At 72.9% G+C, this 57671-nt stretch carries 31 protein-coding genes (1 of these 31 cut by a window edge); 28 read left to right on the top strand and 3 right to left on the bottom strand.

Translation table 11 applies throughout. From position 1 onward, the window contains the following. Nucleotides 1-399, top strand: partial view of a cyanophycinase gene (locus ACFYP3_RS23180; RefSeq protein ID WP_388835595.1) — the 3' portion only. Its footprint begins 894 nt before the window's first position; 399 of the gene's 1293 nt are visible here — the last part of the coding sequence; the start codon falls outside the window, past its left edge; its stop codon occupies nucleotides 397-399. A 125-nt stretch (nucleotides 400-524) separates the two neighbouring features. After that, entirely contained in the window at nucleotides 525-1400 is an 876-nt protein-coding gene (locus ACFYP3_RS23175) for a MurR/RpiR family transcriptional regulator (protein ID WP_388835592.1), read from the top strand. 47 nt (nucleotides 1401-1447) lie between these two features. On the opposite strand, the gene ACFYP3_RS23170 is transcribed toward ACFYP3_RS23175, so the two are convergent. Genes ACFYP3_RS23170 through ACFYP3_RS23160 form a run of 3 tightly spaced genes read right to left on the bottom strand, consistent with a single transcriptional unit; the run spans nucleotide 1448 to nucleotide 3862 of the window. Next, nucleotides 1448-1726, bottom strand: coding sequence for a hypothetical protein (locus ACFYP3_RS23170; RefSeq protein ID WP_388835589.1), 279 nt, complete (start codon nucleotides 1724-1726; stop codon nucleotides 1448-1450). Further along, complete coding sequence (locus tag ACFYP3_RS23165) at nucleotides 1723-2355, bottom strand: RNA polymerase sigma factor (protein WP_388835586.1); 633 nt, start codon at nucleotides 2353-2355, stop codon at nucleotides 1723-1725. The genes ACFYP3_RS23170 and ACFYP3_RS23165 overlap by 4 nt, the downstream gene beginning before the upstream one ends. Before the next feature lie 16 nt (nucleotides 2356-2371). Beyond that, the gene (locus ACFYP3_RS23160) at nucleotides 2372-3862 is read right to left on the bottom strand and encodes a sodium:solute symporter (RefSeq protein WP_388835583.1); all 1491 of its coding nucleotides are present in this window, start codon (nucleotides 3860-3862) and stop codon (nucleotides 2372-2374) included. A gap of 925 nt (nucleotides 3863-4787) precedes the next feature. Between ACFYP3_RS23160 and ACFYP3_RS23155 the strand changes: the two genes are divergently transcribed. The 26 genes from ACFYP3_RS23155 to ACFYP3_RS23030 all read left to right on the top strand — a co-directional run bounded on the left by ACFYP3_RS23155 (nucleotide 4788) and on the right by ACFYP3_RS23030 (nucleotide 57579). Beyond that, nucleotides 4788-6926, top strand: coding sequence for a carbon starvation CstA family protein (locus ACFYP3_RS23155; RefSeq protein ID WP_388835745.1), 2139 nt, complete (start codon nucleotides 4788-4790; stop codon nucleotides 6924-6926). A gap of 805 nt (nucleotides 6927-7731) precedes the next feature. Beyond that, entirely contained in the window at nucleotides 7732-8568 is an 837-nt protein-coding gene (locus ACFYP3_RS23150; RefSeq protein ID WP_388835580.1) for a TauD/TfdA family dioxygenase, read from the top strand. After that, nucleotides 8565-9791 carry a glycerate kinase gene (locus tag ACFYP3_RS23145; RefSeq protein WP_388835577.1) on the top strand — a complete coding sequence of 409 codons (1227 nt, stop codon included), beginning with the start codon at nucleotides 8565-8567 and terminating at the stop codon, nucleotides 9789-9791. Before ACFYP3_RS23150 ends, ACFYP3_RS23145 begins: the two co-directional genes overlap by 4 nt. After that, the gene (locus tag ACFYP3_RS23140) at nucleotides 9788-10903 is read left to right on the top strand and encodes an Ldh family oxidoreductase (RefSeq protein WP_388835574.1); all 1116 of its coding nucleotides are present in this window, start codon (nucleotides 9788-9790) and stop codon (nucleotides 10901-10903) included. Before ACFYP3_RS23145 ends, ACFYP3_RS23140 begins: the two co-directional genes overlap by 4 nt. Further along, nucleotides 10900-12024 (top strand): pyridoxal phosphate-dependent aminotransferase, encoded by a 1125-nt coding sequence (locus tag ACFYP3_RS23135; RefSeq protein ID WP_388835571.1) that lies wholly within the window; start codon nucleotides 10900-10902, stop codon nucleotides 12022-12024. The genes ACFYP3_RS23140 and ACFYP3_RS23135 overlap by 4 nt, the downstream gene beginning before the upstream one ends. Continuing rightward, nucleotides 12021-12911, top strand: coding sequence for an isocitrate lyase/phosphoenolpyruvate mutase family protein (locus ACFYP3_RS23130; RefSeq protein ID WP_388835568.1), 891 nt, complete (start codon nucleotides 12021-12023; stop codon nucleotides 12909-12911). Before ACFYP3_RS23135 ends, ACFYP3_RS23130 begins: the two co-directional genes overlap by 4 nt. Next, the gene (locus ACFYP3_RS23125; RefSeq protein ID WP_388835565.1) at nucleotides 12908-14038 is read left to right on the top strand and encodes a thiamine pyrophosphate-dependent enzyme; all 1131 of its coding nucleotides are present in this window, start codon (nucleotides 12908-12910) and stop codon (nucleotides 14036-14038) included. Before ACFYP3_RS23130 ends, ACFYP3_RS23125 begins: the two co-directional genes overlap by 4 nt. Then, the gene (locus ACFYP3_RS23120) at nucleotides 14035-15216 is read left to right on the top strand and encodes a phosphonoacetaldehyde reductase (protein WP_388835562.1); all 1182 of its coding nucleotides are present in this window, start codon (nucleotides 14035-14037) and stop codon (nucleotides 15214-15216) included. Before ACFYP3_RS23125 ends, ACFYP3_RS23120 begins: the two co-directional genes overlap by 4 nt. Continuing rightward, nucleotides 15198-17330 carry an aminotransferase class V-fold PLP-dependent enzyme gene (locus ACFYP3_RS23115; RefSeq protein WP_388835559.1) on the top strand — a complete coding sequence of 711 codons (2133 nt, stop codon included), beginning with the start codon at nucleotides 15198-15200 and terminating at the stop codon, nucleotides 17328-17330. Before ACFYP3_RS23120 ends, ACFYP3_RS23115 begins: the two co-directional genes overlap by 19 nt. Before the next feature lies 1 nt (nucleotide 17331). Then, nucleotides 17332-17991 (top strand): class I SAM-dependent methyltransferase, encoded by a 660-nt coding sequence (locus tag ACFYP3_RS23110; protein ID WP_388835556.1) that lies wholly within the window; start codon nucleotides 17332-17334, stop codon nucleotides 17989-17991. A 58-nt stretch (nucleotides 17992-18049) separates the two neighbouring features. Continuing rightward, complete coding sequence (locus ACFYP3_RS23105; protein ID WP_388835553.1) at nucleotides 18050-18742, top strand: aspartyl/asparaginyl beta-hydroxylase domain-containing protein; 693 nt, start codon at nucleotides 18050-18052, stop codon at nucleotides 18740-18742. A gap of 74 nt (nucleotides 18743-18816) precedes the next feature. Beyond that, nucleotides 18817-20076 carry a hypothetical protein gene (locus ACFYP3_RS23100; protein ID WP_388835550.1) on the top strand — a complete coding sequence of 420 codons (1260 nt, stop codon included), beginning with the start codon at nucleotides 18817-18819 and terminating at the stop codon, nucleotides 20074-20076. Beyond that, nucleotides 20073-21326 carry an MFS transporter gene (locus ACFYP3_RS23095; RefSeq protein ID WP_388835547.1) on the top strand — a complete coding sequence of 418 codons (1254 nt, stop codon included), beginning with the start codon at nucleotides 20073-20075 and terminating at the stop codon, nucleotides 21324-21326. The genes ACFYP3_RS23100 and ACFYP3_RS23095 overlap by 4 nt, the downstream gene beginning before the upstream one ends. A 57-nt stretch (nucleotides 21327-21383) precedes the next feature. Beyond that, nucleotides 21384-22121: an SDR family NAD(P)-dependent oxidoreductase gene (locus tag ACFYP3_RS23090; protein ID WP_388835544.1), complete on the top strand. Its 738-nt coding sequence runs from the start codon at nucleotides 21384-21386 to the stop codon at nucleotides 22119-22121. A gap of 74 nt (nucleotides 22122-22195) precedes the next feature. Beyond that, complete coding sequence (locus ACFYP3_RS23085) at nucleotides 22196-23239, top strand: alpha-hydroxy acid oxidase (RefSeq protein WP_388835541.1); 1044 nt, start codon at nucleotides 22196-22198, stop codon at nucleotides 23237-23239. Between the two features lie 91 nt (nucleotides 23240-23330). Next, nucleotides 23331-23621 carry a DUF3311 domain-containing protein gene (locus ACFYP3_RS23080; RefSeq protein WP_388835538.1) on the top strand — a complete coding sequence of 97 codons (291 nt, stop codon included), beginning with the start codon at nucleotides 23331-23333 and terminating at the stop codon, nucleotides 23619-23621. Between the two features lie 143 nt (nucleotides 23622-23764). Next, nucleotides 23765-25837: a UvrD-helicase domain-containing protein gene (locus tag ACFYP3_RS23075; RefSeq protein ID WP_388835536.1), complete on the top strand. Its 2073-nt coding sequence runs from the start codon at nucleotides 23765-23767 to the stop codon at nucleotides 25835-25837. Nucleotides 25838-26138: 301 nt separating this feature from the next. Beyond that, nucleotides 26139-26669, top strand: a complete 531-nt coding sequence (locus ACFYP3_RS23070; protein WP_388835533.1) for a toxin-antitoxin system HicB family antitoxin — start codon at nucleotides 26139-26141, stop codon at nucleotides 26667-26669. A gap of 106 nt (nucleotides 26670-26775) precedes the next feature. Then, nucleotides 26776-27624, top strand: a complete 849-nt coding sequence (locus ACFYP3_RS23065) for a DUF4097 domain-containing protein (RefSeq protein ID WP_388835530.1) — start codon at nucleotides 26776-26778, stop codon at nucleotides 27622-27624. Between the two features lie 45 nt (nucleotides 27625-27669). Further along, nucleotides 27670-28683, top strand: coding sequence for an ATP-binding cassette domain-containing protein (locus tag ACFYP3_RS23060; protein ID WP_388835527.1), 1014 nt, complete (start codon nucleotides 27670-27672; stop codon nucleotides 28681-28683). Beyond that, entirely contained in the window at nucleotides 28680-29477 is a 798-nt protein-coding gene (locus tag ACFYP3_RS23055) for an ABC transporter permease (protein ID WP_388835524.1), read from the top strand. The genes ACFYP3_RS23060 and ACFYP3_RS23055 overlap by 4 nt, the downstream gene beginning before the upstream one ends. Nucleotides 29478-29824: 347 nt before the next feature. Beyond that, on the top strand, nucleotides 29825-30613 hold the full coding sequence (locus ACFYP3_RS23050; protein WP_388835521.1) for a thioesterase II family protein: 789 nt from the start codon (nucleotides 29825-29827) through the stop codon (nucleotides 30611-30613). Between the two features lie 208 nt (nucleotides 30614-30821). Continuing rightward, nucleotides 30822-37508 carry an amino acid adenylation domain-containing protein gene (locus ACFYP3_RS23045; RefSeq protein ID WP_388835518.1) on the top strand — a complete coding sequence of 2229 codons (6687 nt, stop codon included), beginning with the start codon at nucleotides 30822-30824 and terminating at the stop codon, nucleotides 37506-37508. Between the two features lie 10 nt (nucleotides 37509-37518). Continuing rightward, nucleotides 37519-55095, top strand: a complete 17577-nt coding sequence (locus ACFYP3_RS23040; protein ID WP_388835515.1) for an amino acid adenylation domain-containing protein — start codon at nucleotides 37519-37521, stop codon at nucleotides 55093-55095. A 2-nt stretch (nucleotides 55096-55097) separates the two neighbouring features. After that, nucleotides 55098-56330, top strand: a complete 1233-nt coding sequence (locus ACFYP3_RS23035) for a cytochrome P450 (RefSeq protein ID WP_388835512.1) — start codon at nucleotides 55098-55100, stop codon at nucleotides 56328-56330. Between the two features lie 46 nt (nucleotides 56331-56376). Further along, entirely contained in the window at nucleotides 56377-57579 is a 1203-nt protein-coding gene (locus ACFYP3_RS23030) for a cytochrome P450 (RefSeq protein ID WP_388835509.1), read from the top strand. Nucleotides 57580-57671: the final 92 nt, after the last annotated feature.

Here is a 57671-nt window from a genome sequence, read left to right as displayed (position 1 = left end):
CGAGCGCGGGCCGGACACGGTCCGTCCGGGGCGTGGTCTCTTGACGGCGTGCGATACGACTACCTGACCGACGGCGACCGCTACGACCCCACCCACTGGCGCGTCCAGCCCGCAGCCGGCAAGCGGCCCCTGGTACCGTCCTCCGCCTCGCCCGTGCCCGTGAACCCCGACGTCTTCCACTCCGCCGCCAACCCGGCGGGCGTCCCCTCCTCCTTCCTCGGCACGGCGCGCGCCCTCGCGGCCACCAGTGCCCAGCGCACCGCGACCGGCCACACCTTCGAAGGCGGACCCCGCTTCACGGTCACCTTCGGCAAGCGGCCGGGCTTCACGGGGTGGACCCGGGACGGCGCCACCCCGCAGACCCTGATCGGTCTGCACATAACGGTCACGGCGGATTGATTGCGTCCCGTACCCCGGTCGGCCCCGCTCGTCGAACACCGGCAGTAGGCTCGATCCGCCCTCTCTCGCCCAGCCCGACCCCTCGGCCCCTCGACCCCTCGACCCCGCGAAAGAAGATCCCGCGCATGGCCCCTGGCACGCTCGCCGACAAGATCCGCCTCAAGCTGGGCGACGTCAGCCCCGCCGAACGCAAAGTCGCCCGCGTGCTGCTCGCCGGCTACCCCTCAGCGGGATTCGAGACCATGGCCGTCCTCGCAGAACGGGCAGCCGTCAGCGCTCCCACCGTCCTGCGCCTCGTCAACCGGCTCGGCTACCGCGGCTTCCCCGACTTCCAAGCCGCCCTGCGGGCCGAACTCGACGAACGCAACGCCTCACCACTGTCCCTGTACGAGGCGACCGACTACGGCCGCACCCAGGGCGACGGCTCCCCGGACGACCTGCCCCTCCTCCAACAGAGCAGCAACGTCTTCACCGCCGCGGTGCAACAGACCCTCACCGAACTGCCCCCGCACGACTTCGACCACGCGATCAAACTCCTGTCCGACAGCAAACGGCGCATCACCCTGGCCGGCGGACGCTTCACCAACGTGTTCGCCCACTACCTCGGACTGCACCTGATGCAGACCCGGGACGAGGTCCGGTTCCTGCCCGACCGCGATGTCGAACGCACCGCGGTCCTGGCGGCTCTCCACCGCCGCGACGTCCTGGTCATCTTCGACTACCGGCGCTACGAGGAGGACAAGGTCGCCCTGGCCGAACTCGTCCGGTCCCAGGGCGGCAAGGTCATTCTGTTCACCGACGTGTGGCTCTCACCGGCCTCCACCCACGCCGACGTGGTCCTGCCCTCCCAGGTGGCCGCCCCCTCCCCCTACGACAGCCTGGTCCCCACCCTCGCCGTCATCGAGACGATCGTGGCCGGAGTGCTCACCTCCCTCGGGGAGGCCGCCCACCAGCGCATGCGCCACGGAGAGGAAACCGCGCGCCGGATGGGCCTGTACTGACGTCATCGCCGGTCCCCGGGTGCGTCCGCGGACGCACCCGGTCCGTCTCAGCGGAGGGGGCCGGGGACCACGGGCCGGCCGGCGGCGCCGCCGTTGTTGAAGATGACGTGGGTGTCCGGCGAGGCGTGGGAGAGGGTCATCAGGCCGATCGCGCAGACGACGGCCACGATGAGGAGCACCAGGACCGCGACCACGCACCGGCGCCGGTACTCCCGGCGGCGCCAGCGGGCCTGTTCCTTGCGGTACGACGTCGCCGAGGCGCCCGGCACCGACGCGGCGAGGTCGCTCAGTGTGCTGCGCAGCAGGTCTTCCGTGTCCGTGCTCATCGGTCCGCTCCCTTCACGAGACTGGACAGCTTGGTCATGCCCCTGGCCGTGTGCGACTTCACCGCTCCGACGGAGATCTTCATCGTCTCGGCGATCTCGGTCTCCTTGAGGTCCAGCCAGTACTTCAGCACGAGGGCCTGTCGCTGTCGCGACGACAGCGTACGCAATGCCGCGACGAGTTCGCGCTGGTCGTGGTTGAGCAGGACCTGTTGCTCGGCGGAGCGGACCAGTTCGTCCGGCACCTGGTAGGTGTGCCGGCGGACGACCTTGATGCGGCGTATGCGCATCCGGGCCAGATTGCAGACGATGGAGCGGAGGTAGCTCGCGGCCGCCTCGGGTGTCTTCAACTTCTCCCATCGGCGGTGCAGTTGGTAGAACGCCTCCGAGACCAGGTCCTCGGCGTCCTGTTCGGCTCCGAGGAGCACCGCGAGGCGCAACAGCCGGGTGTAGTGCTGGTCGAAGATGTGGGCGATCGCCACTTCACGGTCGGCGTCGCGCAGGTCGAGGGTGGCGCCCTCGTCGAGCGCCTCCGGAAGGGCGGGCGGCGGGACCACGACGTCCCGGGGCGGCTGGTCGGCGGCCGCGAGGGAGGGGCGGGGGCCGCTATGTCGTGGCAGGAGCGGTTTCACGGAGTCGGTTCCTCACTCATTCGACGACGAAGGCGTACTTGGAGCCGCGGCGTTCGAACGCCGCCCCGCCGGCCGTGCCGTCTGTGCCCCGCGGCACGCCGAGCGCGTCGAAGAGCGGCGTGAGCAGGGCGGCGACGGCGAGGTTGAGCGCGAGGGCGATCACGGCGACGTACACCGGCGCGTGCACCGCTCCGACGCCGATGTCGACCACGGTGGAGAAGCCGCGCAGCCCCAGCAGGCCGGTGCCGGAGACCATGCCCGCCGCCCAGCCGAGGAACAGCGCGCGGCGGTGGAACCAGCGGGTGAACAGCGACACCGCGATGGCGGGCAGCAGCTGCAGGATCCAGACGCCGCCGAGCAGATGGAGGTTGATGGCGTCCTGCGGCTTCATGAGCAACGCGAAGGCGATGGCCCCCGCCATGATCGCGAGAGCGGGCCCGCGGGCGGCGCGCACCTCGTGCTTGGGGGTCGCGGTGGGGTTGAGGTACTCGACGTAGATGTTGCGCACGAACAGCATCGCCATGCTCATCACCATGACCACGGCGGGCAGTAACCCGGCCACGGCGAGCGCGCCGAAGAGCAGCCCGGCCAGCCAGTCCGGGGCGAGTGCGCGGATGAGGGCGGGCACGGCCAGTTCGCCGTGGCCGGCCGCCGTCCGTATCCCCGCGGCGAACGCGGCGACCCCGAAGAAGGCCCAGACGCCGAGCGTCATGCTCCAGGCGGGCAGGAAGGTGGTGGCCGCCCGGAGCGTGTCCTTCGACTTGCTGGCCATGGCGACCAGGAGGACCTGGGGGTACATGAGCTGGGCGAGCGCGGACCCGAGGGCGAGGGTGGCGTACGCCGTGAAGTTCTGGGGCGGTACGCCGAAGGACTCACCCATCGCCGCGCCGCGCCCGCCCGCGAGTTGGAAGATGTGCCCCGGTGATCCGAGCCGGGCGAGGGTGAGCGCGAGCAGCACGACGACGGCGGCGCCGATGAGGACCGCCTTGACCAGCGAGATCCGCGCGCAGGCGCGCAGGCCCCCGGGCCGGGTCACCAGGGCGAAGGTCAGGAACAGTACGACGAGGACGGCGCAGCCCGCGACCGAGTCGGGGGCCAGGCCGACGGAGCGCAGCACGGCGGTCATGCCCACGACCTGGAGCCCCAGGTAGGGCATCGTCGCCAGGATGCAGGTCAGGGCCGTCGCGAGGGCCAGGGGGTGGGAGCCGTGCCGCAGGCGCACGTAATCGGCGGCGGTGATCAGGTCGTGCTTCGCGCCGATCTCGCGCAGCCGGGGCAGCAGGATCATGATCAGGGGCGAGAGCAGCATGGTGTAGACGAGGGCGTACAGGGCCAGCCCGCCGGTGCCGAACATGAGGCCCGGCACGGCGATGTAGGTGTACGACGTGTAGATGGTGCCGCCGAGCAGGAGGCAGGTGGCCGCGGTGCCGAGGCCGCGGCCGCCCAGCGCCCAGTGGACGGGGTGCGGCAGTTCGTCGGACGGCGGGCGGCGGGCCCCGGCCAGCACGGCGCAGCCGACGACGAGGACGAATCCCGCGGCGATCGCGTGTCTGATGGTGCCCCCTCGGTTCAGGGCGGGGGAGCGGCGGCGGCGTGCCGGCTGGTGTGGCCGGGCGCCCAGGACGGTCTGTCCGGGACGGTCGGTCCGGGACGGTCGGTCCGGGCCGTGCGCCGGGTGATGAGCCCGGATCCCGCACCCGGAGTCTGTGCCCTGAGCCGCTCGGCGTGGAGCCCCCCTCGCCTTGCTAATTCCACATTCCGGAAAACAAATTCTGCTGAGCGGTACTTTAGGTGTCCCTCCAGGGAGGGTCAAGGATCCCCGCCAGGTCCCGCGCCGCGAGATCGCCGATGCCCGGGCCTGCCTCCTACCCGGTGAAACACGGGGTTCGGCGGGGTGGATGTGACCCACGCCACCCCGCCGACCCGGCATCGGCGTAAACCCTCCGCCCGAGGCGGGCAACCAACATCCGTAGCCGTCGGCCGGAGCGCGTAGATCGCCCCCGCCGCCGCGCTCGGCGGGAGTCCGCGCCCACGCGCCGCACTGTGCCGGACCGCCTCTTCGCGTACTCCCGTCTTCTTCGCCGGCCACGTCCCGTCCGCCTCGGGCCGTCGCTGCCGGACTCGTCAACGACATGGAGGGTGCGGTTGTGGCACGGGAGTCTGCGCGAGACGGGTCCGCCGGGACCCGGCGGCGGTCGTCGCGGCTTGCGGCCCGGTGCGCCCTGCTGGTCCTGCCGGTGGCCGCCGCCGCGGCGACGCTCGCACTGCCGCCCGACCGGCCCCGGCTGTTCGGGATCCCCCTCTTCTACGTCCTGCACTTCGCCGTCTGCCTGCTGAGCGCGGCGGTCACCGCCCTGCTGCAGCGCCTGTCCAGGACCTCCGCCGAGCCGCTACCCCCGCGCTCCGTCGAAAGGCAGTTCCCCATGGAAACGATGAAACCCCGCTCGGCCGGCCCCGGGAGCCGGGTGCGGGGCCGCGCCCTGCGCGTCGCGGCCTGGGGCGCCGTGACCCTCGCGGCGACCACCGCGTGGGCGGTGCTGGCGCTGGCCCGCGGGGAGGAGATCAGCGCCGTCTGGCTGCTGGTCGCCGCCCTGTGTTCGTACGCCGTCGCCTACCGCTTCTACGCGCGCTGGATCGCCCGCCGCGTGCTGCGCACGGACGACTCCCGCACCACGCCTGCCGAACGCCTCCAGGACGGCGTCGACTACGTGCCGACGAGCAAGGGCGTGCTGTTCGGCCACCACTTCGCGGCGATCGCGGGGGCCGGCCCCCTCGTCGGCCCCGTGCTCGCCGCGCAGATGGGCTACCTGCCCGGCGTGCTGTGGATCGTCGTCGGCGCGGTCTTCGCCGGCGCCGTGCAGGACATGACGACACTGTTCCTGTCCACCCGCCGTGACGGACGCGGCCTGGGCCAGATGGCCCGGGACGAGATCGGCCCGATCGGCGGGGTCGCGGCCATCGTCGCGGTGCTCGCCATCATGGTCATCCTGCTCTCCGTGCTGGCGCTCGTCGTCGTCAATGCCCTGGCGGGCTCACCGTGGGGCACCTTCTCCATCGCGATGACCGTGCCCATCGCCCTGTTCATGGGCTTGTGGCTGCGCGTGGTGCGCCCCGGCCGGGTCGTCGAGACCAGCGTCATCGGCGCCGCCCTGCTGGTGCTGGCGGTGGTGGGCGGCAGCCACGTCGCCGATGCGCCCGCGTGGGCCGCCGTCTTCACCCTCTCGCCCACCGCGCTGAGCTGGCTGCTGATCGGCTACGGGTTCGTCGCGAGCGTCCTGCCGGTGTGGCTGTTGCTGGCCCCGCGTGACTACCTGTCCACCTTCATGAAGGTGGGCGTGATCTCGCTGATGGCCGTCTCCATCGTCGTCTCCCTCCCGGTCATGAAGGCGGGCGCGGTGACGCGCTTCGCGAGCGAGGGCGCCGGACCGGTCTTCTCGGGAAGCCTGTTCCCCTTCCTGTTCATCACCGTGGCCTGCGGTGCGCTCTCCGGCTTCCACGCCCTGATCTCCTCCGGCACCACCCCCAAGCTGATCCGGCGCGAGTCGCACATCCGGCTCATCGGCTACGGCGGCATGCTGATGGAGTCCTTCGTCGCCGTGATGGCCCTCATCGCCGCCTGCGTCCTGGAGCCCGGCCTCTACTACGCCGTCAACTCGCCCGCCGGGCTGCTCGGTCCGACGGCGGAGTCCGCGGCGCAGGCCGTGCGCGAACTGGGGTTCACGCTCACGCCGGACACCCTGCACCAGGTGGCCGCGGCCGTGGGGGAGGAGTCCGTGCAGTCCCGCACGGGCGGCGCGCCCACCTTCGCCCTCGGCCTGTCCCACCTGCTGTCCGAGGCCATCGGCGGTGACGCGGTGCGTGCCTACTGGTACCACTTCGCGATCATGTTCGAGGCGCTGTTCATCCTCACGACCGTCGACGCGGGCACCCGTGTGGGCCGGTTCATGCTCCAGGACGCGCTCGGCAACGTGTGGAAGCCGATGCGCGACGTCGGCTGGAAGCCCGGCATCTGGCTGTGCAGCACGCTCATGGTGGCGGGCTGGGGCTACTTCCTGCTGGCCGGCGTGAGCGACCCGCTCGGCGGGATCAACCAGCTCTTCCCGCTCTTCGGCATCGCCAACCAGCTGCTCGCCGCCCTCGCGCTGGCGTTGTGCACCACCGTGCTGGTCAAGCAGGGGCGGTGGCGCTGGGCCTGGGTCACCGGAGTCCCGCTGCTCTGGGACGTCGTGGTGACGGTGACCGCCGGCTGGCAGAAGATCTTCTCCGACGACCCCCGGGTCGGCTTCTTCGCCCAGCGGGAGCGGTACGCCGACGCGTTGGAGCAGGGCAAGGTGCTGGCGCCCGCGCACTCCGCGGAGGACATGCGCCAGATCGTCACCAACTCCACCGTGGACGGCACCCTCGCCGCCGTCTTCGCCGTCCTCGTCCTCGTCGTCATGGCCGACGTGCTGCGGGTCTGGGTCAGGGCCTTGCGCTCGCCCGTACCGCTGCCTACGTCGGAGACCGCCCCGGAAGGGGTTCGTGCCGTGCCCGCCGAGGAGACGAGGGTCGCGGCGGGGCAGGCGAGTTGAAGGCCCTGACCGGTGCGCGGTGGCTGTGGGGCAGGGCCGTCCGCTACCTCGACGAGGTGTCGGGCCAGGCCGAGTTCCGACGGGTGTGCCGTGCGCACGAGGCCGCCCGGCCCGAAGGGCGGCGCCTGACGGCGAAGGAGCGCCGGAGCCTGTGGCGCGCCCATACGGGGCGCACGGCGCGCGTGACGAGCCGGTGCTGCTGACGGTCACCACGCGGCGGCGTGGTGACCCAGGTCACACCAACTTTCCGAAGTCGCGCGTAACCCGAATGCCCCCGTCAGGCAACTGTGTGGGTGAAAGGGTTGCCGGAGGCTGATCCGCGGCACCGCCGAGAAGACATTCCATATCCGTCGTCGCACAAAAGCGTGCACGGCGCTTTCCGGAGGTGCTGTTTCCGCTGAATCGCCCGCCGGTTCCGCATTTCACGAACGCGTCTCCCCGGCGGGTGGAGCCGCCTTTTCCTGGGCCGCCGGGTCGACTGGCGTGCTGCCGTATTGGCGGCCTGAACAGGCGATATGAGGTCGGATGGTGCCTTCGTGATGCCCTGACGAACCCTTGGCGGACATGGATATCGCCATTTTCCGTTCGGTAAGACGGGTGGCGGCGTCCGATATGTAAAAGGTCTATTGACATTCGCTTCACGTTGATGATTCATTGCCGTGGATCGCGGCCCTCGCACGGACGACAGGGCTGCGGAGCGAAAGCTGACATTCTTATTTGGGGGACTGGACACGTGAGTTCTTGGACGCGTGGAGAAGCACGGCCTGAAGCGGCCGGTGCCCGAGCGGACGACGGGTTCGACGCGGTGCGCGTGGCCGTCACCGGCAGGCTGAAGGAGTTCCTCACCGCGCCCGACGAGTCCACCGCCGACGCGGACGCGGCCCGGGCGCAGCTGGAAGAGCTGGTGCTCGGGTACCTCGACGCCGGCGCCGGAGTGCTCGTCCTCACGGACCTGCCCGCGGACCTGGAACACGGAGAGCGCGCGGTGCTGCGCGCCACCCGGCTGCTCGGCACTCCGCTCCCGCAGAACCGCGAAGGCACCCTCATCCGTGAGGTGCGGGACCGGGGCGCGAGCATCAGCCAGCGCGGGCGCGTCCGTTACTCCGACACCCGGTTCGGCGGCGATCTGCACACCGACGGGGCGGAGGCCGCGCTGCCGGCCCCGGACATCTTCACCCTCTTCTGCGTACGGCAGTCCGCGGTCGGCGGCGCGCTCTCCTGCCTCCACATCCGCGACCTGGAGAAGACCCTGTCGCCGGACGTCCTGCGGACCCTGCGCGAGCCCTTCCACTTCGACCGCCGGGGCGACCAGCAGGAGGGCGGCGCCCGCACGGTGACCAAGCCCGTGCTGTTCACCCAGCGGAACCGACCGGCCGTCACCTACCTGCGCAGCTACATCGACCAGGGTCACGACCACCCCGAGGTGCCCGCGCTCACGGACGCGCAGCGCGCGTCCCTCGACGCGCTCGACGCGGCCATCGGCGCGAGCCGCAGCATCGTCACCGGCAAGCTGAACGAGGGCGAGCTGGCGCTGTTCGACAACCTCTCGCTGCTGCACGGCCGTACGGAGTTCCAGGACGACAGCGACCACACGCGGCTGCTCCTGCGCACCTGGGTACAGCGCGACACCACCGCGCGATGACCACCTCCCAGCGAGGTGACGCGCCACGCGGTGGCGCCCCGCGTCGCCCCGAGCCCGGCCCGAGCGTGGTCCTGCTGCCCAATTCCCTCCGGGGGTACGCGACGTCCGCCGAGGTCGCCGCCGCCCTCGCGGTGGGCGTACGGCGGGCCCGGCCCGCCGCCGGCCTCGTCGTCCGGTCCATCGCCGACGGCGGCGACGGCACGCTGGACGCCCTGTCCGACGCGCTCGGCGGTGTACGGCACCCCCTCGACGCGACGGACGCGCTGGGCCGCACCCGGCGGACCTCGTGGCTGGCCCTGGACGGGTCCACGGCGGCCGTCGAAACCGCGAGCCTGTGCGGGCTGGGGGCCCTGCGACCGGACGAGCTGGACCCCCTGCGGGCGAGCTCGGCCGGGGTGGGCCGGGCCATCGCGGCCGCGGTGTCCGCCGGAGCCACGAACATCCTGGTCGGGCTCGGCGGTACGGCGGTCGTGGACGGTGGGGCCGGGGCGCTGGCCGCGCTGGGAGCACGCTTCCTCGACGCCCGGGGAGGGCCGGTGACCCCGGTCCCCGGACACCTCGACGCAGTCGCCCGGGTGGACCTCTCGCCGGCACGGACGCTTCTGGCGGGAGTGAGCCTGCGGCTCCTCTCCGACGTACGGACCCCGCTCTCGGGGAACCTCGCGTCGTTCGGGGCGCAGAAGGGACTCACCGCACACGACCGGCCCACCGCGGTGCGCGCCCTCGGGCACCTGGCGGAACTCCTGGAGTCCGCCGGTCCCCTGGACGCGCCCGGCGGACCGGCCGGGCCGGGCGCCCGGGCCCGGTTCCACGAGCCCTGGTACGGGGCGGGCGGGGGCATCGGCTTCGGGCTCGCCTCCGTGGCGCGGACCACTGCCGGGAGCGGCTCCGAGGGGCTGCTGGCGATCGTCGACCCCGAAGGGGCCGTGGATTCGGCCGCGTTGGCCATCACCGCCGAGGGCGTGGTCGACGCCGCGACGTGGCACGGCAAGTTGCCGGGAGCCGTCGCCGACCGGCGCCGCGGCCGCGAACGGCCGACGGCCGTCGTGGCGGTCCGCTTCGAGGCACCGCTGCCGGACCGGTTCGTCAGCGCACATCTGATTTCCGAGGACACGCCGCCGCCCCGGGCCGTCACGGGGCCCGCCCTGTGGGAGGGCCTGGCGGACGCGGCGGAACGAGCATGCCGGACATGGCTTCGAGAAGGGCGACTTGAGCGCGTATGACTGTGACAGACGAGAAGGTTCTGACCCGTTTCACGACGGAGGCGCTCGTTTCCGCGGGTGCGCGGCGCGACGACGCCGAGCTCACGGCGGAGGTCCTGGTCTCCGCCGACCTCGCCGGGGTCGACAGCCACGGGGTGGCCCGGCTCCGCCGCTACGTGGAGGGGCTGCTGCGCGGCACCATCAGCGGTACGGCCCGGCCCGAGATCGTCCGCGAGCAGGGCGGGGTCACCGTCGTGGACGCGCACAACGGACTGGGCCAGCCCGCTCTGTGCTTCGCGCTCGACCTGGCCGTGGAGCGGGCCGCGGAGCACGGGGTGTCGGCGGTGGCCGTACGCCGTTCCAACCACATCGGGATCGCCGGCTGGTACGCCGAACGGGCTGCCCGCGCAGGTGCGTTCGCCCTGGTCACCACCAACGCCACCCCGCAGGTGGCGCCCACCGGGGCCGCCGAGCCGATGTTCGGCACGGATCCGGTGAGTTACGCCGTACCGACCTCCGGGGAGCCGATCTGCTACGACGCGGCCACCAGCATCGTCCCGCGCGGAAAGCTGGAGCGCCTGCACCGCGAGGGCCGGCCGATGCGGGCGGGCTGGGCGGTGGGCCCGGACGGGGAAAGCGCCACGGACATCCCGAAGGTGGTCGAGGGTCTCAAGGCGCGGGAGGGGTACGCCCTCCTGCCCGTCGGCGGCCTCGGCGAGGAGTTCGGGGGCCACAAGGGCTCGGGCATCGGCCTGCTCGCCGAGCTGTTGTGCGGGCCGCTGACCGGGGCCAGCTGGAGCCGGCACACGTACGGCGGTCAGGGCGGCGACCTGGGCCAGTTCGTCCTCTGCGTGGACCTGCGGGCCCTGGGCGACCCGGCGGCCATCACGGGCCGCGTCGGCGTCATGGCGGACGAGATCCGCGGTGCGCGCCGGGCCGACGCCGAGGTCCCCGTACGGCTGCCGGGTGACCGCCGCCGGCGGTCGGCCGCGGAGCGCAGGGCGCACGGCATCCCGCTGCTCCCGCCGGTCCTCGCCGACCTGGCGGAGATCGCGGCGCTCACCGGCCTCGAACCGATCGGCCCCGGCCCCGCCGGCACCGCGCCGGTCGCCCCGGCCGGAGCGTCCGCGTGAGCCGCGTACCGGGCACCGGGCTGATCGACCTGTCCTCCGGGCAGATCACCGAACCGCTGCCGGACGGCGCGGTCCGGGCGCTGCGCGAGGCGATGGCCGCGGAGCGGGTGACCGCGTACGCGCCCTCGTACGGGAACGCCGATCTGCGGGAGGCCGTCGCCGGGCACTACACGCGGCGCACCGGCGCCGCTGTGGACCCGGAGCGGGTGACGGTGACGGCGGGGGCCCGCCACGGGCTGTTCGCCGCGTTCGCCACGGTCGCGGCGGGCGGGGAGATCCTCGTCCCGCAGCCGCACTGGAGCCACTACCCCGGCGTGATCCGCAGCGCGGGCGCCACGCCCGTGCCGGTGGCGGGTGATCCGGAGCGCGGCATGCTGGTCGATCCGCGCCGGCTCGACCGCGCCCTGACGCCCCGGACCCGCGCCCTGCTGATCAACAGCCCGGTCAACCCGTCGGGCGCCTGCTACACCCCGTCGCGGATGCGGGCCCTGCGGGAATGGGCCGCGGAGCGCGACGTCCGGCTCGTCGTCGACGACGTCTACTGGGCGTACGCGGACTCCGTCGACGACCAAGTGGGCTCGTCGGCCGGGGAGATCGTGGTCGGCGGCGCCTCCAAGGTCCACGCCATGGCGGGGCTGCGCATCGGCTGGGTGTGGGCGGACCCGGAGTACCTGGCTCCGCTCCGCGCGGTCGTCGAGTACACCACCGGGCCCGTCTCGGGTCTCTCGCAGTCCGCCGTGGCCGCCGTACTCGGCGACGCGCGGGCCGTCGAGGCCCGGGCCGCGCGCCTGGCGCAGATGCGGGGCCATGCCGTGCGGGCGATGTCCGGCATCCCGTTGCTGACCCCGGTCCCTGCGGCCGGGGGCATCTACCTCTGCCTGGATGCCACCGAGGCACTGCCGCACGGCATCTACGGGGCCACGGACGACGTCGGGCTGTGCCGTGCGCTGGAGCGGCGCGCCGGTGTGCGCCTGCGCGCCGGATCGACCTTCGGCATGCCCGGATTCCTTCGGCTGTGCGTGGCGGAGCCGCCACGCGTGATCACCGACGCGGCGGGCCGACTCGCAGGCCGCCTGCACGTGGCCGTCAACGGACTTTCTTCACTGAGGAGCACATCATGACCATCGTCACCGCCCACGGCGCCACCGCGACCGCCCCCCGGGCGTTCGTACTGCGCGAGGCCTTCGAGGACAAGCGGCTGATCAAGGTCGCCGGAGCCCACGACGGGATGTCCGCGCGACTGGCCGAAGAGGCCGGGTTCAACGCCGTGTGGGCCTCCGGACTGGAGATCTCGGCGGCGCACGGCCTGCCCGACGTCAGCCTGCTCGGCATGTCCGAGTACCTCGCCGGCGCCACCGCGATGCACCACGCGGTCTCGGTCCCGGTGGTCGCGGACTGTGACACCGGTTTCGGCGGCAACCTGAACGCCGCGTTCACGATGATGCGGTACGAGGCCGCGGGCATCGCCGGAGTGTGCATCGAGGACAAGATCTTCCCCAAGCGCAACAGCTTCCTGGAAGCCGGTCAGGAACTGCTCGACGCGGACGAGTTCGGCCGGAAGCTGGAGGCCGCGAAGAGCGCGCAGACCCGCTCCGAGACCGTACTGATCGCCAGGACCGAGGCGTTCATCTGCGGGCTCGGTCTCGACGAGGCGCTGCGCCGCTGCCACTCCTACGTCGACGCGGGCGCGGACGCCGTCCTCGTCCATTCGAAGAGGGCGGACTCGAGCGAGATCGTCTCCTTCATGAAGGAGTGGGACCACCGGGCTCCGGTGGTCGTCGTACCGACCACCTACTCGGCGTTCTCGGCCGACGAGGCCAAGGCGGCCGGGATCTCCATGGTGATCTACGCGAACCAGGGCATGCGCTCCATGGTCAAGGCCGTACGGGACACCTGGGCCACCGTGCTGGCGGACGGGTCGACGGTCGCGGTCGAGCCGCACATCGCCACGGTGAAGGACATCTTCGCCCTGTCCGGCATCGACCAGTGGCTCGGTGAGGACCGATGACCGCGACGACCGTGTCCGCCGACGCGTTCGTGTCCGCGCTGCACGCCTACGGGGTCCGCAAGGTCACCGGCGTGCCGTGCGGCCATCTCGCCGGGCCCTGGACCCTGTTCGACGAGGCCGGACTGCTGACCCCGGCGGCCTCCGAGGGCGCGGCCCTGTCGATCGCGGCCGGCTGGGAGCTGGCCGGGCAGACCTCCGTGGTGCTGTGCCAGAACTCCGGCTTCGGCAACCTGGTCAATCCGCTCACCTCGCTGGTGCTGCCGTACCGGATACCGGTGCTGGTGGTGATGACGATGCGCGGCTGGCCGGACCCGGAGGACGACGAGCCGCAGCACGCGGCGATGGGCACCTCCACGATCGGCATGCTGGAGACGTACGACGTGCCGTACGCGGTCCTGGGCGAAACCACGCTGGAGGACGCGCTGGCGCGGGCGGCCGAAGCCCGGGCACACGACCGCCCGTTCTTCCTCCTGGTGCCCCGGGGCGCCATCGGCCGCGCGGACACCGCCGCGGCCGTGGCCGCCGAGCCGGCGGCGGGACGCCTCACCCGCCCCCTGGCGGTGTCGGCCCTGATGGCGGAGCTCACCGACGAGCTGCTGGTGACCACCACGGGGTACCTCTCGCGGCAGGCGCACCACGAGCGGGACCGTCCGGGAACCTTCTACATGCAGGGTTCGATGGGCCACGCCGGCGCCATCGGCGTCGGTCTCGCGACCGCCGGTCCCTCGCGCCGGGTCGTCGTCCTGGACGGCGACGGCGCCTTCCTGATGCACCTGGGCACCGGATCTACCATCGGAGCCTCGGGCGCGGAGAACCTCGTCCACATCGTGGTCGACAACGGCTGCTACGAGTCGACGGGCTGCCAGACGACCACCACCGGTGCGATGGACTGGGCGGCCCTGGGGCACGGCCTCGGCTACCGAGCGGTGCTGACCTGCGAGGACCCCGCCGAGCTGGTCGGGACGCTGCGCACCGCGCTCGGCACGCCCGGGCCGGTGTTCTGCGCCCTGACGGTCGTCCCGACGCCGGGCGAGGTACACCCGCGGGCCACGGCTTCCACGGGGCCGCTGGACATCGTCAAGCGGTTCCGGCAGGCCGCGGCGCCCGGCTCCCTGGACGGCTCATGACGGCACGGACGAGGGAACGGGAGACGGCCCTGCTCGGCGGACGGGGCTCCTTCGCCGGGGTCCCGGGGCTGCTGACGGGCCGCCGGGTGCTGGTGGTCGCCAGCAAGGGGACGCTGCACCGGACGCGGGCCGAGCGCTGGCTGCCGCCCGAGGCGGAGGTGTTCACCGGGTTCTGCCCGAACCCCGGTGTGGAGCACGCGGTGCAGGCGGCGCGGCGGCGCGCCGAGTGGGGCGCCGATCTGGTCATGGGAATCGGCGGGGGCTCGGCCCTCGACGTGGCCAAGGCCGCCGCGCTGCTGCCGGCCGACGCCGACCAGGCCGAGGAGACGATCCTGGGCCGGCGCCCGCCGGCCGGGAACGGAACGGAGCTGCTGCTGGTCCCGACCACGGCGGGGACGGGCAGTGAGGTCACGCAGTTCGCCACCCTCTACCGGGGACGGCGCAAGGTCTCGCTGGACACCCCGCGGGCCCGGGCCGACGCGGCCGTGGTGGACCCGGCACTGACCGACTCCTGCCCGCCCGCGGTGACCTGGAGCTGCGCGTTCGACGCGCTGGCGCACGCGGTGGAGTCCCTGTGGTCCGTACGGTCCACCGAGCTCTCCCGCGCCCACGCGCGGGAGGCGCTGCGGCGCATCGTCACGATCCTGCGCGAGGCGGACGAGACGCCGAGCCGCGGCGAACGCGACGCGCTCAGTGAGGCGGCCACCCGCGCGGGGCAGGCCATCGACATCACACGGACCACGGCCGCCCACGCGCTGTCCTACCCGCTGACCGCCCGACTGGAGATCCCGCACGGGCTGGCCTGCGCGCTCAATCTCATCTGGTTGATGCCCCTGGTGGAGCGGGCCGGACCGCGGGACGTCCTCGACGAACGGGGTCCGGACACGGTGCGCGCCGCGGTGTCCGTCCTCGGCTCGCTCTTCGGCTGCGGTCCCGGAGAACTGGGCGACCTCCTCGGTGACCTGGTCGCCCGGCGGATCGCCTCGATCGGGGTCCGGCTGGCGGAACAGCCCTCCGACGAACTCCTCGGGCTCCTCGTCGCGGAGGGGCTGGCCTCGAACCGGATGGGCGGCATGCCCGTCCGGCTGGAACCGGAGCAGGCCCACGCGGGACTGCGGCGAACGCTCGCCGCCCACCTCGGCGGAGCGGGGGACGGCGCATGCGCAACTACCGGGTGACCGGGCCGGTCGAGGTCCCGGAGTCCACGCTCCGGCGGATGACCGAGCGGATGATCAGCCACCGTTGTGCGGAGTTCCGGGTCCGGCTGGCCGAGGTCACGCGCCGGCTCGGGCCGCTGTTCGGAACCCGACAGCCGGTACTGGCCCTGACCTGCTCGGGAACCGGAGGCCTGGAGGCCGCCGCCGCGTCCGTGCTGCGGCCGGGCGACCGGGTGCTCTCCGTGCAACTGGGCTACTTCGGCGAGCGGTTCGCCGAGATCGCGGAGCACCACGGCGCCGTGGTGGACGTCCTGGCCGCACCCTGGGGCCGGCTGCCGTCCGCGGCGGAGCTCGCCACGCGGATCGCGAACGGGTACGACGCCGTCCTGCTGACCCACAGCGAGACGTCCACAGGAGTACTCGCCCCGCTGCGGGAATGGGCACGAGCGATCCGGGCGGCGAGCGACTGCCTGATCCTCGTGGACGTGGTCAGCAGCCTCGGCGCCGCCGAGATCGCCTTCGACGAGCTCGGGCTCGACGTGGCGGTGGGCGTCACGCAGAAGGCACTGGCCTGTCCGCCGGGGCTCTCCCTCGTGGTGGCCTCGGAGCGGGCGCTCGCCCGCGCCGCCGCTCCCGGTGCGGGCAGCTACTACCTGAGCCTGGCCCGCGCCGCCGAGCACGCGGAGCAGGGCACCACCACGTACACCCCGGCCCTGTCGGTGGTCTACGCGCTGGAGGCGGCCGTCGCCGACATCGAGCGCGAGGGCGTCGAACGGGTGTGGCGGCGCCATGCCGACACCGCCGCGAGGTGCAGGGCCCGGGCCCGGGCGCAGGGACTGACCGTGATCCCGGCCGAAGCCCACTGTTCGCCGACGGTCACGGCGGTACGGCTGCCAGTTCCCGAGGCGGAGGCGGTGCGCGAGGTCCTGTCGACCGAGCACGACGTGTGGGTGTCCTCCGGGCGCGGACCGTGGAAGGACGAGGTCCTCCGGATCGGCCACATGGGCCCGGCCGAGCCGGCGGACGTGGACGCGTGCGTCACCGCCATCGGCGCCGTGCTGCGTACCGTACGGGAACGGCACGAGCCGCCCGGCCCCGCGCCGGCGGGCACCGGGGCACGCGCGCTGACCAGCCGGAGCGTCGGATCGGCGGACGAACTGGGACCCGAATGGGACGGCCTGGTAGCGGAGTTGGACGCCCCTGTGTTCAACACCCGGGCCTTCCTGCGCGCGTACGAGCACCACCCGGTGCAGCGGATCACCGACCCGCAGTACCTGGAGATCCGCCGGGACACGGGCGAACTGGTGGCCGTGGCGCCCACGTACCGACAGGGCGACCCGCTGGGACTTCTCGGCCTGGCCGAGGGGGAGCAGGCCCTGCTGTCCCCGATGTGGCACAGCCCCGACACCCGGCTGCTGGCCACCGACGAGGAAGCACTCGACGCGCTGCAACGGGCGTTCGGCGCGCGGGCGGCGGAACTGGACGCCCCGCTCTGGGGGTTCGTCAACGTCAGCGCCGACGCGGACCTGGTGAAGGTCCTGGAGAGCAGGCGGTTCCGGCGCAAGACCCTGGTCCCGCGCTGGACCCTGCGGCGCGAGGACGCGCCGGACCGGCAGGGCTACCTGGCGGGGATGCGGAAGTCGACCTCGCACGACTACAAACGCCAGTTGCGGCGCTACGAGGAGCGGGCGTTCGGCCTGGTGCACCGGGCGGACTACGACGGGCTGGTCCCGCTGCTGGAACTCGTGGCGGCGAGCGCGGCCCGGACCGGGTCCCCGAAGTACTACGACCCGCTGAAACTCGCCGCGTTCCTGCGGGAGCTCGACGGGCCGGTGCGCGTGGTGGAGATCCGCAGTCACGAGGGCGAGACCCTGGCCGTCGGCATCTGCTTCCTGGAGGAAAACAGGCTCCAGGCCTGGGCCGGTGGCTATATCCGAGGCCGCGCGGACCTCAAATTCAGTCCCTACTACGCACTGTGGTGGGAAATCGTGGAACTCATGTGGCAGTCCGGAGTCGCAACGATCGAATGCGGGCGGCTGAACGAAACCTTCAAGGAAAAGATGCTCCTGATTCCGCAGGAGCTGGTGGCGATGATCGGCCCGTCTCCGGACGAAGACCTGACCAAGGAGAATTGACATGGAATCGACGCAGGACACCCTGATCGACAGCCAGCTCGGCTACTACCGTGCGCGGGCCACGGAGTACGACGCCACGTTCGTGCCGTACATGGATCCGGGCCTGCCCAGCGCCCTGGCCCGGCTCCGCTCCGGGAGCATCCGGGGCGAGGTGCTGGAACTGGCCTGCGGAACCGGCTACTGGACCCCGTACCTGGCGGCGGTGGGAACCTCCGTCACCTGCCTGGACGGCTCCCCGGAGATGATCGCCGAGGCCGGCCGGCACGGGCTGGCGAACGTCTCGTTCCGGCAGCAGGACCTCTTCGACTGGGACCCGGAGCAGGAGTTCGACAGCGTGTTCTTCGCGCACTGGCTCGCCCACGTGCCCGATGAGCGCTTCGACGCCTTCTGGGCCTCGGTGCGCAAGGCCGTCCGTCCCGGCGGTGTCGTTGAGTTCGTCGACGTGACCGCCCGTCACCGCGAGCTGGAGCAGCAGGACGACAGCGAGCCCGAGGTCGCGGTCCGCCGTTCCCTGGCGGACGGCCGCACCTTCCGCATCGTCAAGGTCTTCCGCGACCCGGCCGAGCTGACGCGGCGGCTGACGGCCCTGGGGTGGTCGTGCGAGATCGACGAGATACACCCGGGATTCCTCTACGCCTCCTGCCGCCCAGCCGGCAGCTGAATCCCTTTTCGTCATCGACCGGTTTACCGAACAAGAGAATGAACATGAGGAGGAGCTCATGAAGGGTTCGCTGAGCATCAATCAGCCTGCCGTTCGCAATGCGATCAACCGGTACTTCCTGAAGCGCAGCGGAGGAGACAGCCGCTTCCGGATCATGTCGCCGTACGCACTCTTCCCCGAATCCAAGAAGCTCGACTACCAGTTCGACCAGATCAAGGCCGAAGTCGACAAGCTCATCCAGGCGCGCGACGTCCGCCCCTACGGAGACATCGACCCGCTGCGGGCGGCCGAGGTCTCGGAGAACTGGCGGCTCTACTACGCCTACATGCTCGGCGAGACCAACCCCGAGGCGTACCGGGACTGCCCGACCTTCATCGACTTCGCCGAGCGCACCCCCCGCGTGGTGAACGCGATCATCGCGATCCTCGAACCCGGCGTGACGCTGAAGGCCCACAAGGGGCCCTTCGCCGGCATCCTGCGCTACCACCTCCCGCTCACCGTGCCCGTGAACAACCCTCCTCGCCTGCGGGTGGACAAGGAGATCCACACGTGGAAGGAGGGCGAGGCGATCCTCATCGACGACACCTTCGAGCACGAGGTGTACAACGAGAGCGACGGCGACCGCGTCATGCTGATCGTCGACATCCGGCGCCCCATGGGGCTGGTCCCGGACCTGGTCAACCGCCTGAGCCTGCGCCTCAAGCGCAAGTGGGCCGGTCAGTTCATCGAGCAGTCGAACGGCGACATCTAGCCCGCGACCGCCGACCTGCCGGGGGCACCGGGGGCTGCGCAGCCCCCGGTGCCCCCTCTGACCGAGAGACAGACATGAGATTCCTGATCCTCAATCGGCTCCCCCTGTCCGGACTCCGATTTCCCGACTGGCTGGGGCCGGCCCACGAAGCCGTGCTCCTCACCGATGCCGCCGCCCTGTCGGCGGATCCCGGTGAGCGGGCCGCGCAGCTCGCCGGGTACGCCCACGTGGAGGTGGTGCAGGACTACCACTTCAACCCGCTGGTCGAGCTCCGGGCCCTCACCCTGCACGCGGGACACCCCTTCGACCGGGTGATCGCCCTGTCCGAGTTCGACCTGCTCCGCGCCGCCCGGCTGCGGGGCCTGTTCGGCGTTCCCGGGCAGGACGTGCGCAGCGCCACCGCCTTCCGCGACAAGGTGCGCATGAAGGAGCTCCTGCGGGCCGCGGGCATACCCGTGGCCGACCACGCTCCCGCGGCGAGCTTCGCGGACGTGCACCGCTTCGTCGAGGAGCAGGGCTACCCGGTGGTGGTGAAACCCCGCAGGGGCGGCGGCTCGGTGGGCGTCCACGTCCTGGAGCACCCGGAGGACCTGCGGGACCTGCTCGGTGCCTGCCCGGAACTGGGCACCGACGACGGCGCCCAGCTGATGTGCGAGCGGTACGTCGAGCACGAGCTGTTCCACGTGGACGGCATCTTCGCGAACGGCGAGGCCAAGCTGATGTGGCCGTCGTCCCAGGGCGACAGCTCGTGTCTGGACATCATCGCGGGGCTCTCCCTGCACAGCGCCCTGCTGGACCCCGAGGACCCGCTGCTCGATCCGCTGCTCGACCTCACGCGCCGCGCCCTGACCGCGCTCCCGACGCCCGACAGCTTCCTGTTCCACGCGGAGGTCTTCCGCACCCCCGACGGCGAGCTCTACTTCAACGAGGTCGCCAGTCGCATGGGCGGCGGGCTCATCGACCAGATGGTGACGCTGGGGTTCGGCATCGCCCTGCCCGAGGTGCTGGTCAGGTCCCTGGCGGACAACGACCCGGCCCCGGTGCCCTCCTCGCCGCTGACGAGCGCGGGCCTGTCCCTCTTCCCGCCGCGCGCGGGAACGCTCGTACGCATCCCGCAGGACTGCCCGGTCCCGGGCGTGGTCGCGTACCAGCGGCACGCGGAGCCCGGCACGGTCCTCGTGGCCGCACAGGCGAGCGTGGAGAAGATCGGCGCGGTCCTGGCCACCGGATCCTCGCGTGCCGAGGTCGAGGCGACGCTCGCCGCCGCCGGCCGGTGGTTCGAGGAGTCGACGCGGATCACGACGGGGGACGTGACGGGGGAGGAGACGGGTTGAGCGGCGGAAAGCCGGCAGCGGCCGTCCGGGCCGTACTGCCGAAGTCCAGGTCGGTGTGGGTGCTGGCCCTGGCGACCCTGACGGCCAGCACCGGGCACGGAACCGTGGTCACCATCTCGGTCCTCTACTTCACCCGGGCGGTGGAGATCCCGGCCGCCAGGGTGGGTCTCGGGCTGACGATCGCCGCCGTGGTGGGCATGGCCGTCAGCATTCCCGCCGGTCATCTCGCGGACGCGCTCGGCGCGCGGAAGGCGTCGATCGCCTTCGTCCTGCTCCAGGGCCTGACCCTGTGGGGGTACGCCCGGGTCGGCGGGTTCACCGGGATGCTGATCGCGGCCAGCCTGGTCGCGGTCGCGGAATCGGCGTCCAACGCCTCCCGCGGGGCGCTGATCGCCCACGCGATCCCCGCGAAGGACCGGGTCCGTACCCGTGCCTACCTGCGGTCGGTGACCAACGTGGGCTTCTCGATCGGCACCGTGCTGGGCGGACTGGCGCTGAGCCACGACACACCGGCCGTGTACGCCGCCGAACTGATCGGCGGCGGCAGCATGTTCGTCGTCTCGGGCCTCGCCTACCTCTGGCTGGCGGAACCCGGCCGGGTGCCGAAGCCGTCCAGCGCCGCGCGGTGGCTCGTGCTGCGGGACCGTCCCTTCGCCGTCGTGGGCCTGATCAACGCCGTGCTCATCATGAACGCGGGGATCCTCAACATCGCCCTGCCGATCTGGATCGTGGAGGAGACCCACGCCCCGGCCTCGGCCTTCGCCGCGCTGCTGCTGGTCAACACCGTGCTCGTGGTGCTCTTCCAGGTACCCGTGAGCAAGGGGGCGGAGGACGTACGGGGAGGGGCGCGGGCGCTGCTCCGGTCGGGCTTGTGGCTGGCCTCGTGCTGCGTGGTCATCGCGCTGGCGGCAGGCCGCTCGCCCTGGGTGGCGCTGGCCCTCCTCGCGGTCGGCGTCGTCCTGCACACCATGGGGGAGCTGCTGTACAGCGCCGGTACCTGGGCCCTCTCCTACGAACTGGCCCCCGACCACGCGCAGGGCCAGTACCAGGGCATGTTCGGCCTGACCTCGCAGCTGGGCATCGCGATCACCCCCGCGGTCACGGCGGTACTGATCGTCCGGTACGGCTGGGTCGGCTGGGTCGTCCTGGCCGCCGTCATGGCCACGGCGGGCCTCGCCGCTCCGGCCGTGGCCCGCTGGGCCGAACGCTCCCGCCCCGGCGCCCCCGCACCGGTCCCGGCGGCGACGTAGGCCCGCTCCACAAGATCGACGTACGCTGACCGGGCTCACAGCAATCGGAGGACGAGGATGCAAGGACGACAGAAGGTCACCGTCGTCACGGGCGGCAGCCGGGGCATCGGGGCCGCGATCTGCCGGCGGCTGGCGGCCGAGGGCCATGACGTGGTGGTCGGCTACCGGTCGAACGAAGCGGCCGCCCACGCCGTCGCGGCCGATGTGGAGGCGGCCGGCCGACGGGTCCTGGCCGTCGCCGTGGACACCGCCGACGAGCACGGCGTCGCCGCGCTCTTCGAGACCGCGGCCGGCGTGCTGGGCCCGGTCACCGGCCTGGTGAACAACGCGGGGGTGAGCGGCCCCAACGGGCGCCTCGTCGACGCCGACCCCGCCGAGATGCGGGCGGCTCTGGACGTCAACCTGCTCGGCTACCTGCTCTGCGCGCGCCAGGCCGTGCGTGCGATGAGCGCCTCCGGCGGCGGCTGCGTCGTCAACGTCTCCTCGGCCGCGGCGACGCTCGGCTCGCCGGGACAGTACGTGCACTACGCCGCCGCGAAGGCCGCGGTCGACGCCTTCACGGTGGGCCTGTCGAAGGAGGTCGCCGCCGACGGCATCCGGGTCAACTGCGTGGCTCCGGGCACGGTGTGGACGGACTTCCACGAAGACCCGCAGCGGCCCGCCAAGGTCGCCGGGAACATTCCGATGGGGCGCGCGGGCCGGCCGGAAGAGATCGCCGGAGCCGTTGCCTGGCTGCTGTCCGACGACGCCGCGTACGCGACGGGCGCGGTGCTGAGGGTCGCCGGAGGCCTGTGACGCGCCTCTGGCGGGGGCCCGGTGAGCACGAGCCGCCCGCAGGAAGACCCGTGGAAGGGGGAAAGGTGAGCAGAGTGGCACGGTCCGGATCGGCGCTGGAGGACTCCGCGCGCGCGGTGCTCGCGCCGGGCGCCTACGACTTCTACGCGGCCGGATCGGGAGAGGAGCTCAGCCGCGACGAAGCGGCCGACGCCTGGCGCTCGTACCGCTTCCTCCCGCGGGTCCTGCGCGATGTCTCCCGGGTCGACACCGGAATCGAACTGCTGGGAGAGCGACTGGGTTCACCGGTGCTCGCCGCGCCCACCGCCTTCCACGCCATGGCGCACCCCGAGGGCGAGATCGCCACCGCCCAGGGCATCGGGGACGCGGGCCAGCTCATGGTCCTCTCCTCCCGGGCCACGTCCCCCGTCGAAGAGGTCGGGGCGGCGGCGGGACCCTGGTGGTTCCAGGTCTACGTCCTGCGGGACCGCGAGATCACCGCACGCCAGGTACAGCGGGCGGTCGCGGCCGGAGCGCGGGCGCTGGTCCTCACGGTCGACGCCCCGTACGTGGCGACCAAGCCGCGCGTGACCAGGCCGCTGCCCCTGCCCCGGGACGCCCACGCGCGCGACGTGGGCGTGGACACCCGGACGGCTGACTGGGAGCAGGACCCGTCGATCGGCCTGCCGATCATCGACTGGCTCAGGGCGGAGTCGGGCCTCCCGGTCCTGGTCAAGGGCGTACTGCGGACCGATGACGCGCTCGCCTGCCGTGACGCGGGCGCGGCCGGGATCATCGTTTCCAACCACGGCGGCCGCCAGCTCGACCGCGCCCTGCCCACCGCGCACGCCCTGCGCCCGGTGGTGGAGGCGCTGGCCGGCGACCTCCCGGTGCTGGTCGACGGTGGCATCCGCAGCGGTACGGACGTACTGACGGCTCTGGCGCTCGGCGCCGACGCGGTCCTCATCGGCCGCCCGATCCTGTGGGCCCTGGCCGTCCGCGGCCGGGCGGGCGTACGGTCGCTGCTCGACGCGTACCGGACCGAACTCGCCGAAGCCATGGCCCTCGTGGGCGCCCGCTCGCCCGAGGAGATCGGCTTCGACCTCCTCGCCCCGGGAAGCGGACGCCCGGCACACTGACTCGTCGGTGAACGCGTGGCCGCCGGAGTATTAAACTGGGGATCACAGAGACGGCCGGTCACCGGAACCACGTGCAGGACGGGGCATACCCATGGCGACGGATCCAGGGGCGCCCGGGGCGAAGCCACCGGCGGTGACACCGGTCCGCGTGATCATCAGCTTGTGCCTGTTCGCGCCGTTCGGGGCGATGTTCTGGGTCGGTTCGTACGCCAAGGTCGAACCCATGCTCGGCGGAGTCCCCTTCTTCTACTGGTACCAGATGGCCTGGGTCCTGATTTCGAGCGCGCTGACCCTGACCGCCTACAAGCTGTGGAAGCGCGACCGGACGTTCCGCCGGACCGGGACACGGCGAGACGAACAGGGCCGCCCGCCCGGCAACTGACCGCCCCCGGGCGAGGCCCGGAGCGCCGCCGTCGCGTCGACGGGGCGCGTCGACGGGGGAGGGCCGGTGGGGCGGGAGGCGCCCTGCCGCTGCCGTTGCTTTCCGTCCTATGATCGCCACTCCGCGTACGAGGGGGGCTCGGCATGGGGGCAGGCGGGGCGGGATCGCAGCGGGCGCAGGAGGCGCGACGGCAGGAGCGGTTGCTCCGGGAGCAGTGGCAGGCCGCCCGCCGGCAGGCGTTGAGGTGGCGAGCGGTCGGCGAGGGCGAGCGGCGGGTCCTCGCACAGCTGTTGGTGCTGACCGCGCGCGGCTGGCGCCTGCTCGTCGACCGGCACTGGGCGGCCGCGGCGCGGACCGCCCGCGCGAACGTGCTCCTGGTGGGGCCCGGCGGTGTCTTCGTCATCGACGTCACGGCCGGCGGCGAACCCACCGAGGAGCAGGCGGCCAAGCTGCTCGCCGCGACCAAGGCCGCCGAGAGCGCGGTGGCGTCCCTCGGGATGTCGCCCGTGGCCGTACAGCCGGTCATGGTGTTCGCCGGACGGCGCCACGACGCCGGACTCGGCCGGATACGGCTCCTCGGCGAGCACGAGATCGGTCCCGTGCTGCTGGCGCAGCCGCACAGGCTGCGGGCGGAGTCGGTCCGGGCGATCGCCGACCACCTGGAGCGGGTGCTCCCCGACCACGTGGGCGCGGCGGTCGACCAGCAGGCGTCCTCCGCGCCCGAGCCCCACCGACCGGGCGCTCCGGACGGGTTGTTCGATCTGGAAGGGCTGCGCGACGCGGCCCTGGAGGGCGCGAGGCGCGCGCCGATCGAGCAGTGGATGACCTTCCTCCACCCCGACCAGGTCGCACTGGTGCGCCGCAACTGGTCGGGTCCGGCACGCATCAGCGGGCCGGCGGGCACCGGCAAGACGGTCGTCGCCCTGCACCGGGCGGCCCACCTCGCCAGGCGGACCACCGGCCGCATCCTGTACGTCACCTTCGCCAACAACCTGCCCCGCGTGCAGAGCACCTTCCTCAGGGCCATGGCTCCGGCCGTCGCCGACCGCGTGGACTTCCGCAGCCTGCACTCCTGGGCCCAGGAGTTCCTGCAGGAGAGGGGCGTACCGGTGCGGCTGCACGGAGACAAGGCCGAGACCGCCTTCAGCCTCGCCTGGAAGAACGTCGGCCGCGACAGCCGACTGGCCGAGCTCGATCCGGCGCCGACCTACTGGCGCGAGGAGATCGACTACGTCATCAAGGGGCGGGGCCTCACCGGCTTCGAGGAGTACGCGACCGTCCACCGGCGGCGCCGGAGGGCGAGCCTGCACCGGACGCACCGGCGGGCGGTGTGGGAGCTGTACGAGGCGTACGAGTCGCTGCGCGGCGAGCGCGGGGTCCACGACTTCAACGACGTCCTCTCCCTCGCCCTGGCCGAAGTGACGCGCCGGCCCGAGCGGCCCTCGTACGCGGCCGTCATCGTGGACGAGGTGCAGGACCTCACCCTGGTCGGGGTGCGCCTCCTGCACGCGCTCGTCGGTGACGTGCCCAACGGCCTGCTGCTCGTGGGAGACGGCCAGCAGACCGTGTACCCGGGTGGTTTCCGCCTCGGCGACGCGGGCATCGACATCCGCGGCGACCGCGGGCAGGTCCTGCGCACCAACTACCGCAACAGCAGGCAGATCCTGGACGCGGCCCTCGCCGTCGTGGCCGACGACGCGTTCGAGGACCTCGACGGCGTGCGCACCCCGGGCCGCCGCGACGTCGACCTCACCTACCACGACGGGCACGTCGTACGCGTCACCCGGCCCACGGTCGACGCCCAGGACAGGGAACTCCTGGACGCCTTGCGCTCCCTGCCCGGGGGCGCGCCGGCCGACACCGCCCTGCTGTGCCCCTCCATGCGGGCCGTCGGCCACTACCAGCGGCTGCTCACCCAGGCGGGCATCCCGGTGTGCCCGTTGGAGCACTACGACGGCCACGCCGTCGACGCGGTGAAGCTGGGCACCTACCGCCGGGCCAAGGGCCTGGAGTTCAAGAACGTCTTCCTGCCCCAGCACGACGCGGTGTTCGCGAGCGGGACGGCGGCCGACGCGGCGGGCGGTACGGAGAGCGCCCAGACGGCCCGGGAGCGTGCGGAGCTGCTGCGCAGCCGGCTCTTCGTGGCCATGACCCGGGCCCGCGACCTGCTGTGGCTCGGCAGCGTCAGCCGTGTCTCCGACACAGGCACGGGGTGAGGCGGGCCGCCGGGGCCGTAGGTCCCCCCCTGCGCAAAGTCCCCCGGCGCACCGTTTCCGATCAATGCGCGGGGGTGGGGGCCTTTGTCCTGTCGACGGGACGGCGCGGGACCGGTGACGCCGCGCCGTCCCCGGGTGGCGCCGCATGGCACCGCGGTGGCGCGGCGGTGCCGCGCTGACGCCATGTGGCTCAGGGTGGCGCAACCATGGCGCCGCGCCTGACCTGCGGGTTTGTGAGTAGTGGCAGATGTGGCGCCAGATTGGCTCGCCATGGCGCCATATGTGTGTCATGCTGGGGGACATGGACCTCACGCCCTATGTCGCCAGTCTTCGCCGCGAGCTCGCGGTGGCCGCCGAAGCGGGCGGCGACGATGCTCGCGCTCTCGCCGAGCGCATCACCGCACCGCTAGAGTCGGCAGCCAGACTCACCCTCCTGAACGCCCTGTCGGACGCCATGGGTGAGGTCACCCGGGAGCTCGCTCCGGGCTCGGTGGACGTACGGCTGCGCGGGCTCGAGCCCGAGTTCGTCGTGACGGCGCCGCCGAAGGACGAGCCCTTCGTGGCGCAGGGCTACGAGGAAGCGCATGCCCTGCCCGCCGTGCCGATCGCGCCGGAAGGAGAGGACAGCAGTACCGCACGCATCAACCTCCGACTCCCCGGCCACGTCAAGGCACGCGCCGAGCAGGCGGCCGCGCGGGAGGGGCTCTCGCTCAACGCCTGGCTCGTCAGGGCCGTTTCGGGCGCGCTCGAGCCGGGCGGCGGACGGCAGGGTGACGCGCCGGCCCCCCAGCGCGGGGGTGGCAGGAAGAGCTTCACGGGCTGGGTGAGCTAGCCCCACCGCAGCACTGTTTCGGCGTGCGAGAGGCCGACCACTCTCGCGTCAATCTTCACGTCCCCGCAGCGGGGGCGATCACCAGACTCACGAGGACGGGACAGTCATGCCTTCTTACGACACCAAGGGACCCATCACCGCGAACATCCACGTCGAGGTCGGTGTCGCCCGGATCAGCGCCGGGGACCGGACCGACGCGGTCGTCGAGGTCCACCCGCGCACCGCCGGGGACAAGGACGACCAGCGCGCCGCCGACGAGACCAAGGTCGACTTCTCCGACGGCACGCTGACGGTCCGTACGCCGAAGGCGCGCGGTCTGTTCTCCGCCCGCGGCTCGGTCCTGGTCGAGGTCTCGCTGCCGCAGGGTTCGCGGCTCCTCGGGACGCTGGAGATGGGCGACATCAGCTGCAAGGGGACGCTGGGCGAGTGCGAGGTCCGCACCAGCGCCGGCGACATCCGGCTCGACCAGGCCGGTCCGGTGCGGCTGAAGACCCAGCACGGGGACGTGCAGCTCGACACGGCGACGGGCGACGTCGACGTCACCACCGGCTCGGGCGACGTGCGGGTCCGCACGATCGGCGGCGACGCCGACATCAAGAACTCCAACGGCAACACGTGGCTGGACGACGTGGCGGGCGACCTGCGGCTGAAGGTCGCCAATGGAAACATCACCGTCGGCCGGGCGCAAGGGTCGGTGACGTCAAAGAGCTCGAATGGCAACGTACGCATCGAGGAAGTGGCGCGCGGCACGGTGGAGCTCCAGACTAAGGCGGGCAACCTCGAAGTCGGGATCCGCCAGGGGACTGCCGCCTGGCTCGACATCAACTCCCAGTCCGGGACGGTCTACAGCACCCTCGGATCCGCCGAAGGCCCCACAGAGGGCGCGGAGACCGTCAAGGTGCACGCGAGGACCAGCCTCGGTGACATCACCATCCAGCGTGCGCACGGCGCCTGACGCCAGAGCTCTGCCTCGCAACTGCTACGAAATGGAGGGGGCACGATGAGTGCCGCGACCGAACAGAAGGCCCCGCCCACGGGGATCAGCGCAGTCGGCCTGCGCAAGTCGTACGGCGAGAAGGTCGTACTCGACGGGATTGACCTGCAGGTGCAGGCGGGCACGATCTTCGCGCTGCTCGGTCCGAACGGGGCGGGGAAGACCACCACGGTCCAGATCCTCTCCACGCTCATCGCCGCCGACGGTGGCGAGGCGGCCGTGGTGGGGCACTCGCTGGAACGGGACCCGGAAGCGATCCGCCGCGAGATCGGCGTCACCGGCCAGTTCGCCGCGGTGGACGGGCTGCTGACCGCCGAGGAGAACATGCTCCTCATGGCGGACCTGCACCACCTGGACCGGGCGGAGGGCAAGCGCCGCACCGCCGAATTACTCCGGCAGTTCGAACTCACCGAGGTGGCCGGCAAGATGGCCTCCACCTTCTCCGGCGGCATGCGCCGCAAGCTGGACCTGGCGATGACCCTCGTCGGCAACCCCAGCCTGATCTTCCTCGACGAGCCGACGACCGGCCTCGACCCCCGCAGCCGCCGCACCATGTGGGCGCTCATCCAGCAGCTGACCGCCCAGGGCGTCACCATCTTCCTCACCACGCAGTACCTGGAAGAGGCCGACCAGCTCGCCGACCGCATCGCCGTCCTCGACAAGGGCAAGATCGTCGCCGAGGGCACCGCGGACGAGCTCAAGAGCCGCATCCCCGGCGGGCACATCCGCCTCCGCTTCGCGGACGAGTACAGCCTCGACGCCGCCGCCCGCCGGCTCGGCCTCGACGAGGCCGCCCGCGACGAGGAGAAGCTCACCCTGCAGATCCCGAGCGACGGCAGCATCCCCGCGCTGCGCGCCGTCCTCGACCTGCTGGAGGGCGCCGGAGTCACGGCGGACGCACTGACCGTCCACACGCCCGACCTGGACGACGTCTTCCTCGCCCTCACCGGTGACGGCTCGCGCCACCACGCGACCACCGTTCCCAGCCCCGCCAACACGGCGCAGGAGGCCCGCCGATGAGCACCACGTACGCGATGCGCGACTCGATGACGATGCTGCGCCGCAACCTCAAGCACGCACAGCGCTACCCCTCGATGACGATCTCGATCGTCGCGATGCCGATCCTGATGCTCCTGCTGTTCGTCTACGTCTTCGGCGGCGCGCTCGGCGCCGGCATCCAACTGCCCGGTGGCGGTACGGGTGACCGAGGCGACTACACCAACTTCGTGGCCCCCGGCATCCTCCTGATGGCGGCCACCGCCGGTGCCGTCTCGACGGCCGTGTCGGTCTGCACGGACATGACCGAAGGCATCATCAACCGCTTCCGGACCATGTCGATCGCACGCTCCTCGGTGCTGACCGGGCACGTGGTGGGCAACGTCATCCAGACCATGATCAGCCTGGTCCTGGTCATCGGAGTCGCGCTCCTGGTGGGCTTCCGGCCCAACGCCACGGTCGTCGAGTGGCTCGCCGCCCTCGGCATCCTGGCCCTGCTCGCCTTCGGTCTCAGCTGGCTGTCCGCGGCGATCGGTCTGGGCTCCAGCAGCGTGGAGGCGGCGAGCAACGCGCCCATGCCGCTGACCTTCCTGCCCTTCCTCGGCAGCGCCATCGTCCCGCCGGAGTCCATGCCCGTCGGACTGCGCTGGTTCGCCGAGTACCAGCCCTTCACCCCGATGACCGACACCCTCCGAGGCCTGCTCATGGGGACGGAGATCGGCAACAGCGCGTGGCTCGCGCTCGGTTGGGGCGTCGTCCTCAGCGTCCTCGGCTACTTCTGGGCCCGCTCCGCCTTCAACCGCGAGGCGAAGAGCTGACCCTCCCGCACCACGCGAGAACCCGAACGGGGCTGCCCGGCCGAGAGGCCGGGCAGCCCCGTTCCTCGTGTTCCCCCGCCGGCCGTCCCGTCGACGGGACAGCAGGAGCGAAAGGAACGGGGCGGGGTGGCCGAAAACGCAAGGAGGAATCGCTCACCAGTACCCGTCCGGCAGGGCTGTGCGGGCATTCCTTGCCTCGCTGCGGGGCCACTCCTACGATCAATTGCGGAAGTGCGGGAAATAGGCCGTGACCGATCCGGCCGACTGCACCGGCGCACCCGGTAGTGCATTCCACTTTCTGGTTTCTGCTTTCCGCTTCCACCGAAATCCGCAGAGGGGTCATGGTCATGCACACGCGCAGCCACGCAACGGAAGCCGACGCCGGACTGGTCGTCGAAAGCCCCTTCATATGGCGGGCGCGACGGCCCGGTCACCGTCACCAACTGATCTGTTTTCCGCAGGCGGGCGGCGGCGCGGGAGCCTTCTCCGACTGGGTCCGGGAACTCCCGTCCGACATCGAGGTCGTCGCGGTGCAGCTGCCCGGCCGGCAGAACCGGATCATGGAGGACCCCGCCACCGAGGTCGGCCCGCTGGTCCGGGCCCTGATGCAGGCCCTGCGGCCCGTCCTGGACGGCCCGTTCTCCTTCTTCGGCCACTCCTGCGGGGCCCTGCTGGCCTTCGAGCTGGCGCTGGCGCTCCAGTCGCGCGGCGGTCCCCGGCCGGCCCACCTGTTCCTCTCCGGCCAGGCCTCGCCCGTGCCCTTCCGCGACCGCCCCCAGCTGCACGGACTTTCCGACGAGGAGTTCCGCGCCGAGGTACTGCGGCTCGGCGGCTTCGACGAGGAGCTCGCCGACGACGAGGACGCCATGGACGCCCTGCTGCCGTCCGTCATGGACGACTTCGCGCTCTGGGAGCAGCACGCCATGCCCGTCGACGCGCGGCTGGACGTGCCCATCACCGCACTGGTCGGCGAGTCCGACAGCCGGGCGCCGCTGAACGAGATGGAGACCTGGGGCGCGCACACGGACACCGCCTTCGACCTGCGTGTCTACCCCAGCGGGCATTTCTATCTCTTCGAGCCCGGACTGAGCTCCGAGCTGCTCGAATTCATCGCCGGTACGGTGCTGGAGCCCTAAGCTCCCCAACAGGTCGCACCGCAAGCGGTGCGGTTTTCCGCGGGCAATTCCTGTGTGGCAGCTTTTTCGGGCTTGCCGCACCGCCCGCCGGCTGAGATCAATGAGAAATCAAACCCACGAGATTCCTGTCTTCATGTCCAACCATTGGGGGATGGTCGCTTTGTGCTCGTTCCATGACACGGCGGTGCCGGTGGCGACGATTCCTGAGATGTTCGAGAAGCAGGTCGTCGCCGCTCCGGACGCCGTCGCGCTGGTCTTCGGCGAGACCTCGCTGACCTACCGCGAGGTCGACGCCCGCGCCAACCGCCTGGCGCGGGTCCTGGCCGGACGCGGAGTAGGACCGGAGTCGGTCGTGGGCGTGGCCGCGCAGCGGTCGCCGGAGCTGTGGGTGGCCGTCCTCGCGGTGCTCAAGGCGGGCGGCGCCTACCTGCCGATGGACGCCGCGTACCCCGCGGACCGCCTGCAGTACATGGTGGAGGACTCCGGCGCCCGCCTGGTCCTGGCCGACACCGCCACCGGCGGCCTGCTGCCCGGACTCCCCGCCCCCGTACTGCTGCTGGACGCCCCCGAGACCGCGGCGGCGGTCGCCGCCGAGGCGGCCGGCCCGCTCACCGACGCGGACCGGATCCGCCCGCAGCGGGTGGCGCAGACCGCGTACGTCATCTACACCTCCGGCTCCACCGGCCGCCCCAAGGGCGTCGCCGTCACCCACAACGGCCTCGCCCCGCTGCTGGCCACGCACGCCGAGCGGCTGAAGGTGAGCCCCGTGAGCAGGGTGCTGCAGTTCGCCTCGCCGAGCTTCGACGCCTCGGTGTGGGAGATGTGCATGGGCCTGCTGTCCGGCGCCACCTTCGTGCTGGCCGACAAGGAGGCGCTGGCCCCCGGCGACCCCCTGGCCGACACCATCGCCCGGCACGGCGTGACCCACGTGACGCTGCCGCCGCCGGTCCTCGCCGCGCTCCCCGCCGGGGCCATGGCCTGCGTCGAGACCCTCGTGGTCGCCGGAGACGCCACCACCCCCGAGCTGGTCGCCACCTGGTCGGCCGGCCGCCGCATGATCAACGCGTACGGGCCCACGGAGACGACCGTGTGCGCCACGATGAGCGCGCCGCTGGCCGGCGACGGCCGCGTACCGCCGATCGGACGCTCGATCACCGACACCGACGTGCACGTCCTGGACGACGCGCTCCGCCCGGTGGGCCCCGGAGTGATCGGCGAACTGTACGTGTCGGGCGCCTCGCTGGCCCGCGGCTACCTGGGCCGCCCCGACCTGTCCGCCCAGCGCTTCGTGGCCTGCCCCTTCGCCGGCCCCGGCGCCCGGATGTACCGCACCGGCGACCTCGTCGAGCGGACGCACGAGGGCGAACTCGTCTTCCACGGGCGCGTCGACACCCAGGTCAAGATCCGCGGCATCCGGATCGAACCGCTCGAGATCGAGGCGGTGCTCAGCGCCCACCCCGGCGTGGCGGACACCGCGGTCCTCCCGTACGAGCGGCGCGGCAGCCGCCAGCTGGTGGCCTACGTCGTCCCCGCCGCCTCCGTCCGCCCCGGCCAGGCGGGCCCGCAGGGGAGCGCCTACGGCAGCATCGCCCTCGACTCCGGCTTCGGCGTCGGCGAGCTGCGGGCCTTCGCCGCCGACCGACTGCCCGACCACATGGTCCCCGCGGCCTTCGTCCTGCTGGACCGGCTGCCCCTGACCCCGAACGGCAAGCTCGACAAGGCCCGCCTGCCGGAACCCGAGTTCAAGGGCGAGACCTACCGGGCCCCGCGCACCCCGCAGGAGGAGGTCCTCGCGGAGCTCTACGCGAAGGCCCTCGGCCTCGGCCAGGTCGGCATCGACGACGACTTCTTCACCCTCGGCGGCGACAGCATCCAGTCGCTCCAGGTCGTGTCCTGGGCGCGGGCGCACGGACTGGTGGTCACCGCCCGCCAGGCCGTGGAGCACCGCACCGTCGCCCGCCTCGCCGAGATCGCCGTCGCGAACGGCCGGGGCGCCACCACCGGCCCGGTCCTGACGGAACTCTCCGGCGGCGGCACCGGATGGATGCCGCTGCTGCCCGTCGCCCGCTGGATCCGCGACTGGGGCCCCGGCTTCGACCGGTTCCTGCAGGCCATGGTGCTGGAGCTGCCCGAGGGCATCGACCGCGCCGGGCTGGTCGCCACCCTGACGGCCGTGGTGGACCGCCACGACCTGCTGCGCTCGCGCCTCGTCGCCGACGCCGCCGGGGAGGGCGACGGCGAGGCCGACGGCCTGGTCGTCGCGCCCGCCGGCTCCGTCGACGTGGAGCCGCTGCTGCGCCGCGTCGAGTGCGACGGCCGCTGGGACGCCGAGTCCTGGCGGGACCTGCTGCTCGGCGAACTGGAGGAGGCCGCGCAGCGGCTGGACCCGGCGGCGGGCGCCGTCGCCCGGTTCGTCTGGTTCGACGCGCCCGCCGACCAGGAGGGGCAGGACGGCGAGGCCGACGGGGGCAAGGGGCGTGGTGGCGCCGGACGGCTCCTGCTCGTCCTCCACCACCTGATCGTGGACGGCGTGTCCTGGCGCATCCTGATGCCCGACCTCGCCGCCGCGTGGGAGCAGGTCCGCGAGGGCCGCACCCCCGAACTGCCGCCCGTGGCGACCTCGATGCGCCGCTGGGCGCACGCGCTGGCCGACGAGGCCCTGCGCCCCGAGCGGGTCGCGGAGCTGGACCTCTGGCGCTCGATCGTCGAGGGGCCCGACCCGGTGCTCGGCGCCCGCCGACTGGACCCGGCCGTCGACGTACGGTCCTCCGTGCGCGTCACCCACGTCCGGCTCCCCGTCGCCGTGACCGAGGCCGTGCTGACGGACCTGCCCGCGGCCTTCCACGGCGGGGTCAACGACGGACTGCTGGCCGCGCTGGCCCTGGCGCTCGCGCAGTGGCGGCGTACCCGCTCCGTCGACGAGACCTCCGCCCTGATCCGCCTCGAAGGACACGGCCGCGAGGAGGCCGCGGCCCCCGGCGCGAACCTCGCCCGCACGCTGGGGTGGTTCACCACCGCCTTCCCGGTGCGCCTCGACCTCGCCGGGGTGGACCTCGACGAGGCCTTCGCGGGCGGACCGGCCGCCGGCCTGGCCGTCAAGAAGGTCAAGGAGCAGCTCCTCTCCCTGCCCGACAAGGGCATCGGCTACGGCCTGCTGCGCCACCTGAACCCGCAGACTGCCGCCCAGCTGGCCGAACACCCCATCGGGCAGGTCGGCTTCAACTACCTGGGCCGCTTCGCCGCCGGCTCCGAACGGCCCGCAGACGCACGCGGGGCGGGCTTCACCCAGGCCCCCGAGGCCGCGGCCCTCACCGAACTGGCCGAGCTCGACGCCGCGCAGGACCCGCTGATGCCGGCCTCCGCCGAGCTCGACATCAACGCCACGGTCAGCGACCAGCCGGCCGGGCCGGTCCTGAACGCCGCCTTCAGCGCCCCCGAGGGCGTGCTCACGCCGGCGGAGGTACGGGAGCTCGCCGACCTGTGGTGCGCCGCGCTGGAAGGACTCGCCCGGTACGCGGCCCGGCCCGACGCGGGCGGTCTGACCCCCTCCGACCTGCCGCTGGTGACCGCGAGCCAGTACGACATCGACGGCTGGGAGCGGCGCTTCCCGGGCCTTACCGACGTCTGGCCCACCACCCCGCTCCAGTCGGGCCTGCTGTTCCACTCGATCTTCGAGGACTCCTCCTTCGACGCCTACCAGGTGCAGTACGCCCTGCACCTGTCCGGGCGGGTCGACGCCTCGCGGCTGCGCGCCGCCGGGCAGTCGCTGCTGGAGCGGCACGCCGGCCTGCGGACCGCCTTCGTGCACAACGCGTACGGGGACCTGGTCCAGCTCGTCCTGGACTCCGTCACCCTGCCCTGGCAGGAGCTCGACCTGTCCGGGCTCGGCGAGGCGGAGCGCACGGAGGCCTTCGAGCGGTTCCTCGCCGAGGACCTGACCACGCACTTCGACCAGATCGCGCCGCCGATGCTGCGCCTGACGCTGATCCGGACCGGCGAGGAGACGTACGAGCTCGTCCTCACCGCCCACCACGTGCTGTTCGACGGCTGGTCGGTGCCCCTGCTGATGCAGGACCTGCTCACCTTCTACGGCTCGGCCGGGCAGGCCACCGGGCTGGAACCCGCCCGCGACTACCGGGACTTCCTGGCCTGGCTCTCCCGCCAGGACCCCGAGGAGTCCGCCCGGGTCTGGCGCGAGGAGCTCAGCGGGCTGGGGGAGCCGACGTTCCTCGCCCCGGTGGTGTCCGCCCCGGCCGCCGCGCCGACCCCGGCCGGCCGGACCGCCGAGTCGGCCGCCTCGGCCGCCTCGGCCGCCTCCGCCGCCTCCGCCGAGGACATCGCCATGCGGCAGGCCGAGGTGCCGCTGCCCGTCGAGGCCTCCCGCGAGCTGTTCCGGCGCGCCTCCGATCTCGGCGTCACCCTGAACACGGTGGTCCAGGGCGCCTGGGCGATCCTGCTGGCCCAGCTCACCGGCCGCCAGGACGTGGTGTTCGCCTCCACCGTCGCCGGTCGCCCGCCCGCCCTGCCCGGCGCCGACACCACCGTCGGCATGTTCCTCAACACCCTGCCGGTCCGGGTGCGGTGCGCCCCCGGGGACACCCTCGCCGAGCTGCTGACCGCGCTGCAGGGCCGGCAGGCCGCGCTCATGGACCACCACCACTTCGGCCTGAGCGAGATCCAGCAGGCCGCCGGAATGGACGCCCTCTTCGACACGATCATCGGCTTCGAGTCCTTCCCCATGGACCGGGCCGGCATCGTCGAGGCCAGCCGCGCGGCCGGGATCTCGATCACCGGCATCCGCTCCTTCACCGCCAGCCACTACCCGGTGACGGTGCTCGCCTTCATCGAGCCCGACCGGCTGCGCCTGGCGGTGCAGTACCAGCGCACCGTGCTCGACCCCGCCGTGGCCGAGTCCATCGCCGCCCGGTTCGCCGCGATCCTGCGGCAGCTGGCCGAGGATACCGGCCGCCGGGTGGGCACCGTGGACGTGCTGGACCCCGCCGAGCGGGACCGGCTGCTGAACGGGATCGGCACGGGCCGGCGCTGCGCCGACGCCGCCGCCGACATCGACGGGGAGACCGTCACGGAACTGTTCGAGCGGCGGGCCGCCGCGACCCCCGACGCGGTCGCCGTGCTCTCGGAGGCGCAGTCCCTGACCTACCGGGAGCTCGACGAACGGGCGAACGGGCTGGCCAACGGGCTGATCGCCCGCGGCGCCGGCCCGGAGACCCCGGTGGCCCTGGCCCTGCCCAGGTCCGCCGACCTGGTGGTCGCGCTGCTCGGCGTACTCAAGTCGGGCGCCGCCGTCCTGCCGCTCGACCCGCGCCACCCCGGCGACCGCCTCGCACGCGTCCTGGCCGACGCGCGGCCGCTGCTGGTGCTCACCGACCCGGACACGGCGGCCGCCGCCGACACCGCGGTCCCCACCGCGCATCCGGGCGAACTGGAGTGCGGGAACGGCGCATCCGTCGCGTCGGCCCCCGTCCCGCGGCCCGACGGGCTGGCGCACCTCTCGTACGCCTGCGGCAGTTCGGGCGGTCCGACGGGGGTGGAGACCACCCACCGCAACCTGGCCGACCGGGTGCCGGGGCTGCTCGCGGGCCTCGGCTCCGCGGCCGGCCGGCGGCTGCTGCTCGCGGCCTCCGGCGACACCGAACCGCCCGTGGTGGAGATCCTCGCCGCGCTCTGCGGCGGCGCGGGCGTCGAGGTGCTGCCCGATCCGCGGGCCCTCGCCGGACCCGGCCGCCGCGCAGCAGACCGTCTCCCCGAACCCTCCGGCGCCGCCGCGCGCGGGGTGCTCGCCACGACCCCCTCGGCCTTCGCCGACCTGCTCGACGAGGTCACCGAGGACGTCCACGCGGACACGATCGTGTTCTCGGGGGAGCCGCTGCCGGCCGCACTGGCCCGGCGGGCGGCCGAATCCGCTCCGGGGGCCCGGCTGGTCCACCTCCACGGGCACCCCGAGACCGGACCCGCCACGGCCTACTCGCCACCGGACGGCGAGGAGCCACCGGGCACCGCCGCCGTGCCCGCCGGGACACCGCTCGCCGGAGTGCGTGCGTACGTCCTCGGCGCCGGGCTCACCCCGGTGCCGCACGGCGCGGTCGGGGAGCTGTACCTCGCGGGCGGCGCGCCGGCCCGCGGCTACCGGGGGCACGCCGGGCTGACCGCGCAGCGGTTCGTCGCGGACCCCCACGGCCCGGCCGGATCGCGGATGTTCCGCACCGGCGACCTGGTCCGCTGGAACGACGCGGACCGGCTGGAGTTCCTGGGGCGCGGCGACACGGAGGCGGCGGTCCGCGGCACGCGGATCGCGCCCGCCGAGGTCGAGGCCGTCCTGACCGGGCACCCCGGGGTGGCGCAGGCGGCCGTGGTCGTCCGCGAGGGCCACGGGCCGGGCGGGACCGCGCAGCTGGTGGGCCACCTCGTACCCGCCGAGTCGTACGGGGCCGAGCCCGGGCCGTACGCCGACCAGGTGCGGGCCCACGCCGCGCGGCAGCTGCCCGCGGCCCTGGTCCCCGCGGTCCTCGTGACCCTGGAGCGGCTGCCGCTGACGCCCGACGGCCGCCTCGACCGGGCCGCGCTGCCCGAGCCCGAGCCGGCCGGCCGCCCCTACCGGGCGCCGCGCACTCCCGAGGAGGCGGCTCTCTGCGAGCTGCTGGCGGAGGTGCTCGGCGTGGAACGGGTCGGCATGAACGACGACTTCTTCGAACTGGGGGGCAACTCCCTGCTGGCGACGCGGCTCACCAGCCGTATCCGGAAGGTGCTCGGGGTGAGCGTGCCTTTGCGGTCGATCTTCGAGTCTCACGCAATTTCAGAGCTTTCGCGCACGGTCAAGAACGCAGGCACGTCGAGCCGGCCTCGACTGCGCAAGATGGACAGGAGTGGACAGTAAAATGATCCCGTTGTCGTTCGCACAGCGTCGGTTGTGGTTCATCGACCGATTCGAGGGACCGTCGGCGACGTATAACGTCCCCTTCCTCGTGCGGTTGACCGGCGAGCTGGACCGGACCGCCCTGCAGTCCGCGGTGCGCGATGTCGTGGCACGGCACGAGAGCCTCCGTACGCTCATCGTGATGGACGAGCAGGGCGTGCCCTCGCAGCAGGTGCTGCCGGTGGCCGAGGCACTGCTCGACGTACCGCTCGTCGAGGTGGCGCCCGACGGGGTGGACGACGCCGTCTTCCAGGCGGCGCAGTACACCTTCGACCTGTCGGCGGAGATACCGGTCCGCGCCACCCTGCTGCGCTCCGGCGAGCGGGAGCACGTCCTGCTCCTGCTGGTCCACCACATCGCCAGCGACGGCGAGTCGATGGAGCCGCTCTCCCGCGACCTGGCCACCGCGTACACCGCCCGGCTAGCCGGCGAGGCCCCGCAGTGGGCCGACCTGCCGGTGCAGTACGTCGACTACACGCTGTGGCAGCGCGAGCTGCTCGGCGACGAGAACGACCCCGACAGCGTGGTCTCCACGCAGGTCGCCTACTGGCAGGGCGAGCTGCAGGGCGTTCCGACCCCGCTGCGCCTGTCCTCGGACCGCCCGCGCCCGCCGGTGGCCAGCCACCGCGGTGACACGGTCGGCTTCCCGATCGACGCCGACCTGCTCGCGGCCGTCGAGGCCCTGGGCCGCGAGCGGGACATGACCGTCCCCATGGTCCTCCAGGCCGCCCTCGCCGTGGTGCTCCAGCACCTAGGCGCCGGCCAGGACATCGCCATCGGCTCCACCGTCGCGGGCCGCACCGACGACGAGCTCGCCGACCTCGTCGGCTTCTTCGTGAACACCTGGGTGCTGCGCACCGACCTCTCCGGCGCGCCCACCTTCGACCGGGTGCTGGAGCAGGTCCGGCAGAAGGCGCTGACGGCGTACGACAACCAGGACGCCCCCTTCGAGCACCTGGTGGAGGTCCTGAACCCGGAGCGGTCCACCGCCTACCACCCGCTGTTCCAGGTGATGTTCACCTGGGAGAACGACGCCTGGATCGAGCTGGACCTGCCGGGTCTGGAACGGGCCCGCTTCGAGGTGCTCGCCACGCCGACGGCCAAGTTCGACCTGGAGTTCAACTACTTCTCGGACCCGGCCGGTCCGGGCATGCTCTGCTACCTCGAATACGCCACCGACCTGTTCGACCGTTCCACGGCGCAGTCCGTCGTCGACCGCTACCTGCGGGTCATCCGCGAGGTCGTCGCCCGCCCGGACCGGCCGGTGGCCCTGGCGCCCGTCCTCGACGACGCCGAACTGGACACCGTCGTCGCAGCGTTCAACGACACGGCGGTGGAGCTGCCCGAGCTGACGGTCGCCGAGCTGTTCGAGCGGCAGGCCGCGGCCACCCCGGACGCGGTCGCGCTGGAGGCCGGGGACGAGGTCCTCACCTACCGCGAACTCGACGCGCGGGCCTCGCGCGTGGCACAGGAGCTGGCCGTGCGCGGCGTGGGCGCCGAGACCCTCGTGGGCGTGGCGCTGCCCCGTACGGCCGACCTGGTCGCCGGGCTGCTCGGCGTGCTCAAGGCGGGCGGCGCGTACCTGCCGATCGACCCGAGGTACCCGAGCCGACGGCTCGACTTCATCCTGGAGGACGCGGCCCCCGGGCTGATCCTCACCGACGAGCAGACCGTCGGCGTACTGCCGAAGACGCCGGTCCCGCACCTGTTCCTGGGTGACATCGACTTCGGTGCCGCGCGGGACGCGGAGCCCGGCGCCGCCACCGCGGGTCGCCCCGGCCAGGTCGCGTACGTCATGTACACCTCCGGCTCCACGGGCACGCCCAAGGGCGTGGCGATCACCCACGCCAACGTGGTGAACGACGTGCTGGGGCTGGCCTCGGCGATCGGCGTCGGCGCGGGGACGCGCGTGCTCGCCGGCACCTCGGTCAACTTCGACGTGTCCGTCTTCGAGCTCTTCGCCACCCTCTGCTCCGGCGGCACCGTCGAACTGGTGCGTGACGCCCTGGTGATCGGCGAGCGCGGTGGCTGGAGCGGCGGCGTGATCAGCACCGTCCCGTCCGTCTTCGCGGAACTCCTGGGACAGGTCGACGGGAACATCGCCGTCGACACCGTGGTCTTCGCCGGTGAGGCCCTGCCCACGTCACTCGTCCGGCGCGTCCGCGAGGCGATCCCCGGGGTCCGCGTCGTCAACGCCTACGGCCAGAGCGAGTCCTTCTACGCCACCACCTTCGCGCTGCCCGCCGACGAGCAGTGGGAGGGCTCCGGCAGCGCCCCCATCGGCGCCCCGCTCGGCAACGTCCGCACCTACGTGCTCGGCCCGGGCCTGCGGCCCGTCCCCGTCGGCGTGGTGGGCGAGCTGTACGTCGCCGGTGAGATCGGCCGCGGCTACCACGGCCGCAGCGGGCTGACCGCCGACCGTTTCGTCGCCGACCCGTTCGGGCCGGCCGGCTCGCGCATGTACCGCACCGGTGACCTGGCGCGCTGGAACGCCGCCGGCCAGCTGGAGTACGCGGGTCGTGACGACGCGCAGATGAAGGTGCGCGGCTTCCGCATCGAGCCCGGCGAGATCGAGGCCGTCCTGACCGCCCACCCGGGCGTGGCCCAGGCCGTGGTCACCATCCGCGAGGGCCGGGGCAGCAAGCAGCTCGTCTGCCACGTGGTTCCGCTGGAGGCCGACCAGAGCGGCTTCGGCACCGTCGCCAGCCTCGGCGACCTCGACGTCGACCTGACCACCAGCGTGTCCGTGCGCGAGCTCCGGCGCTTCGCCGCGGGCCGGCTGCCCGAGTTCATGGTCCCGTCCGTCTTCGTCATGGTCGGCCGGCTCCCGCTGACCGCCAACGGCAAGCTCGACCTGGCCGCGCTGCCCGAGCCCGACTTCAGCGGCGGCGAGTACCGCGCCCCCCGCAACACCGCGGAAGAGGTCCTCGCCACGGTCTACGCCGAGGTCCTCGGCCTCGACCGGGTCGGCATCGACGACGACTTCTTCGCCATCGGCGGCGACAGCATCCGCTCCATCCAGGTCGTCTCCCGCGCCCGCAGCGGCGGTGTGGAGGTCAGCCCGCGCCAGATCTTCGACCACCGCACCGTCGCCGAACTGGCCGCGGTCGCGGTCGTCGGGGTCGCGGCGGGCACCGGCCCCGTACTGGCGGAGCTGGAGGGCGGCGGCGTCGGCCGGCTGCCGCTGCTGCCGATCGGCGAGTACCTGCTGGAACTCGGCGAGGGCATCGACAGATTCGCCATGTCCATGGCCGTCGAGCTGCCCGAGGGCATCGACCGGGCCGCACTGGCCGCCACCCTCGGCGCGGTGCTGGACCGCCACGACGTCCTGCGCTCCCGTCTGGTCACGGGCGGCGCCGGCGCCGACGGCGCGGACCGCGCCGGCCTGGAGATCGGCGCGCCCGGCTCGGTCGACGCGGACGCGCTGATCCACCGCGTCGAATGGGACGGCAGCCGGGACGAGCAGTGGTTCGAGTCGGCCGCCGCCGAACTGGACGCCGCCACCGGGCGGCTGGACGCCGCGGCCGGTGTCATGGCGCAGTTCGTCTGGTTCGCCCCGCAGGAGGGCGCCGGCCGGCTGCTGCTGGTCCTCCACCACTTCGCCGTCGACGGCGTGTCCTGGCGCATCCTGCTGCCGGACCTTGCCACCGCGTGGGAGCAGGTCCGAGACGGCCGCACCCCCGAGCTGCCCGAGGTGGGCACCTCGGTGCGCCGCTGGGCCCACGCCCTCTCCGAGGCGGCGTCGTCGCCCGAGCGCGTCGCCGAACTGGCCCTGTGGCGCTCGGTCGTGGCCGGCCCCGACCCGCTCCTGGGCGCACGGGCCCTCGACCCCGCCGTGGACGTGATGTCCACCGTGGAGCATACCTGGCTCAAGCTCCCCGTGCCGGTCACCGAGACCCTGCTGACCACCCTGCCGGCCCGCTTTCACGGCGGCGTCAACGACGGCCTGCTCGCCGCGCTGACGCTCGCCGTCGCCCGCTGGCGCCGAGCCCGCGGCATCGACGAGTCCTCCGCCCTGATCCGGGTCGAGGGGCACGGCCGCGAGGAGGACGTCGTCCCCGGCGCCGACCTGTCGCGCACGGTGGGCTGGTTCACCACCATGTACCCCGTCCGCCTCGACCTCGCCGGGATCGACCTCGACGAGGCCTTCGCGGGCGGCGCCGCCGCCGGCTCCGCCGTCAAGGCGGTCAAGGAGCAGCTCCTGTCCCTCCCGGACAAGGGCGTGGGCTACGGCCTGCTGCGCCACCTGAACCCGCAGACCGCCGAGGTGCTGCGCCGGTACCCCACCGGCCAGATCGGCTTCAACTACCTGGGCCGCTTCTCGTCCTCCGCGGACGCGCCCGAGCACCTGCGCGGCCTGGGCTGGACCCTCGCCGAGGGCACCACCGAGCTGATCGCGCAGCCCGACGGTCGGATGCCCGCCCTCTCGACGCTCGACGTCGGCGCGCTCGTCACCGACACCGAGCAGGGCCCGCAGCTCACCGCGCGGCTCGCCTTCCCCGCGGGCCTGCTCTCGGCCGAGGACGTCGAGGAGCTCGCCGAGCTGTGGAGCACCGCCCTCCAGGCCCTGGCCCGGCACGCCGCCGAGCCCACCGCGGGCGGACTCACCCCCTCGGACGTGCCGCTGGTCCGGGCGACCCAGGGCGAGATCGAGGCCTGGGAGGAGCGCTACCCCGGCCTGGCGGACGTCTGGCCGCTGACCACGATGCAGGACGGTCTGCTCTTCCACGCCCAGCTGGCCGGCTCCACCTTCGACGCGTACCAGATGCAGCTGGTCTTCCATCTCGCCGGCGAGGTCGAGCCGGCCCGGATGCGGGCCGCCGGCCAGGCGCTCCTCGACCGGTACGCCAACCTCCGCGCCGCGTTCGTCTTCGACGCGGCGGGGGACCGGGTGCAGGTCGTACGCGACCGCGTGGAGCTGCCCTGGCAGTACCTCGACCTCAGCGGGTTCGGCGAGGAGGGCCGCGAGGAGGCGCTGAAGCGCTTCCTCGCCGAGGACCACGACTCCCACTTCGACCTGACGCGCGCCCCGCTCGTGCGGATGTCCCTGGTCATGCTGGCCCCCGACCGCTGGGAGCTGGTCTTCACCGCCCACCACGTCCTCTTCGACGGCTGGTCGATCCCGGTCCTCATGCAGGACCTGCTGCGGCTCTACGGATCCGAGGGCGACGCCTCCGCGCTGCCGCGGGTGCCCGGCTACCGCGACTTCCTCGTGTGGCAGGCGGGCCAGGACCGCGAGGCCTCGGCCCGCGCCTGGGCCGCGGAGCTCGCCGGGGTCGAGTCCCCGACCCTGATCGCCCCCGAGTCCGGCGCCGCGTCCGACCCGGCCGGCATCGGCCAGATCGACATCCCGCTGTCCGCGGACGCCGCCCGCGACCTGGGCCGGCGCGCGGCCGAACTGGGCCTCACCCTCAACACCCTCGTCCAGGGCACCTGGGCGCTCGTCCTCGCCGGACTCACCGGCCGCCAGGACGTGGTGTTCGGCGCCACCGTCTCCGGCCGCCCGCCCGTCGTCCCCGGCGTGGACGCGATGGTCGGCCTGTTCATCAACACCCTGCCCGTCCGGGTGGAGTGCGGACCCGGCGCCACCCTCGGCGAGCTGCTGCGCGACCTGCAGAACCGGCAGAGCGCCCTGCTCGACCACCACCACCACGGGCTGCTGGACATCCACCGCGCGATCGGGCTGAACGTACTCTTCGACACCCTCGTGGGCTTCGAGTCGTACCCGATCGACGGCGTCGCCATCAACGAGGCGAACTCCGCCGCCGGCATCTCGATCACCGGCATCAGCCCGCTCAGCGGCGCCCACTACCCGCTGGTCGTGATGGCCTTCGCCGACCCGCACCTGCGGGTGGCGCTCCAGTACCAGCACCACCTCTTCGACCCGGAGACCGTCGAGGGCATCGCCGCCCGGTTCGCGCGGATCCTCCAGCAGCTGGTGTCGGACCCGGACACCCGGGTCGGCTCCGTGCACGTCCTGGAGCCCGCCGAACGCGAACGGCTCCTCGGCGCGTTCAACGACACGGCCGTACCCGCCCCGGCGAAGACCGTCCCGGCGCTGTTCGAGGAGCGGGCCGCCGCGACCCCGGACGGGATCGCCGTCGCCTTCGGCGGCGAGAGCCTGACCTACCGCGAACTGGACGCCCGCGCCAACCGGCTGGCCCACGTGCTCGCCGCGCGCGGCGTCGGCCAGGAGTCCGTCGTGGGCGTGGCCCTGCCGCGCTCCACGGAACTGGTCGTGGCCCTGCTCGCCGTCCTCAAGGCCGGCGGCGCCTACCTGCCGGTGGACCCGGAGTACCCGGCCGAGCGCATCGGGTTCATGCTCGGCGACGCCGCGCCGGCCCTGCTCCTGACCGACTCCGACATCGTCGCCGGGCTGCCGGGCGGCACCTGCCCGTACGTGGTCCTGGACGACGCGGACACGGCCCTGACCGTCGCCGCGGCCCCCGCCGACGCCCTGCCGGCCGCCGCCCACGGGCGCGTCGACCAGCTCGCGTACGTGATGTACACCTCCGGCTCGACCGGCGTCCCCAAGGGCGTCGGCGTCACCCACCGGGCCGTGTCCGGCCTGGCGCTGGACCGCCGGTACCGCGGGGGCGCCCACGAGCGGGTCCTCGTGCACTCCGCGCAGTCCTTCGACGCCTCCACCTACGAGCTGTGGGTCCCCCTGCTGGGCGGCGGCACCGCCGTGGTGGCCCCCGTCGGCAAGCTGGACGCCGGCGCGCTGGCCGCCGTCATCGCCGAGCAGCGGGTCACCGCCCTGTGGCTGACCGCCGGCCTGTTCAAGGTGATCGCCGACGAGAACCCGGAGTGCTTCACCGGGGTCCGCGAGGTGTGGACCGGCGGCGACGTCGTCTCCCCGGCCTCGGTGACCCGCGCCCTGCGGGCCTGCCCCGGCCTCGAGGTCGTCGACGGCTACGGCCCGACCGAGACCACCACCTTCGCCACCAGCCACCCCATGCCCGACCCCGAGCGGGTCGGCGAGCCGATCCCGATCGGCCGTCCCATGGACAACATGCGGGTCTACGTCCTCGACGCCGGCCTGCGCCCCACGCTCCCCGGCGTGGCCGGCGAGCTCTACATCGCGGGCGCCGGCCTGGCCCGCGGCTACGCCCACCGGTCCGCGCTGACCTCCGAGCGCTTCGTGGCCTCGCCCTTCGGCGAGCCCGGCGAGCGGATGTACCGCACCGGTGACGTGGTGGCCTGGACCCCGGACGGCGAACTCGTCTTCCGCGGCCGCGTGGACACCCAGGTCAAGATCCGCGGCTTCCGCATCGAGCCCGCCGAGGTCGAGGCCGCCCTGGCCGCCCACCCCGGTGTCGCCCAGGCCGTCGTCACGTGGAACGAGGACCAGGCCGGCGAACGCCGTCTGGTCGGCTACGTGGTCCCGCGCGTGGACGGCGCCGACACCTCCGGCGCCGCCGAGCAGGTCGACGAGTGGGAGGAGATCTACGACGACCTCTACGCCGTCTCCGACGCGGCCTGGGGCGAGGACTTTACGGGCTGGAACTCCAGCTACACCGGCGGACAGCCCATCGCGCTCGACGAGATGGCCGTGTGGCGCGACGCGGCGGTGGAGCAGATCACCAACTGGTCGCCGCGCCGCGTCATGGAGATCGGCGTCGGCACCGGCCTGCTGATGTCGCAGACCCTCGGGCAGGTCGAGGAGTACTGGGGCACCGACATGTCGGCCGCGGTCATCGAGCGGCTGCTCGTGCAGGTGGAACAGGCCGGCTTCGGCGACCGCGTGCACCTGCGGCACCAGAACGGCGACGACACCTCCGGTCTGCCGCGCGAGCACTTCGACCTCGTGGTCATCAACTCGGTCGTCCAGTACTTCCCCGACGCCGAGTACATGGACCAGGTCCTCGCGGGCGCCATGGAACTGCTGGCCCCCGGCGGCCGGATCCTCGTCGGCGACGTCCGCAACGCCGCCACCCTGCGGCTCTTCCGCTCCGGCGTACAGCGCGCGCTGCACCCCGAGGCCTCCGCCTCGGTGAGCCGCGCCGCGGTCGCCCGCGCGATCCTCATGGAGAAGGAACTCGTCCTCGACCCCGAGTGGTTCACCCGGTGGGCCGAGCGGCACGGCGCGGGCGGCGTGGACATCCGGCTGAAGGCCGGCCGTCCGCACAACGAGCTGACCCGCCACCGCTACGAGGTCCTGCTCCACAAGGCCCCGGTGGCCGCGCTCCCGCTGGGCGAGGTCCCGGCCCGGCAGTGGGGCCGCCAGATCGACGACCTCTTCGGCCTGGAGGACTTCGTCCGCGCGGGCGGCGAGCAGCCCGTACGCGTCACCCGCATCCCCAACGCGCGGCTCGCCGACGAGGTCGAGTCCGCCGCGGCCGTGGGCGTGATCTCCGCGCCGGCCGCCTCCGGCCCGGTGCTCGACCCGCAGGACCTGCGCGAATGGGCCGCCGAACGCGGCTGGGGCGTGCTGCTCACCTGGTCGGCCGCCGCGGCCGAGTGCTTCGACGCGGTCTTCTTCCCCGCCGGTCCCGTCACGGACCAGGTCCTGACCGGCGGGTTCACGCCCTCGGGCCGGGCCGACCGGACGCTGGCCAACGAGCCGGCCGCCGCGGGCCGGATCGGCACCCTGGTGGGCGCCCTGCGCGGCTACCTGAAGGACCGGCTGCCCGAGCACCTGGTGCCGTCCACCGTCGTCGCCATCGCCGAGGTGCCGCTGACCCCCAACGGAAAGCTGGACCAGCGGGCCCTGCCGGCCCCGGACTTCGCGGCGGCGGCCACCGGCCGGGCCCCGCGCACCCCGCAGGAAGAGGTCCTGTGCGGCCTGTTCGCGGCGGTGCTCGGCCTGGACCGGGTCGGCATCGACGACGACTTCTTCGCCCTGGGCGGCCACTCCCTGCTCGCCACCCGCCTGGTCAGCCGGATCCGCCAGGTCCTCGACGTCGAACTGCCCATCCGGGTCGTGTTCGAGGCGCCCACGGTCGTGGAGCTCGTCGAGCACCTCGCCGCCGGAGCGCCCGTGCGGCCGCCGCTGCGGCGCACCGCCGAGCGCCCGGACTCCGTACCGCTGTCCTTCGCCCAGCGCCGGCTGTGGTTCATCGACCGGTTCGAAGGCCCCTCGGCCACCTACAACGCCCCCTTCCCGCTCCGCCTGACCGGTGAGCTGGACCTGCCGGCACTGGAGGCCGCGCTGCGCGACGTCGTGGCCCGCCACGAGAGCCTGCGCACGCTGATCGTCGAGGACGCCGACGGCGTCCCGGCCCAGCACGTCCTGCCGGCCGACGCGGCGGAGCTGCACGTCCCGCTGGTGGAGGTGGCGCCGGGCGCTCTGGCCGACGCCATGGCCGAGGCCTCCTCGCACCTCTTCGACCTGGCCACCGAGATCCCGGTACGGGCGCCCGTGCTCCGGCTCGGCGCGCAGGAGCACGTCCTGGTCCTGCTGATCCACCACATCGCGAGCGACGGCTCCTCCATGGCACCGCTGGCCCGCGACCTCGCCACCGCGTACGCGGCCCGCAAGGCGGGCGGCGCCCCGCAGTGGGCGGAGCTCCCCGTCCAGTACGTGGACTACACGCTGTGGCAGCGCGAGGTGCTCGGCGACGAGGAGGACCCGGCCAGCGCGCTCGCCGCACAGGTGGGCTACTGGCGCGGCGAGCTGGCGGGTGTGCCGCAGCCGCTGCAGCTCGCCGCCGACCGTCCGCGCCCGGCCAAGGCCTCCCACCGCGGCGACGCCGTGGAGTTCGCCCTGGCCCCCGAGGTGGCAGCGGCCGTCGAGGACCTGGCGCGCCGGCACGGCGCGACCTCCTCGATGGTGCTCCAGTCCGCCCTGGCCGTGCTGCTGCACGGGCTCGGCGGCGGCGACGACCTGACGATCGGCTCCCCGATCGCCAACCGCACCGACGAGGCCCTCGCCGAACTGGTCGGCTTCTTCGTCAACACCTGGGTGCTGCGCGTCGACCTGTCGGGCAACCCCGCCTTCACGGAGCTCCTGGAGCGGGTCCGGGGCAAGTCCCTGGCCGCGTACGACAACCAGGACGTCCCCTTCGAGCGGCTCGTGGAGGTGCTGAACCCGGAGCGCTCCACCGCCTACTCCCCGCTGTTCCAGGTGATGTTCGCCTGGCAGAACTTCGCCCGGAAGGACTTCGCCCTGCCGGGTCTGCAGGTGGAGTTCGAGCGGGTCCGCACCGAGACCGCCAAGTTCGACCTCTTCTTCAACATGGCGGACCTGCCCGGCATGGGCGTGGTGGGTCTCCTGGAGTACGCCACCGACCTCTTCGACCGGGAGACGGCCCAGGCCGTCGCCGACCGCTTCGTACGGGTGGTGGGCCTGCTGGCCGCCGCCCCCGAGCAGCGGGTGTCCGCGGTCGAGCTGGTCCGGCCGGCCGAACGCGAGCTGGTGCTGGAGGGCTTCAACGCCACGCAGGAGCCGACCCCCGAGCTGACCGTGCCCGGGCTGTTCGAGCTCCAGGTGGCCGAGCGGCCCGACGCGGTCGCTCTGGTCTGCGGCGAGGAGTCGCTGACCTACCGCGAACTGGACGAACGGGCGAACCGGCTGGCCCGCGAGCTGGCCGGGCACGGCGTGGGACCCGAGACGGTCGTGGGCGTCGCCCTGCCGCGCACGGTGGACCTGGTCGCCGCCCTGCTGGGCGTGCTGAAGGCGGGCGGCGCGTACCTGCCGATCGACCCGAAGTACCCGAGCCGGCGCCTGGAGCACATCCTGTCCGACGCACGGCCGAGGCTGCTGCTCACGGACGCGGCCACCGCCGGCGTCCTGCCGGAGTCCGGGATCACCCGCCTGTACCTCGGCGACCTGGCCCTCGGCGGCTCCGCGGCCGGCACCGGCGCCACCGCGCCGTCGGCGGCCCTGCTGCCCGACCACGCGGCGTACGTGATGTACACCTCCGGCTCGACGGGCGTGCCCAAGGGCGTGACCGTCACCCACGCCAACGTCGTCAACGGCGTGCTGCGGCTCGCCTCCACGATCGGCGTGGACTCCGGCACCCGCACGCTCGCCGGCGCCTCCGTCAACTTCGACGTCTCCGTCTTCGAGGTCTTCACGACGCTGGCGGCCGGCGGCACGGTCGAGCTGGCCCGCGACGTCCTGGTCATCGGCGAGCGGGGCGGCTGGACCGGCGGCGTCATCAGCACGGTCCCCTCGGTCTTCGCCGAGCTCCTCGACCAGGTCACCGGCAAGATCACCGCGGACGCGGTGGTGTTCGCCGGGGAGGCGCTGCCCGCGTCCCTGGTCAGCCGGGTCCGCGAGGCCGTCCCCGGGGTCCGGGTGGTCAACGCCTACGGCCAGACCGAGAGCTTCTACGCCACCACCTTCGGGCTCCCGGCCGACGAGGACTGGGACGGCGCGCACACCGCCCCGATCGGCGCGCCCCTGGGCAACATGCGCACCTACGTCCTGGGAGCCGGCCTGAAGCCGGTGCCCGTGGGCGCCGTGGGCGAGCTCTACGTGGCGGGCAACCTGTCCCGCGGCTACCACGGCCGCGCCGCCCTGACCGCCGAGCGCTTCGTCGCCGACCCGTACGGTGCCCCCGGATCGCGGATGTACCGCACGGGCGACCTGGCCCGTTGGCGGGCCGACGGGCAGCTGGAGTACGTCGGACGCGGCGACGCCCAGCTCAAGATCCGCGGGTTCCGCATCGAGCCCGGTGAGATCGAGGCGGCGCTGACGGCCCACCCCGGCGTGGAACACGCCGTGGTCACCGGCCAGAGCACCCCCGACGGGGGCAAGCGCCTGGTCGGCTACGTCGTCAGCTCCCCGGACTCCGGCGGCCAGGTGGACGCCCAGGGCCGGTTCGAGGCCGACATGACCTCCGGCATCACCATGCGGGAGCTGCGCCGCTTCATCACCGGCCGGCTGCCCGAGTTCATGGTCCCGGCGGTGCTCGTGCCGCTGGACCGGCTGCCGCTGGCCCCCAACGGCAAGCTGGACCGGGCGGCCCTGCCCGAGCCGGACTTCGCCGGCGAGAGCTACCGCGCCCCGCGCAGCCGCACCGAGGAGGTGCTGGCGGGCGTCTACTCCGAGGTGCTCGGCCTGGAACGGGTCGGCATCGACGACGACTTCTTCGCCATCGGCGGAGACAGCATCCGGTCCATCCAGATCGTCTCCCGCGCCAAGGCGCAGGGCGTCGTGGTCAACCCGCGGCAGATCTTCGAGCTGCGAACGGTCGCCGAGCTGGCCGCGGCCGCCGGCAGCCAGAGCCTCGGCCCGGTCCTGGCCGAGCTGGAGGGCGGCGGCACCGGCGTCATGCCGCTGCCCCCGATCGCCAAGTACATGCTCGAACTGGGCAGCAGCTTCAACCGGTTCTCGATGTCCGCGGTGCTCGAACTGCCGCAGGACATCGACGAGGACGGGCTCACCGCGGTCCTGACCGCCGTGCTCGACCACCACGACGTCCTGCGCTCCCGTCTCGTCCAGGGCGGCGACGGCAGCCTGGAGATCGCCGCCCCCGGCACGGTCGACGCGGCCGCGCTGGTCCGGCGGGTGGACTGCCCGGGCACGTGGGACGACGCGTCCCTGGAGACGGCCCGGGCCGAACTGGACGCCGCCACCGGCCGGCTCGACCCGGCCGCCGGCACCATGGCCCAGTTCGTCTGGTTCGCCCCGGAGCAGGGCGCCGGCCGGCTGCTGGTGGTCCTGCACCACCTCGTCGTCGACGGAGTGTCCTGGCGCATCCTGCTCCCGGACCTCGCCACGGCCTGGGAGCAGATCGGCGCGGGCGCCGCCCCGAGCCTGCCCGCGGTCGGCACCTCCGCCCGCCGCTGGGCGCACGCGCTGCTCGACGAGGCGTCCGACCCGGACCGCATCGCCGAACTGGCGCAGTGGTCGGAGCTGCTGGACTGCAACGACCCGGTCCTCGGCGCCCGGCCCCTGAACCCGGCGGTGGACGTCATGTCCACCGTGGAGACGGTCTCCCTGGAGCTCCCGGAGCAGGTCACCGAGGCGCTCCTGACCACGGTGCCCACCGCCTTCCACGGCGGGGTCAACGACGGCCTGCTGGCCGCCCTCGCCCTCGCCGTGACGCAGTGGCGCGCCGACCGGGGCGTCGAGGAGTCCTCGACGCTGATCCGGCTCGAAGGACACGGCCGTGAGGAGCAGGTCGTGCCCGGCGCCGACCTGTCCCGCACGATGGGCTGGTTCACCAGCATGTTCCCCGTACGGCTCGACCTCGGCGGGCACGACGTGCAGGAGGCACTCGCCGGCGGCGCCGCCGCGGGCGGCGTGCTCAAGGCCGTGAAGGAACAGCTCCTGGCCATTCCCGACAAGGGCGTCGGCTTCGGCCTCCTGCGCTACCTCAACCCGTCCACCGCCGCCGAACTCGACTGGCGGGCCACCCCCCAGATCTCCTTCAACTACCTGGGACGCGTCGCCGCAGGCGACGGCGCCGACGGGCAGCAGGGCACCGGCTGGAGCCTGGCGGCCGACGCGCTCGGCCTCGCCGCGGACCTGGACGCGGACATGCCCGCGCTCTCCACGGTCGAGATCAGCGCCTACGTCACCGACACCGAGCGGGGCCCCCGCTTCAACGCCCGGGTCTCCTACCCGGCCGGTGTGCTCACGCGGGACGAGGCCCAGGCGCTCGCCGACCTGTGGGTGCGCGCCCTGGAGGGCTTCGCCCACCACGTCGCCACCCCCGGCGCCGGCGGCCTGACCCCCTCGGACGTGCCGCTGGTCCGCATGACCCAGGGCGAGATCGAGAACTGGGAGGCGCAGTACCCGGGTCTGGCCGACGTCTGGCCGCTGACCCCGCTCCAGTTCGGTCTGCTCTTCGAGACCATGCGCCTGGAGGAGGACGCCTTCGACCCGCACATCGTGCAGGTGGCCTTCCACGTCCAGGGCCGGGTCGACCCGGCCCGGATGCGCGGGGCCGCGCAGGCGCTCCTCGACCGGTACGCCAACCTGCGCACCGCCTTCGTCACCGACGCGAGCGGCGACCTCACCCAGCTCGTCCTCGACGAGGTCGAACTGCCCTGGCGCGTCGCCGATCTGCGCGACCTCGACGAGGCGGCCCGCGAGGAGGGGCTGGAGCGGATCCTCGCCGAGGACCACTACGCGCAGTTCGACCCGGCCAAGCCCCCGATGCTGCGGGCCTCGCTGGTCCGGCTCGCGGAGGAGACCTCCGAGCTGGTGCTGACCGTGCACCACGCGCTCTTCGACGGATGGTCGTTCCCCCTGCTGGTCCGGGACCTCGCCCACCTGTACGCGTCCGAGGGCGACGCCTCCGGGCAGCCGCGCGTGCCCGAGTACCGGGAGTTCCTGCGCTGGCTGTCCCGGCGGGACGACAAGGCGGCCGCCGCGGCCTGGGCCAAGGAGATGGAGGGCGTCGGCGAGGCCACCCTGCTCGCCGCCGAGACCCCGCCGGACGCCGGCGACGACGCCCGCGTCGGGCAGGTCGACGTCCCGCTGCCGCTGGACGAGGCCCGCGCGCTCAAGAAGCGCGCCGCCGAACTGGGCGTGTCGATGGGCACCCTGGTCCAGGGCGTGTGGGCCCTCATGCTCGGCCAGCTCACCGGGAAGCGGGACGTGATCTTCGGAACCACGGTCTCCGGCCGCCCGGCCGAGGTGCCCGGCGTCGACCAGATGGTGGGCCTGTTCGTCAACTCCCTGCCCATCCGCGCCGAGTACGCGCCCAGCGACACCCTCGGCCAGGTGCTGAAGAACCTCCAGGAGCGGCAGACCGCGCTGCTGGACCACCACCACTTCGGGCTGCACCGCATCCAGCGGGAGGCGGGCCTGAAGGAACTCTTCAACACGATCGTGCTGTTCCAGTCCTTCCCCGTCGACAAGGAGGCCCTGGGCGCGGCCAACACCGCGGCGGGCGTCTCGTTCACCGGTATCCGCCCGTCCGCGGGCGCCGCGTACCTGGTGGGTCTGGCGGCCGACGCCGAGCCCTACCTGCGCATGATCCTGCAGTACCAGCGGCAGGCCATCAGCGCGGAGACGGTGGAGCGGATCGCCGAGCGGGTGCTGCACATCCTGCGGCAGCTGATCGCCGACCCGGAGATCCCGGTGGGCGCGCTGGACGTGCTGCACGAGACCGAGCGCGAGCGGCTCCTCCTCGCCTTCAACGAGACGGCGACGCGGACCCCGGCCCTCACCCTGCCGGCGCTGTTCGAGCGGAAGGCCGCCGAGGCCCCCCACGAGGTCGCGGTGCTCTTCGAGGACGAGAAGGTGACCTACGGGGAACTGGACGCGCGGGCCAACCGGCTGGCGCGGGCCCTCGTCGAGCGCGGCGTCGGCCCGGAGACGGTCGTGGGCGTGGCCCTGCGGCGCTCCCCGCAGTGGCCGGTGGCGGTCCTCGCCGTGACGAAGGCGGGCGGCGCCTACCTCCCGCTGGACCCGGCCTACCCGGCCGACCGGCTCACGTACATGGTCGAGGACTCGGCGATCGGGCTGATCCTGACCGACGCGGTCACGGCGGACCGGCTGCCCGACCTGCCCTCGCAGCTGCTCGTCCTGGACGCCCCGGAGTTCGCCGAGGCTCTGGCCGGGACCGACGGCGCCGTGCTGAGCGACGCGCAGCGGCTGAGCCCGCTCGTGGTGGCCAACACCGCCTACGTCATCTACACCTCGGGCTCCACGGGCCGGCCGAAGGGCGTGGCCGTCACGCACACCGGCTTCGCCAACATGGTCGCGGAGGTCACGGAGCTGCTCGGCATCACCGCCGGCAGCCGGGTCCTGCAGTTCGCCTCGCCGAGCTTCGACATCTCCGTCGCCGAGATGTGCATGTCGCTGTTCGCCGGGGGCGCCCTGGTCATGGCGGACCCGGACCGGCTCACGCCGGGGGCCCCGCTCGCCGAGACCGCCGACGCGTACGGGGTGACCCACGCGATCCTGACGCCCACGGTGCTGGCCGCCATGCCGGCGGGCTCGCTGTCCACCGTCACCGCGCTGATGGTGGCCGGTGAGGCCACCTCCCCGGAGCTGGTGGCCACCTGGTCGGCCGGACGCCGGATGTTCAACGGCTACGGTCCGACGGAGACGACCATCGGCGCGACGGTGAGCGAGCTCACCGCCGAGGCCGCCGTGTCGATCGGCCGCCCCATCCGCAACACCCGGGTATACGTGCTGGACGCCGCGCTGCGCCCGGTCCTGCCGGGCGTACCCGGTGAGCTCTACATCGCCGGCGCGGGTCTGACCCGCGGCTACGTCGGCCGGCCCGAGCTGACCGCCCAGCGGTACGTGGCCTGCCCGTTCGGCGAGCCCGGCGAGCGGATGTACCGCACCGGCGACCTGGTCGAGTGGACCCGGGACGGCGAGCTGGTGTTCCGCGGACGCACGGACAACCAGATCAAGATCCGCGGCTTCCGCATCGAGCTCGGCGAGATCGAGTCCGCGCTGACGGCCCACCCGACGGTGGACCACGGCGTGGTCGCCGCGCGGGACAACCTGGCCGGCGACAAGCAGCTCGTCGCCTACGTCGTCCCCGCACCGGGCGAGAGCGTGGTGGCCGAGGCGCTGCGCAAGCACCTCACCAGCCGGATGCCGGAGTACATGGTCCCGTCGGCCTTCGTCACGCTGGAACGGCTGCCGCTCACCCCGAACGGCAAGCTGGACCGGGAGGCCCTGCCCGACCCGGAGTTCACCGGCGGAGCGGACTACCGTGCGCCGCGCAACCCGCTGGAGACCACCCTGGCGAAGCTGTTCGCCGAGGCGCTCGAACTGGAGAAGGTCGGCATCGACGACGACTTCTTCGACCTCGGCGGTCACTCGCTGCGCCTGACCCGGCTGATCAGCCGGATCCGCGCGGTCCTCGGGGCCAAGGTCCCGATCCGCGTGATGTTCGGCGCCACCACCGTGGCGAAGCTGGCCGAGTACCTGGAGTCCCAGGTCAAGACCGCCCAGGCGCCCGTCTTCGCCGACCCGTTCGCGGTCGTCCTGCCGATGCGCACCGAGGGCACGAAGCCGCCCCTGTGGTTCATCCACCCCGGTGTCGGCCTGTGCTGGTCCTACGTGGGCCTCGCGCAGCTCCTCGGCGACCGGCCGGTGTACGGCATCCAGGGCCGCGGCTTCGACGGCACCGGCCGGGCCGAGTCCACCCAGGCGATGCTCGACGACTACCTGGAGCAGATCCTCACGGTCCAGCCGGAGGGCCCGTACCACTTCGTCGGACACTCCACGGGCGGCACCTACGCCCACGCCCTCGCCGCGGCACTGAAGCAGCGGGGACACGAGGTGGCGCTGCTGGCCCTCATGGACAGCCCGCCGAGCGGCTGGTTCCGGCACATCGAGGACCCGGTGAACATGCCGGAGGTCCGCGAGTTCTTCAAGGAGTTCTTCATCGGCTCCGGAGTGGACGAGGACCGCGAGGCACTGGTGGAGAACGGCAGCCACCTCTTCAAGTCGCACGCCGAGATGCTGCTGGAGTGGGACTCGCCCGTCTACGACGGCGACGCGGTGTTCTTCAACGCCACGCAGAACCCGGACGAGTCGTACGCGGCGATCTGGGCCCCGCACATCGGCGGCACCATCCACGAACACGACATCGACGCCACGCACATGGGCATGCCGAAGGCCCAGCCCGCGGCGGAGATCGCCCGCATCATCAACCTCCACCTTGAGGGGAACTGACCATGACCGGGACATCCGCCGGCGCGGACGCGAAGGAAGCGGCGGCCTTCGTCGACCGCATGGGCATCAATCCGGAGTTCTTCTGGCTGCGCGGGCACAAGCCCGAGCACCCGGTCGAGGTCAACGACTACGGCATCGTCAACGTGTACGGCTACAAGGAGGTGCTGGAGGTCGTCGGCAATCCGGGGACGTACTCCAGCGACGTCGCCGAACTGATCGCGGGCGACGTGGAGATCGACCCCGAGTTCAGCGACGGCACCCTGCTGCAGTCCGACCCGCCGGACCACACCAAGCTGCGCAAGATCATCAGCAAGGCGTTCACCCGCGGGATGGTCGCGGCCCTGGAGCCGCGCATGGTCGAGATCACCCACGAACTGCTCGACCAGGTGTCCGACCAGGACAGCATCGAGATGGTCGACGACCTGGCCTACCCGATGCCGATCATCGTCATCTCCGAACTGCTCGGCGTGCCGCAGAGCGACCGCGACCTGTTCAAGACGTGGGTCGACCGCATGGCGCACAGCGCGGTCGCCCTCACCTCCGGCGACCGCGACCTCGACGAGGACGTCGACGCCCAGGCCGCCATGCGCGTGGTCCCCGAGATGTTCCAGTACCTGCGGGAGCACGCCGCCGAGCGCCGGCTCAAGCCGCGCGAGGACCTGCTGACCAAGCTGGTCGAGGCGGAGGTCGACGGGGAGCGGCTGAGCGACAACGCGGTGGTGAACTTCGCCAACGAGCTGCTCGTCGTCGGCCACGCCACCACCAGCGCGCTGCTCGGCAACACCCTCCTGTGCCTGGACGCCCACCCGGAGCACCTGGCCGCGGTCCGCGGGAACCCGGACCTCACCCCCGGTCTGATCGAGGAGTCGCTGCGCTACCTGAGCCCGATCGCCACCGCCTACAAGGCGTGCGTCGCCGAGGGCGAGCTCGCCGGCGTCCCGGTGCACCCGGGCCAGCTGGTCGCCATCTCGCTGTCGGCGGCCAACCGGGACGAGCGCCAGTTCACCCGCCCGCACCTGTTCGACCCGTACCGCGACCCCAATCCGCACATCGGCTTCGGCCGGGGCATCCACTTCTGCCTCGGCGCCCCGCTGGCCCGGATGGAGGGCCGGATCGCGACGGACATCCTGCTGGACCGCTTCCCGAAGATGCGGACGGACCCGGACAACCCGCCGACCTTCCTGCCGCTGCCCCACGTCATCTCGACCTCGGAGCTCCCGCTCCTCGTCCGATGAGGCGCCACTCTGCGGCCCGTGACCGGGCCACCGAAGGAGACCCCCGATGACCGGTACGACCAGTCCCCTCGCCCGGTGGGAGATGCATCCACGGCACTTCTGGCTGCGCGGGATCCAGCCCGAGGCACCGATCGAGTACGACCCCGAGGTCGGCATGTGGCACGTCTACGGGTACCCGGAGACGCTGGAGATCCTCAGCGACCCCGCCACGTACTCCTCGGAGGTGGCCGCGCGCTACGTCAGCCCGGAACAGGCGGCCGTCGCCTTCGACGGGAACCTCACCCAGGCGGACCCGCCGGAGCACCAGAAGCTGCGCAAGCTGGTGGGGCGCACCTTCACCCTGAAGATGGTGGCCGAGCTCGAATCGCGCATCACCGCGCTCACCCACGAGCTGCTCGACGAGGTGAAGGGCGACACCTTCGACCTCGCGGAGGCACTGGCGTACCCGCTGCCCGTGATCGTCATCTGCGACATGCTCGGCATCCCCCGCGAGGACCGCGAGCTCCTCAAGGAATGGGCCGACCAGTCGCTCATGGCGAGCACCCAGCTCACCACGCACCAGGGCGACCAGGCGCAGGAGGAGTCCCTCGACACCCAGGCCGAAGCGGCCATGGCGATGGGCTTCTACATCCTCGACCTCGTCACCCAGCGGCGCGCCGAACCGCAGGAGGACCTGCTGTCCCGGCTCGTCGAGGCGGAGGTCGACGGGGAACGGCTGACCGACCGGCAGATCGTCAACTTCGCCAATCTGCTGATCTCGGCCGGCCACATCACCACGACGATGCTGCTGGGCAACACCATCCTGTGCCTGGACGCCTTCCCGGACGTCGACGAACGGGTACGGGCGGACCGGTCGCTGGTGCCGACCCTGCTGGAGGAGTCGCTGCGCTACCTGAGCCCGCTCGCCGCGGGCTACCGGGTCACCACCCGCGACGTGGAGATCGCCGGGGTGAAGGTGCCCGAGGGCGACGTGCTGGAGGTGTGGTTCTCGGCCGCCAACCGGGACGCCCGGGTGTTCGAGAACCCGGACGTCTTCGACCCGGCCCGCACCCCCAACCCGCAGATCGGCTTCGGCCGCGGCATCCACTTCTGCCTCGGCGCCCCGCTCGCCCGGCTGGAGGGGCGGATCGCCATGAACATCCTGTTCGACCGCTTCCCCAAGCTGCGGGTGGACCCGGACGACAAGCCGACCTTCCTCACCTCCCCGGAGTTCACCGGGGTCTGGAAGCTGCCGATCCGGGTGAACTAGCGGGCCGGGGGGGGGGGGCCCCCCCCCCCCCGGCGGGCCCCCCCCCCCCCCCCCCCCCCCCCCCCCCCCCCCCCCCCCCCCCCCCCCCCACC

It is taken from the genome of Streptomyces sp. NPDC005533 (genome assembly GCF_042871845.1).
Classification (GTDB): Bacteria; Actinomycetota; Actinomycetes; order Streptomycetales; family Streptomycetaceae; genus Streptomyces.
Note: the sequence above shows the minus strand (reverse complement) of the source record. Positions and strands in the feature narration are given on the sequence as shown.

Bases quoted from the DNA above. Each gene is read 5' to 3' on its own strand.
- ACFYP3_RS23175 (WP_388835592.1), top strand. From the start codon at position 525: ATGGCCCCTGGCACGCTCGCCGACAAGATCCGCCTCAAGCTGGGCGAC.
- ACFYP3_RS23170 (WP_388835589.1), bottom strand. From the start codon at position 1,726: ATGAGCACGGACACGGAAGACCTGCTGCGCAGCACACTGAGCGACCTC.
- ACFYP3_RS23155 (WP_388835745.1), top strand. From the start codon at position 4,788: ATGAAACCCCGCTCGGCCGGCCCCGGGAGCCGGGTGCGGGGCCGCGCC.
- ACFYP3_RS23145 (WP_388835577.1), top strand. From the start codon at position 8,565: ATGACCACCTCCCAGCGAGGTGACGCGCCACGCGGTGGCGCCCCGCGT.
- ACFYP3_RS23140 (WP_388835574.1), top strand. From the start codon at position 9,788: ATGACTGTGACAGACGAGAAGGTTCTGACCCGTTTCACGACGGAGGCG.
- ACFYP3_RS23130 (WP_388835568.1), top strand. From the start codon at position 12,021: ATGACCATCGTCACCGCCCACGGCGCCACCGCGACCGCCCCCCGGGCG.
- ACFYP3_RS23125 (WP_388835565.1), top strand. From the start codon at position 12,908: ATGACCGCGACGACCGTGTCCGCCGACGCGTTCGTGTCCGCGCTGCAC.
- ACFYP3_RS23120 (WP_388835562.1), top strand. From the start codon at position 14,035: ATGACGGCACGGACGAGGGAACGGGAGACGGCCCTGCTCGGCGGACGG.
- ACFYP3_RS23115 (WP_388835559.1), top strand. From the start codon at position 15,198: ATGCGCAACTACCGGGTGACCGGGCCGGTCGAGGTCCCGGAGTCCACG.
- ACFYP3_RS23110 (WP_388835556.1), top strand. From the start codon at position 17,332: ATGGAATCGACGCAGGACACCCTGATCGACAGCCAGCTCGGCTACTAC.
- ACFYP3_RS23105 (WP_388835553.1), top strand. From the start codon at position 18,050: ATGAAGGGTTCGCTGAGCATCAATCAGCCTGCCGTTCGCAATGCGATC.
- ACFYP3_RS23100 (WP_388835550.1), top strand. From the start codon at position 18,817: ATGAGATTCCTGATCCTCAATCGGCTCCCCCTGTCCGGACTCCGATTT.
- ACFYP3_RS23090 (WP_388835544.1), top strand. From the start codon at position 21,384: ATGCAAGGACGACAGAAGGTCACCGTCGTCACGGGCGGCAGCCGGGGC.
- ACFYP3_RS23080 (WP_388835538.1), top strand. From the start codon at position 23,331: ATGGCGACGGATCCAGGGGCGCCCGGGGCGAAGCCACCGGCGGTGACA.
- ACFYP3_RS23075 (WP_388835536.1), top strand. From the start codon at position 23,765: ATGGGGGCAGGCGGGGCGGGATCGCAGCGGGCGCAGGAGGCGCGACGG.
- ACFYP3_RS23070 (WP_388835533.1), top strand. From the start codon at position 26,139: ATGGACCTCACGCCCTATGTCGCCAGTCTTCGCCGCGAGCTCGCGGTG.
- ACFYP3_RS23065 (WP_388835530.1), top strand. From the start codon at position 26,776: ATGCCTTCTTACGACACCAAGGGACCCATCACCGCGAACATCCACGTC.
- ACFYP3_RS23060 (WP_388835527.1), top strand. From the start codon at position 27,670: ATGAGTGCCGCGACCGAACAGAAGGCCCCGCCCACGGGGATCAGCGCA.
- ACFYP3_RS23055 (WP_388835524.1), top strand. From the start codon at position 28,680: ATGAGCACCACGTACGCGATGCGCGACTCGATGACGATGCTGCGCCGC.
- ACFYP3_RS23050 (WP_388835521.1), top strand. From the start codon at position 29,825: ATGCACACGCGCAGCCACGCAACGGAAGCCGACGCCGGACTGGTCGTC.
- ACFYP3_RS23045 (WP_388835518.1), top strand. From the start codon at position 30,822: ATGTTCGAGAAGCAGGTCGTCGCCGCTCCGGACGCCGTCGCGCTGGTC.
- ACFYP3_RS23035 (WP_388835512.1), top strand. From the start codon at position 55,098: ATGACCGGGACATCCGCCGGCGCGGACGCGAAGGAAGCGGCGGCCTTC.
- ACFYP3_RS23030 (WP_388835509.1), top strand. From the start codon at position 56,377: ATGACCGGTACGACCAGTCCCCTCGCCCGGTGGGAGATGCATCCACGG.